Here is a 54562-nt window from a genome sequence, read left to right as displayed (position 1 = left end):
CCACCAACGCCGGCGGCCTGTGCTGCGTGAAGTACGGCGTGACCACCGACTCCGTGCTCGGACTCGAGGTGGTCCTGGCCGACGGCGAGGTGCTGCGCACGGGCCGCCGCACGGTCAAGGGCGTCGCGGGCTACGACCTGACGAAGCTGTTCATCGGCTCCGAGGGCACGCTGGGCGTGATCACCAAGGCCACCCTGGCGCTGAAGCCGCTCCCGCAGGCCCCGGCCACGCTGGTCGCCGCGTTCGGCAGTACCGCCACGGCCGGCGCCGCGGTCAGCCGGATCGTCCGCGAGGGCCTGGTGCCGTCGCTGATGGAGATCATGGACCGCACCTCGATCGAGGCCGTCGAGCAGTACCTGAAGACCGAGCTCGGCGCCGGTCCGGGCTGTGCCGCGTTGCTGATCTGCCAGTCCGACGCCGGCGGCGAACAGGCCCGGCACGAGCTGCAGAAGATCGAGGAGATCTGCCTGGAGGCCGACCTCGTCTACTCGACGCACGACGTCAACGAGGGCCGTGACCTCCTCACCGCGCGCAGGGCCGTGCTGACCGCGTTGGAGGTCTACGGCTCGTGGCTGACCGACGACGTGTGCGTGCCCCGCACCCGCATCGCCGAGCTCATCCAGGGCTGCGAGAACATCGCGAAGGAGGTCGGCCTCAAGATCGCCGTCGTGGGCCATGCCGGTGACGGCAACATGCACCCGACGATCGTTTACGACCCCACGGACGCCGATCAGTTCGCACGGGCCCAGAAGGCGTTCGACGACATCCTCGCGGTGGGGTTGTCGCTGGGCGGCACGGTCACCGGCGAGCACGGCATCGGCAAGATCAAACGCGAGTGGCTGGCCAAGGAGATCGGTCCGGTCGGCCTGCGGGTCCACCGCGACATCAAACGCGCGCTGGACCCGGAGAACCTCTTCAACCCCGGCTCGATGTTCAGCATCTAGCAACAGGCCCGTGCGGTCGCCGGGAGTGGTTCCTGGGCGGCCTTCTCCACGTCCGCGAGCATCTGCTGCCGTTCGGCCGGTCCGAGGGTTCTGCCTCGCGTCAGCACGGTGTGGATCCGTTGGGTGTTGCGGATGTCCCTGTGCGGGTTGCCTTCGAGCACCACGAGGTTCGCCTCGGCACCTGGCGCGAGCGTGCCGTTCCTCGTAGCCGCCCGCAAAACCGCTGCGGGCGACAGGCCGGCCTCGACCAGCAGCTCCAGCTCGTCGTGCACCGAGAAACCGGAGAACACGTACGGGTTGCCCGCGTCCGTACCGACCAGCACCTCCACGCCGAGGTCGTGCATCTCGGCCACCTGGTCCATGCGGCGCTTGAGGAACTCGGCCTGTTGCCTGATCTCCTCCGGTGTCACCGGAACCCACTGCTTGAGCCCGTCACGCCAGAAGTCCCGGTAGAACGCCGGCATGTACTTCAGCCGGGGGTCGTTCGCGAACCGGTCAGCCGGGCTCCCGTACACCCGCATCGCCACGATCGTCGGACACAGCGCGGAGTTGTTGCGCCGCAAACGTTTCGCCAGAGCGACAGCCTTCGCGCGCCGGTGCGTCAGCGCCGCCTGGCGTTCGAACTCCAGCACCTGCCTGAACCACGCGAACGAGTTCGCGGGATCCAGCGGCAGGTCCGCGATCGCTTGGCGCAGCTCGGTTTCCTTCGCGCTGGTCGCCAGCGGCAAGCCGTACATGTGCTCGAACGTGCGCTGCCCCAGGTCGCTCGCGTCACCCATCGCCACGTGGTTCGAGCAGTGCCCGGCGAACGTGAGGTCCTGCTTCGCGCACTCGTCCGCGATCGCCGTCAGCGTTGCCCTGTCGAGGTACGAGTAGACCTTCACGAAGTCGGCGCCCTGGGTCCTGGCGTCACGGACGGCCTGTCGTCCTTCTGCCGGCGTGCCGGCGATCAGGGCGAACGGCAGTGTGGAATGCGGTCCGTCGATGATCGCGCTGGCGACCGTCAGCCGCGGCCCGAGGACCTCGCCGCGCGCGATCCGGTCGCGCAGGTCGTAGATCTGCGGGACGCCCCACATCTCGCGTATCCCGGTCACGCCGTTGACCAAGCACAACGGCAACGTGATCCGCTCCAGGTAGGCGCCGTGCACGTGCATGTCCCACAGGCCGGGGATGACGAACCTGCCCGCCAGGTCCAGCACCGTGGACCCGTGCGGCAACGGCAGGTCGCACGACCCGATCGCGAGAATCCTGTTGTCCGCCACCACGATCGTGGCGTTGGGCCGAGTACCGGCGGAGTCGACGATCGTGACGCCTCGCAGGGCGGTGACGCTCACGGAGGCGCCGGCCCGGCCCGGTGCGATCAGGCCCGGTGCGATCAGGCCCATGCCCGCGGCCGCACCGAGCCCGGCCAGCCAGCCCAGCACTTCACGTCGAGTGGTGTCAGTCATGCCGTTCAACCAACACCTTGACGTTACGTGAGACTCAAACCCTTTCAGCACACCGGCAAGTGGTTGGGCCAGAACAACCTAGGGGCGGTATCCCGCCTGCCGCAGGACCGCGAACAGAAATTCCTCCAACGACGACCGGGTGGCCAGCTCCGGACGGGTGAGCGCGCGGTAGAAGAACGCACCCCCGAGCATGTCCATGACCAGCTCCAGATCCGTACCGGGCGGAAATCCGGGACGCATCGCCTCCTGCATCGCCACGCGCCGGGGTGCGATGAACAGCTCCCAGTACCGCTGCATCAGGCCGAAGTGGTCGGCGGAGGCACCGATGATCCGGCGCAGCAACCGGATCGCGTGCGACGACGACATCATCTCGGCGTACCCGGAGATGATCTCCTCGGCCGACGCCGCGGCCATGCGCCCGGGTTCCAGCTCGGGCACGTCCCTCGCCAGCTCCATCACGCTGAGCAGCAGGTCTTCCTTCGTGGCGAACCGCCGGTAGACCGTCGCGCGGGTCACGCCGGCGCGCCGGGCCACCTGCTCGATCGAGGTGCCGTCGAGACCGCGCTCCAGGAACAGCTCGAACGCGGCCGTCAGGATCGCGTTGTCGGCCTCGGGGTCGCGGGGGCGCCCAGCACTTTGTTCAGCCACGCAGAAAGCCTTTCCGGGGAGGTGCCGCGCCATGCCAGGTGGCCGTCGGGGCGCACCAGCAGCGTGTCACCGGCGCGTTCATGGTGCACGACGTCCCCGAGTCGTTCCCTGGCCACCTCCAGGCACCGCGACGGCCCGGCCAGCACCCACTTCCCGGTCCTGGCGAACAACGGCACGCGCCGTCCGCCCAGCGGTCCGGAGTAGCGCACGTCGAGCTGTGAGGCGGCGCGGATCAGTTTCCGTTGCACCACACCGATGTTCATCACCGGCCACAGGACGTGGTCGCGCAGGATCCGCGACGCGCGCCCGGAACCCAGGACCATCCGCGTCGCGGGCGTGGTCGACCTCAGCACCTGCGCTCCGATCGGCCTGCGTTCGGCCTCGTAGGTGTCCAGCAGCCGCTCGCTCGCCCGGCCCTGCACGACCAGGGCGAGCTTCCACGCCAGGTTGTCCGCGTCGCCGAGCCCCGTGTTCATGCCCTGGCCGCCCAGCGGGCTGTGGATGTGCGCCGCGTCGCCGGCCAGCAGCACGTTGCCCCGCCGGTACGCCGACGCGAGCCTGCGGTGGATCCGGAACGTCGACTCCCACACCGTCGAGGTGACCGGGCCGGGCGTCCAGCGCGCACCGTCCGGGGACATCACCCGCCACAGGTCGTTGCCCGGCAACGGGAACAGCGCGGTCATCGAGTCGCCGCGGGTGAGGACGTGCACCGACGACCGGTCCAGATCCCACGCGCCGTGCACGTCCTGCAGGAAGAAGTTCTCCATCACCGGCGACCCGTCGAACGAGATGCCGGCCGTCTTCCGCACCGCCGAGTGCGCGCCGTCGCACCCCACCAGCCAGTCCCACCCCCGCACCGCCGAGATCGGCGTGTCCCACTCCACCGCGACCCCGAGGGTGGCGAGCCGGTCGCGCAGCCGTGCCTCCACGAGCGCCTGCGACTCGATCAACGCACCGGCCTGGGCCATCCGCTCCAGGTCCATCACCACCCTGCCGTCGACCCGAAACGCCCTGAGCTCGACCGCCTTCTCCGGCAGGTCGCCCAGCGCGCCCAGCCGGGCCAGCACCTCTGCCCCGCGTGGCTGGACCCCCAACGCCCGTGACGTCGTGGCCGGCCCGGAAGCCGCGTCCACGATCCGCACGTCCACCCCGAACTGCCTGAGCCCGCACGCCAGCGCCAAGCCGGTCGGACCCGCCCCCGCAACGATGACCATACAAATACAGTACAGCTCTGTATTCAAATGGCGCCAGCGAAAAGCCCGCCTGCCGGAACAGACGGGCTCGTCGTCAGCGTTCGACGCGCGGGATGATCTGCGTCGCGTCGTCGTGGTGGATCTGGGCGTCCATGACCTGCGTGATGTCGTCCGCCTCGGTCTCCAGCAGCGCCTTCTTCTCCTTGCGCGCCTTGATCACCTCGAAGATGATCGGCACGACCGAGAGCAGCACGATGGCGATGAGCGTGAGCTCCAGGTTCTTGCGGATGAACTCGACCTGGCCGAGGAAGTAGCCCAGCACGGTGAGGCCCGCGGCCCACGCCACCCCGCCGATCGCGGAGTAGGTGAAGTACTTCTTGGGGTCCATCCGCCCGACACCGGCCATGGCCGTGATGAAGGTGCGGACGATCGGCACGAACCGCGCGAGGACGATGGCGCGCGGGCCGTACTTGTCGAAGAACTCCTGCGTCTTGTCGACGTACTCCTTCTTGAAGATCTTCGACTCCGGCTTGCTGAACAACGCCGGACCGGCCTTGCGGCCGATGTAGTAGCCGACGACGTTGCCGATGAACGCGCACACCGTCAGCAGCACGCACACGAGCCACAAGGGCGTCGAGATGTGCCCTGCCGCGACGAAGAGACCCGCCGTGAACAGCAGCGAGTCGCCCGGCAGGAAGAACCCGACAAGCAGCCCGCACTCGGCGAAGACGATCAAGCAAAGCCCGACGAGCATCCACGGGCCGAGCATCGTCAGCAGTTTTTCGGGGTCCAGCCAGTCAGGGCCCAATGCAATCGTCACGGCCACAACGGTACAGGTCAGCTGAGCGTGATCACTGCGGCCACCGTGCCCGCTGCCAGGCCCAACAGCAGCGCGAGGCCCAGCACCCACCACACCGACAGCGGAGCCGGGCGTTCGTCAGGAACCGGGACGGACACGGCAAATCCGGCATTGGTGCTGGTCGCCTGCGCCCGCAGCGCGTCGGTCACCAGCCGTTCCGGATCGTCCGCCATGCACCTAGTCCTTGACCCACTCGCCCCTGACCAACACGTCCTTCGGCTTCAATTCTGCATCCAGCACGACGATGTCGGCCGCGCAACCCGGCTGCAGCTTCCCGGCGTCGAGACCGAGCAGCTCCGCGCCACGGGTCGAGGTGGCGTGCACGGCCTCCACGAGCGACAGGCCACAGGAGTTGACGGCGTTGCGGAACGCCATGTCCATCGTCAGCGTGCTGCCGGCCAGCGCCGCACCGCCGGCCAGCGTCGGCACGCCGTCGACGACCCGGACCTCGAGCCCGCCCACGTCGTACACGCCGTCACCGACACCGGCGGCCGCGATGGCGTCGGTGATCAGGACCGTGCGCTTCAGACCGGCGTGGCGCGCGGCCAGGCGGACGGCGGTCGGGTGCAGGTGCACGAGGTCGCAGATGAGCTCGACGGTCACGCGTTCGTCGTCCAGCAGCGCGCCGATCGGGCCGGGCTCGCGGTGGTGCAACGGGCGCATGCCGTTGAACAGGTGCGTCGCCACCGAGGCGCCCGCGTCGACGGCCGGGCGGACCTGCGCCTCGGTCGCGTCGGTGTGGCCGATGGCGGCGATGACGCCCGAGTCCACGAGCTGACGCACGGCCTGAACCGCGCCCTCCAGCTCGGGGGCGATGGTGATCATCCGGACGGTGCCCTTGCCCGCGTCGAGCAGCTTCGTCACCGCGGTCTGCTCCGGCGGGCACAGGATCGCCGGGTCGTGCGCGCCGCAACGCGCCGCCGAGAGGAACGGCCCTTCGAGGTGGATGCCGGCGACGACACCCTCCTGGACCAGCTCGGCCAGCGCGGACACCTGGTCGGCCAGCTCCGGCACCGGGCGGGAGACCAGCGACGCGAGCAACGTCGTGGTGCCGTGCCTGCGGTGCGCGGACGCGGCCTTGCGGACCTTCACCGGGTCGCTGCTGGTGAACGCGTCACCGCCACCGCCGTGGCAGTGGATGTCGACGAACCCCGGCACGATCGTGCCGCCCCCGACGTCGGTCGTCGGGCCGCCGGGCGCCGCGCCCTCACCGACCGCGACGATCCGGCCGTCGGCGATGCTGACCCACCCGTTCTCGAGCACCCCGTCCGGCGTGACGACCCGACCATTGGTCAGGGTCACGTCGACAGGTCCACCCCACGTGCTCATGACGCCTCCAGCATGTCGATGGCCAGCAGCGCCGCGCCGAGGAAGCCCGCCTCGTCGCCGAGCGCCGCGAGCCGCAGCTCCGGTCGGCGCTGGAAGGCGATCAGCCCGTCCAGCCTTTCCCGCAACGGGTCCACCAGCAGGTCCCCTGCGAGTGCGAGCCCGCCGCCGAGCACCACGGCCTCCGGACCGAGCAGCGTTGCCAGCACCAGGATCCCCCTGGCGAGCGCGTCCACGGCCTCGTGCCACACGGCGACGGCGTCCTGCTCTCCGTCTTTCACCCTTCGGGCGACATCTGCGGCGCCGTTGACGGGGGTGCCGGTACGTGCGGTGTACCGGCGGGCGATCGCCGCGGAGGACGCCACTGTCTCCACGCAGCCGATCTGGCCACACGCGCAAGGCACGCCGTGGCCGACGTTCACATGTCCGATCTCACCGGCGTACCCGTCACCGCTGAAGATCTTTCCGTCGAGCAGCAGCGCACCGGCGATCCCGGTGCCGATCGGCATGATCACCGCGTTGCGCAGGTCCCTGGCGGCACCCATCCGGCATTCGGCGAGACCGGCGGCGCGCACGTCGTGGCCGAACGCCACGGGGACGCCCAGCCGTCCGGTGAGGACGGTGCTGAACGGGAACCGGCTCCACGGCAGGTTGGTCGTGTACACGCCGACGCCGTTGGCCTCGTCCACGATGCCCGGCGCCACGATCCCCACGGCGTCGATCTCGTGCTCGGAGGCCTGGCTGAGCTCCTCGACGAGCTCGGCGATCACCGCGAGCAGAGGTTCCAGCTCGGCCGGAGTCGCCCGGCGGGCGTGCTTGCGCGCCGCCACCGCCTCCGAGGTGCCGGCGACCAGTGCCGCCTTGGTTTCGGTGCCACCGATGTCAACGGCGACCACGTGTCTGCGTGCCACGAGGACTGATCCTGCGGCATCGAGGCCCTATTGGTCTATACCAAGTGCCGATTTCGGCGTGTGGTCTTACGAGCTGAAACCGTCCGCAACGGGCAAAACGGCTCAACTGAAAGACTGTGAAGTTTGCTAACTGCCGGAGTCAGCCGGCCATGATCTTCTGCAGGGCGTCGAGCGCACGCGAGGCCGTCGACTTCACGGTGCCCTTCGAGATGCCGGTGGCCTCGGCGATCTCCGCCTCGGACAGATCGCCGTAGTACCGCAGCACGAGCACCTCGCGCTGGCGCGGCGGCAGCTGCTGCAGGGCCTTGACGACGGCCTGGTGCTCGGCGGTCAGCATCGCGAGCGACTCGGCCGACCGCGCGTTCGCGACGTGCGGCGGCGTGTAGTCGCGGGCGGTCTTGCGCCGGCGCAGCACGCTGCGCGAGCCGTTGACCACGGCCGTGCGGAGGTAGCCCACGGCGGCCTGTGCGTCGCGCAGGCCCTTCCAGTTGCGGTGCAGTCCGGCGAACGCCTCCTGCACCACGTCCTCGGCCGTCGACGGCTCGTCGACGAGCAGCAGCGCGAGCCTCACGAGGCGCATGCGGTGCTGCTTGTACAGGTCTTCGAGCGTGAGGGGCCCTGTGGGAGGTCCTGCGACGCCGTCCTTGATTCGCAGGTTGGTCAGGGTGTCCTGCACGGTGCGCGGTGTTTCTTCGCCAACCACAAGGTAGGACGGTACCGGTCAGCGTGGCTACGGTGGACGCATGGCCCGCTTTGCAGTCGAATTGGTGTTCGGTCCAGATACCGAGAAGCGCCTCGCGGTGCGCCCGGCACACCGCGAGTACATCGCCTCTCTCGTGGAGAAGGGCGTGGTCCTGGGCGCAGGCCCCTACGCGGACGACACCGGCGCGTTGATCATCTACGAGGCCGCGGACGAGGCGACGTTGAAGGAGATCATCGCGGCCGACCCGTACACGCCCGCGAACGTCGTCAACGACTGGAAGATCCGGGAGTGGACTCCCGTGCTGGGGGTCTGGCTCAACGACTAGCGGCCTGACCGCCCGGCCCGACCAGTCCTGACGTGTCACTGGCCGCCATCTGCCGGTCGGCTTCAGCGATGTCCTCGACCGCCTGGCGGTCCACGACCATCGGCGTGAACGCGCGGAAGTACTTCAGCGCGCCCACCCAGCCGGGGACGTGGACCGCCTTCGCACGTTTCCCGATGCCTTTGACCACGGCCCTGCCGACGTCGCGGACGGGGTACTTCTTGCCGGCGACGCCCGGCATGCCCTTGCGGAGCTTGCCGAACACCGGGTGCTCGTCGGCGCTGTCGACCATGTCCGTGGAGATCCACGAGAAGTACGCCGTGCCGACGTCCACGCCCAGGTGCCGGACCTCGGCCCGCAGGCTGTCCGCAAACGCTTCACAACCGGCCTTCGCCGCCGAGTAGGCCGCGTTGCCGGGGATGTGCACGATCGCGGCCAGCGACGACACGACCAGGCAGTAGCCGCGGCTGCGGATCAGGTGCGGCAGCGCCGTGCGAACCGTGCGCCACACACCGAGCAGATTGACCTCGATGACCCGTTCGAACGCCTTGGGGTCCATCGAGCGCACGAAGCCGGTGGCCGCGATGCCCGCGTTCGCGACCACGACGTCGATGCCGCCGAAGTGCTCGGCGACCTCGTTCGTGACGCGTTCGAGCACTTCCCAGTCCGTGACATCGGCTTCCCACGCCTTGCCGCCGGTCTCCCGGGCGACCTCTTCGAGCTGGGCCTTCTCGAGCCCGACGAGCGCGAGACGTGCCCCGCGCACGGCCAGTTGCCTCGCCACCTCGGCGCCGATGCCCCTGGCCGCGCCGGTGATCAGTACCACCTTGCCCGTGACGTCCATGCCGCCACGGTAACTCAACCTACTCCCGGTAAGCTACTGGCAAGTTAAATTGCGCTGAGGCGGTCCACCTCGGCCTGGGAGAGCTCCAGGTTCAGCAGTGGCACGAGGTCGCTGAGCTGCTCCAACGTGCGGGCGGACGCGATCGGCGCGGCCACCGTCGGCTGCTGGGCGAGCCACGCCAGGGCGACCGAGGCGACCGTGGTCTCGCGCGTCTCGGCCAGCTCGTCGAGCACCTCCAGGACCTGCAGTCCGTGCTCGTCGAGGTGCTTCGACGCCGCACCCGCCCGCGGGCTCTCGACCTCGACCCCTGGCCGGTACTTGCCGGTCAGGAAGCCCCTGGCCAGGCCGAAGTACGGCACTGCGGCGAGCCCGTTGTCCGCGACGACCTGCTGCAGATCGCCTTCGAACTTGTCGCGGCTGACCAGGTTGTACTCGGGCTGCAGCGCCACGAACTTCGCGAAGCCCTCGCGCTCCTGGATCTCCAGCGCCTTCGCCAGCCGTTCGGCGGAGAAGTTGGACGCCGCGACGTAGCGGACCTTGCCCTCGCGGACGAGCTGGTCGTAGGCGGCCAGCGTCTCCTCGAGCGGCGTGTCCGGGTCGTCGAGGTGGTTGTAGTAGAGATCGATGTGGTCGACGCCGAGCCGCTTCAACGACCGTTCGGCGGCGGTCAGGACGGTGTCGCGCTTCTGGTTCTTGAACCCGGCGAGCATGCCGACCTTGGTGGCGACCACGACGTCGTCGCGGTCGCCATGCCTGGCCAGCCATTTGCCGATGATCGTCTCCGACTCGCCACCGGAGTTGCCGTCGGCCCAGGCCGAGTACACGTCCGCGGTGTCGAGGAAGTTCCCGCCCGCTGCGACGTAGGCGTCGAGCACGGCGAACGACTGGTCCTCGTCGGCGGTCCAGCCGAAGACGTTGCCGCCCAGACACAGCCGGGACACGTTCAGGTCAGTGGTGCTCAAGATCCCCATGTTCGAACGGTAGTCCGCTCAGGCGGTGATCTCGACGCCCTTCCAGAACGCGACGCGGCCCTTGATCTCGGCCGCGGCCTCCTTCGGCTCGGCGTAGTACCAGGCCGCGTTGGCGTTCTCGGAGCCGTCGACCTGCACCGAGTAGTAGTTCGCCGTGCCCTTCCACGGGCAGAACGAGGTGTGCTCGGTCGCCTTCAGCACGGCTGGATCCACGGACTCCAGCGGGAAGTAGTGATTGCCTTCGACGACCACCGTGTCGTCGCTCGACGCGATGATCCTGCCGTTCCAGCTAGCGGTTGCCATGTCTTCCAGTGTGCCCTCGGAGTCGCCTCAGAACCGGCGGGAATACCGTCCAGTAGCCCGCGCAGGCGCCCCGGCGCACATCGGGTACGCCGCCGCTGTACTGGTTACTCGTTCAAAACACGGATCATCACGTCAGGTCGGCCGCCGCGTTGAGCTTGGGACCCAGCCTCGTAGGATGCGGTTGATACGGCGTTCAGGGCACCTGAGGAGGACGACCGATGCCCATCGCAACTCCCGAGGTCTACGCGGAGATGCTTGACCGGGCCAAGGCGAACGAGTTCGCCTACCCCGCGATCAACGTCACGTCTTCGGAGACTCTCAACGCGGCTCTGCGCGGATTCGCCGAGGCCGAGAGCGACGGCATCATCCAGGTCTCGACCGGCGGTGCCGAGTTCGCCTCGGGCACCAAGGTCAAGGACATGGTGACCGGCGCTGTCGCGCTCGCCGAGTTCGCGCACGTGGTCGCCGCGAAGTACCCGGTGAACATCGCGCTGCACACCGACCACTGCCCGAAGGACAAGCTCGACGGGTACGTGCGTCCGCTCATCGCGATCAGCCAGGAGCGGGTCGACAAGGGCGGCAACCCGCTGTTCCAGTCGCACATGTGGGACGGTTCCGCCGTCGCGCTGGACGAGAACCTCCAGATCGCGAGCGAGCTGCTCGACCTCTCCGCCAAGGCGAAGATCGTCCTCGAGATCGAGGTCGGCGTCGTCGGTGGCGAGGAGGACGGCGTCGACAACGAGATCAACGACAAGCTCTACACGACGCCAGAGGACTACCTGAAGACGGTCGACGCGCTCGGCGCCGGTGAGAAGGGTCGCTACCTGCTCGCCGCGACCTTCGGCAACGTGCACGGCGTCTACAAGCCGGGCAACGTGAAGCTCCGCCCGGAGATCCTCAAGCAGGGCCAGGACGTCGCGGCCGAGAAGCTGGGCCTCCCGGCCGGCTCGAAGCCGTTCGACCTGGTCTTCCACGGCGGCTCCGGCTCGCTGCTCGAGGAGATCCACGAGGCCGTGTCGTACGGCGTCATCAAGATGAACATCGACACGGACACGCAGTACGCCTTCACCCGCCCGATCGCGGCGCACATGTTCGCGAACTACGACGGCGTGCTGAAGATCGACGGCGAGGTCGGCAACAAGAAGGCCTACGACCCGCGCAGTTACCTCAAGGCCGCTGAGCAGGCCATGGCCGCCCGCATCGCCTCGGCGTGCGAGCACCTCAAGTCGTCGGGCCGCATGATCGCGGGCTGACGCCTAAACCATGAACGGCGCTTTCGTGGACCTCAGGTCCACGAAAGCGCCGTTCATGGTTTCAGCTGAGTTTTAGGCGCGAGGCGAGCAGTTGGGCTTCTGGGCGGTGGATGAGCATGTCGCCGACAGTCCAGAGAACCGCCAGCAGGACGGCGGTGACGGCCGCCGAGGAGAACGAGATCGGCGGTCCCCACAGGTACTCCTGCTGGAACCAGATGCCGACGTACCCGACCGTGGTGACGGCCGCCGACCCCAGCACGGCCGCGGCCGGCGTGGGCATCTTGATCACGTGTGCCGCGTCGATCGCGAGTCCGACGAGGATCAGGAACAGCGGCACGGCGGACTTCGGGAAGTCGATGCCCGCGAGCAACGGCCAGATCAGGCACCGGTACGCGACGTAACCACCGGCGACGGCCGTGGCCGCCCAGGGCCGGTCGATCGTGCGCCGGGCGATCACCAGCACGATGGCGGCCGCGACCAGGCCCCACACCGGGTAGACCCAGTCGGCGATGGGCAGCGCGAAGTGCACCACCGCCTCGCGTCCGATCGGCACGCCGAGCTGGTCCGCGGCGAACTGCAGCAGGATCGGCTCGGCCTCGGCCTTACCGTTGTCGTAGGCCTGCAGCGCGCGCACGCCGTACTCCTGGTGCTGGTTGGGGAACCAGACGTTCTCCAGGAAGAAGAACCACAGCGCGACGAGCCCGAACGTCCGTGCGTTGCCCTCGGGGAAGTACTTCATCCACCCGCGGATCGCGCCGGCCAGCATCACGGCCGTGCCGAGGTAGAGCAGCGCGTGCGAGCCGCTCCACGAGGTGATGTCGAGCCCGTTGATGCGGTGGTTGATGACGTCGATCGGCAGCGCGACCAGGAAGATCCCGCACCCGATCTGCATCAGCCGCAGCGTGAGCTTGTCGACGCCGTACCCGGTGAACGTGTGGAACAACGTCAGCCCGACCACGATCACCGTGCCGACCGTGTTGATCAGGTGCGGCGGCGCGAGGTCGTCGCGCAACCACTTGAAGTGCCACGAGACGTCCCACGACGACCCGATCAGCTTCAACAACAGACCTACGAGCCAGAGCTGGTAGAGCTGCTTCGTGAGCTTCGCCGGTGTCTCCCTGCCCGGCACGCCTCGCTCCCAGTACTGGTCGCGGAACTGCCTTACCCCCTGGATCATCCGAACATCATGAGCGGCGCTCCGACTTCCAGGAAGACCGGCCCACCCTGGTTTTACCCTGATGTTTCCCGTTCGGGTGAACGACGTTGATCTCTTCGGCCCAGCGCGGCAAGGTGCTCGGCCATGGCCAAGAAGATCATCGCCGGCGTGCTCGTCACCGCTCTGATACTGGCCGTCGTGGCCACTGTGATGAGGGTCTTCATCTCCTGAGACGCGTTCGTGCGGCACGATGGGCCGCATGGTTGAGAACCTCCTCGGACCCGAGCCGACCCGTCTCCCCGACCGTCCTGAGGCGCAGTCCGCCGCGGACGGTGGCACCGACCCGGCCAAGATCGTGCGGGCGTACCCCGACTTCTCCGAGGCCTGGGCGCTGCTGGCGGAGCGCTCGCTGCACGCCGGGGACCCCGTCGCCGCCTACGCCTACGCCCGCACCGGCTACCACCGCGGCCTCGACCAGCTGCGTCGTTCCGGCTGGAAGGGCTTCGGCCCCGTGCCGTGGGACCACCGGCCGAACCAGGGCTTCCTGCGTGCGCTCGGCGCACTGGCCAGGGCCGCCAGGGAGATCGGCGAGGACGAGGAGTGGGAGCGCTGCAGCAAGTTCCTGGCCGACTCCGACCCCAAGGCCCCGGCCGCGCTGGGTCTGGTCTGACCTGACGTGGGTGCTGTCCGGGAGGCGGTCGGGCGCGGGCTGACGCGGTGGCGCGGGGCCGCGCTGCCGATCGTCCAAAGTGCTCTGTCCGCCGGTCTCGCCTGGGTCGCGGCGACCCTCGTGATCGGGCACCAGCACCCGTTCTTCGCGCCGATCGCCGCGGTCGTCTGCCTCGGGGTGTCGCTGGGGCAACGACTGCGGCGCGTCGGTGAGCTCGTCGTCGGCGTCTCGGTCGGCGTCGGCGTGGGCGACGCGCTGATCGGCTGGATCGGCAGCGGTCCGTGGCAGATCGCGCTGGTCGTCGGGCTCGCCATGTCGGCGGCGGTGCTGCTGGACGGCGGCTCGGTGATCGCGTTGCAGGCCGGCTCGTCCGCGGTGCTGGTGGCGACGCTGTTGCCGCCGAGCGCGGGTGGCGGGTTCGACCGCATGATCGACGCGCTGACCGGCGGCCTGGTCGGGCTCGCCGTGGCGGCCCTGCTGCCGGCCAACCCGGTCACCGTGGCCCAGCGGCAGCTCAAAGCGTTGACGAACACCCTCAGCAGCGCGTTGCGCAATCTCGCCGAGGCGCTGACCGAGAAGGACGCGGTCAAGGCCGCGGGGGTACTCGCCGAACTGCGCACCAGCCAGGCCACGATCGACGACTACAAGTCGGCGCTGCAGACCGGCAGTGAGATCGCGAAGATCGCGCCCATCCGCTGGCGCGCCAAGGACGAGCTCAGCAGGTACCAGACCGCGGCCGGCCCGGTGGACTACGCGATCCGCAACACCCGCGTGCTCGCGCGCCGGACCATGGCGGCGCTCAAGGCGGACGAGCTGATCCCGGACGGCGTGCCGGACGTGCTGAAGGACTACGCGGACGCCGTCGACTGCCTCCGTGGCGAGCTGGAGAAGGGAAGGACGCCCAAGGACACCAGGGAGGCCGTGCGAGACGCCGCACGGCATCTCACCGCGCGGCGTCTCGGCGGGGACGGGTTCTCATCCAAGGTCGTGCTGGCGCAGATCCGCAGCGTGGCCGTGGATCTGCTCCAGGCCACGGGACTGAGCCGCAGCGAGGCGATGGAGGCGTTGCCGCCCCTCAGCCCTCCGGCCGGTTCAACAGGCCCAGCAGCAGCGAGTGAACCGGCTCGTGATCCCGAGGATCAGCCAGGGCGCACGAACCACCCGTGATCGCGTACCACTCGTCCGCGCCCTCGTAGCGGACCTGCGCACGCAGCTGCCCGTCGTCGGACAGTTCGGTGCGCAGCTCCAGGTCCCCGGTGACGACGCCGACCTCGTCGGTCATCACGCCACCAGGGCCGGCCACGAAAGGCGAGGAGAGTGTGGTCATCAGCAGGTGTTGAGCATCCCGGTCAGTGCGGTCTTCTCGGAGCTTTGCAGGGTGAGTCCCCAGTTTTTCTTCGTGTGAACCCACATCTTGGCGTACGTGCAGTAGTAGGACGTCAGCGGAGGCTTCCACGCGGCCGGGTCCTTGTCGCCCTTGGCCTGGTTCACGTTGTCGGTCACCGCGATGAGCTGCGGGCCCGACAGGTCGTTCGCGAACGCCTGGCGCCGCGAAGTCGTCCACGACGCCGCTCCGGACTTCCAGGCTTCCGACAGCGGCACGACGTGGTCGATGTCGATGTCGGAGGCCAAGGTCCAGGTAGCGCCGTCGTACGGCGACTTCCAGGAGCCGGAGGTGGCCGCGCAAGACGAGTCGGTCACCACGTTGGTGCCGTCGCGCTTCAGCACGACCTCACGGGTGTTGCAGGTGCCCGACTGGGTGATCCAGTGGGGGAACAGGTCGCGTGAATAGCCCGTGCTGGAGCCCTCCGAGGCAACCGTGAGGCTGGCCAGTTCGGACCTGGCGGTGTCGACGGAGGGGATGTTCGGCGGTGTCGCGAGTGCAGGGGAAACAAAACCAAAGGTGAGGGCTGCCGCGGCAACGACAACACCAATGGTTCGGTTAACTTTTGACATCGTCCCGACCTTCCTTGTTGGAAAGTGATCGGGACCACCCTTAGTCACATTATGAAATTAGGCAATGCCTTTGGGTGACACTCAAGTGAATGACAAGCGCACGACTAGACGCCTCGTACGAGCCTCAAGTCCTCCGTGTGCCGGTACCAGGTCCACTTGTCGACCGGGCGCGGGTGCTTGTGACCATCGAGAACGGCGGTCGTGGGCAGGCAGCCGAGCTGGAACGCGCGCGGCCGGCTCTCCTTCACCTTGGATCCGATGAGGCGTTTGTTAACAATTCGCACCACGAGGCCCAGACCGCCCTCCGGGTCCGGCGTGCACTCGATCCGCGAGGCCTGGCCGCGCAGCACGTTGTCCGCGTCGCTGTAACCAACGCCACGAACCGGCGACAGGACGCCGAGTCCCATGAGGACACCGCCGACGTCGTCGCGCACGAACGGAACGGGATCTACGTCACCGTTCAGGGCGATGTCCAACGCCCGCGCGGGGTCGGTCGAAAGCCCCCAGAGGGCGGCAACGGGCGAATCGCCCACGGGGACGTAGCCGAGTGTGATCGAACCGAGCTTCTCCTTGCGCAGCAACCGAACCCCGACGGCCGCGAGGTCGGCGTCGGTACCCACCACGACGAGCCGTTCGGCGTCCAGATGTTGATCGACATGGTCCTTGCCGGGGCGCGCGGGCACCGCGCGGGTGTCGTCACGTTGAGTGATCATTGGCAACTGCGGGTTTCCGCAGGCCAACACGATTCCGTGCACGGTCATCTCCTGGTCTACCCTCGCTTACCGGCGTTCGCTCGAACCAGTCCAAGCGCTTGGAGTTTCACATGCCGGCCGTCGTGCTTATCGGTGCCCAGTGGGGCGATGAGGGCAAGGGCAAGGCCACCGACATCCTCGGTGAGCGTGTCCAGTGGATCGTCCGCTACCAGGGTGGCAACAACGCGGGTCACACCGTGGTCCTCCCGGGCGGTCAGAAGTTCGCCCTGCACCTCATCCCGTCCGGCATCCTGACGCCCGGCGTGAAGAACGTCATCGGCAACGGCGTCGTGGTCGACCCCGGCGTGCTGCTCGAGGAACTCGCGGGGCTGGAAGAGAAGGGCGTCGACACCAGCGGCCTGCTGATCTCGTCGGACGCGCACTTGATCATGCCGTACCACGTGGCCATCGACAAGGTGACCGAGCGCTACCTCGGCAAGGCGAAGATCGGCACCACCGGTCGCGGCATCGGCCCCGCCTACCAGGACAAGCTCGCCCGCGTCGGCGTGCGCGTGCAGGACCTGCTGGACGAGAAGATCCTGCGGCAGAAGGTCGAGGCCGCCCTGGACTTCAAGAACCAGGTGCTGGTCAAGGTCTACAACCGCAAGGCGCTCGACCCCGACCAGGTCGTCGAGCAGGTGCTGGAGCGCGGTCAGCACTTCGTGCACCGCATCGCGGACACCCGCCTGCTGCTCAACCAGGCGCTGGACCGCGACGAGATCGTCGTGCTGGAGGGCTCGCAGGGCACCCTGCTCGACGTCGACCACGGCACCTACCCGTTCGTCACGTCGTCGAACCCGACCTCGGGTGGCGCGACGGTCGGCTCCGGTGTCGGCCCGACCCGCATCAGCACGGTGATCGGCATCCTGAAGGCCTACACGACCCGCGTCGGCTCCGGTCCGTTCCCGACCGAGCTCAACGACGACCAGGGCGAGTACCTGCGCAAGCAGGGCGGTGAGTTCGGCGTCACCACCGGACGTTCGCGGCGCACCGGCTGGTTCGACGCCGTGATCGCCCGCTACGCCTCGCGCGTCAACGGCATCACCGACTACTTCCTCACCAAGCTGGACGTGTTGTCGGGCCTGGAGAAGGTCCCGGTCTGCGTCGCGTACGAAGTGGACGGTCTCCGCGTCGACGAGATGCCGATGACGCAGACCGACGTGCACCACGCCGTGCCGGTGTACGAGGAGCTGCCTGGCTGGTTCGAGGACATCTCGCACTGCCGCACGTTCGACGAGCTGCCGGCCAACGCCAAGGCGTACGTCGAGTACCTGGAGGGCATCATCGGTGCCCGCGTCTCGGCGATCGGCGTCGGCCCCGGCCGCGACCAGACGATCGTCCGGCACGACGTTCTCGGCTGACACCGATTATCTCGACATACGACGCTTTTTCACGATTTGGGCGTCGTTGACGTAGGGCCACGGCTCGCCTGTAATTCGGGCCGTGGCCCTTTCTCTTGCTCGAAAACCCGCGCTGCAGCTGCGCTGGATCAGCCCTTTGGCGCTGGTTCTGCTGTGGCAACTGGCCAGCTCAACGGGTGTGCTGTCGCCCGAGAAACTGGCCTCTCCGCTCACCGTCGCGCAGTCCGCCGGTGAGCTGATCGCCAATGGCCAATTGGTCGACGCATTCCTTGTTTCGCTGGGCCGCGTTTTCTTCGGATTTCTCATCGGTGGCACGATCGGTGTCGCATTGGGGCTGGTGTCCGGTCTTTCCCGGTGGGGCGAGACGTTGCTGGATCCGCCCGTCCAGATGTTGCGGACGCTCCCGCACCTCGGCCTGATCCCGTTGTTCATCCTGTGGTTCGGCATCGGCGAGGAACCCAAACTCGCGCTGGTCGCCGCCGGTGTGGCGTTCCCGCTGTACCTCAACCTGCACGCCGGCATCCGGCAGACCGATCCGGGCCTGGTCGAGGCCGCTCGCGCGCTGGGCTACAGCGGGTTCGAACGCGTCGCGCACGTCGTGCTGCCGTCCGCCGTGCCGCAGACCCTGGTGGGACTGCGGATCGCGCTCGGCACCGCCTGGCTGTCCCTGATCGTCGGCGAGCAGATCAACGCCGACTCCGGCCTCGGCTACCTGATCAACAACGCCCGTGAGTTCCTCCGCACCGACGTCGTGGTCGTCGGCCTCGTGGTCTACGCGCTGCTGGGTCTCACCACCGACGCGTTGGTGCGCCTGCTGGAAAGGAGAGTGCTGCGATGGCGAGCCCGGTGATCGTTCGCGGCCTGCGCAAGGCCTTCGGTGCCAGGACCGTGCTGGACGACGTCGATCTGGAGATCGCGCCCGGCGAGTTCGTGGCCCTGCTCGGCCGCAGCGGCTGCGGGAAGTCGACGCTGCTGCGCATCCTCGCGGGCCTGGACCGGGAGATCACCGGTGAGGCGCAGGTCTCCGGCGCGGTGTCGATCGCGTTCCAGCAGCCGCGTCTGCTGCCGTGGCGCAAGGTCTGGCGGAACATCTCGCTCGGCCTGCACAAGCCGGACGGGCGAGCCGTTGCCCTGAAGGCGTTGGAGGAAGTGCGCCTGAAGGGGCACGCCGACGCGTGGCCGCTGACGTTGTCCGGCGGTGAGGCGCAACGGGTCTCGCTCGCACGGGCGTTGGTGCGCGAACCCGACGTGCTGCTGCTGGACGAACCGTTCGGCGCGCTCGACGCGTTGACCCGGCTGGCCATGCACCACCTGGTGGAAGACCTGTGGACCAGGCACAAGCCCGCCGTGCTGCTCGTGACGCACGACGTCGACGAGGCGTTGCTGCTGGCCGACCGGATCCTCGTGCTCGACGAGGGCCGGATCGTCGCCACGCACCACGTAGACCTGCCCCGCCCGCGTCGCCGGGCTTCCGTTGTGGAGCAACGCACCCGCGTGCTCGCCGATCTGGGAGTGGATGTTGAAACAGCTGCCTAGCCGGAAGTGGCTCAGCCTGCTCGCTGCGATCCTGTTCACGACCGGGTGTTCGGCAGCCGCCCAGGACACCCCGTCCGGCGAGGTCGTGCTCAAGGTCGGTGACCAGAAGGGCGGGGCGAAGGCGCTGCTCACGGCCGCCGGTCTGCTGAACGACTTCCCGTACAAGCTGGAGTGGTCGACCTTCACCTCCGGCCCGCCGCTGCTCGAAGCCGCGTCGGCCGGCGCGATCGACATCGGTGGCGTCGGCAACACACCGCCGATCTTCGCCGCCGCGGCGAACGCCAAGATCGCCGCGATCGGTGCATCGAAGGGGCAGGTCGACTCCGACGCGATCCTGGTGCCGGAGAACTCGCCACTGCGCGGCGTCACGGATCTGAAGGGCAAGAACATCGCGGTGGCCAAGGGCAGTTCGGCACACGGCCAGGTGCTGCTGACGCTGCGCGCGAATGGTCTCAGCACCAAGGACGTCACGTTGAACTTCCTGCAACCCTCGGACGCGTACAGCGCGTTCACCCAGGGCCGGGTCGACGCCTGGGCGGTCTGGGATCCGTACACCGCGCAGGCGCAGCAGGAGGCCAAGGCGCGCGTGCTGACCGACGGCAAGGGCCAGGCGAACGGGTACGGGTTCCAGGTCGCGGGCCGGAAGGCGTTGGACGACAAGGGGAAGAACCCGGCGCTCAAGGAGTACCTGGTCCGTTACTACAAGGCGCAGAAGTGGGCCGACACGCACCGCGAGGAGTGGGCGAAGGCGTGGGCCGCTGAGACAGGTCTCACGTACGACGTCGCGCTCGCCTCGGTGAACCGCAGCGGCGACCTGCCGGTGCGCATCGACGACACGTTGATCGCCTCCGAACAGCACCTCGCGGACGCGTTCACCGAGGAAAAGACGTTGCCGGGCAAGGTCGACTTCGCGAAGTTCGTCGACACGAGGTTCCAGGGAGATCTGGCATGAGCATCACGCTGCACTGGTTCCTGCCGACGTCCGGTGACGGGCGAACGGTCGTGGGGCACTTCCACACCAGCCGTGCGAACACCGCGGGATCGCGCCGCGAGGCGGACATCGACTACCTCGCGCAGATCGCGCGTACGGCCGAGCAGGTCGGATTCACCGGCGTGCTCACACCGACCGGCACGTGGTGCGAGGACGCCTGGCTGACCACGGCCGCGTTGATCAGCCAGACCACGACGCTCAAGTTCCTGGTGGCGTTCCGGCCGGGTGTGCTGTCGCCGACGCTCGCGGCGCAGATGGCCTCGACGTACCAGCGGATCTCGCGTGGACGGTTGCTCCTGAACGTCGTCACCGGTGGCGATGCCGTTGAGCAGCAACGCTTCGGCGACTGGCTGGACAAGGACCAGCGGTACGCGCGCACCGATGAGTTCCTTCAGATCGTGCGTGGTGTCTGGAGTGGTCAGCCGTATTCGTTCCAGGGCAGGCACTACCAGGTCGAGGGCGCTACCGTCCTGGCCGCGCCGGACCCGGTGCCGCCGATCTACTTCGGTGGTTCGTCCGACGCCGCTCTGCCGGTCGCGGCGGCGCGGGCGGACGTGTACCTGACCTGGGGTGAACCACCTGCCGACGTGGCCGCGAAGATCGCGCGAGTGCGGGCGCTGACCGACCGGCCGATCCGGTTCGGCATCCGGTTGCACACGATCAGCCGCGACACGTCCGCGGAGGCGTGGGCGGTGGCCGAGAAGCTCCTCGACGCGCTGGACCCGGCCACGGTGGCGAAGGCACAGGAGGAGCTGCGGACATCGGAATCCGTTGGGCAGCAACGGATGTTGGCGCTGCACGGCGGTGACCTCAGCCGTGGTGTGCGCGGTCTGGAGATCTACCCGAACCTGTGGGCGGGCGTCGGGCTCGTTCGCGGTGGCGCGGGAACGGCGTTGGTGGGCTCGCACTCCGAGGTCGCCGACCTGATCGAGGAGTACCACTCCATCGGCATCAGCGAGTTCGTCCTGTCCGGCTATCCGCACCTGGAAGAGGCCTACTGGTTCGGTGAGGGCGTGCGGCCCCTGTTGGAACAACGCGGGTTGCTCGACAGTGACCGCACGCTCGCACTCGCTAGCGCTTGACCTTGGCCTCGATGGCGGTGTCGGGGTTGTCCGCGAACACGCCGTCGAGTCCCTGCTTGAAGAACAGGTCGTACTCCTCGAAGGCCCGGCCGTACGCGGCCGGGTCGGCCGAGGAGCGGAAGTCCGCCGGCAGGAACGAGTTCTCGTTGCGGAACGTCCAGGAGTGCACGATCAGGCCGACCTTGTGCGCGTCCTCGACGACGGTGGTCGGCTGCTTGAGGAAGCCGCCGGCGTCGCGCGGGATGATCAGGTCCTTCGTGATGCCGACGCCGTCCGCGTAGCCGCGAACCTCGCGCAGACCGGCCGGGGTGACCAGGTCGGCGTAGGTGCGCTTGTCACCGGAGACGACGAAGTCGTACGGCGCACCGGAACCGTTGATCAGCTGGACCAGCGGCACGCGCAGGGACTTGTTCAGCTGCTTGAGGTTCGCGACCTCGAACGACTGCACGTAGACCTTGGCGTTGCGGCGGTTGAGGCCGTTCTTGTTCAGCGCGTCGACGAGCTTCGGCTCCAGCGCGAGACCGATCGACTGGAAGTACGTCGGGTGCTTGGTCTCCGGGTAGATGCCGATCTCGCGGTGCAGCTCGCGGGACAGGCGCTTGGTCAGGTCGATGACCTCCTGGAACGTCGGCACCTCGAAGCGGCCGTCGTAGAGGGTGTTGCGCGGGCGGATCGCGGGGATGCGTTCCTTGGCGCGCAACGTCTTCAGCTCGGCGAGGGTGAAGTCCTCGGTGAACCAGCCGGTGATCGGGGTGCCATCGATGACCTTGGTCTTCTGCCGGTCGGAGAACTCCGGCTTGGTCGAGACGTCGGTGGTGCCGCCGATCTCGTTCTCGTGCCGGGCGACCAGCTTGCCGTCCTTCGTGGACACCAGGTCCGGCTCGACGAAGTCGGCGCCCATGCGCGCCGCGAGCTCGTACGACGCGAGCGTGTGCTCGGGCCGGTACGCCGAAGCGCCGCGGTGCCCGATGACGATCGGGCCCTTGTCGTCGTGTGCGGAGGCAGAGGGCAGGGACGCCACCACCGCACCCGCGAAGACGACCACGACGGCGGCAAGACCGCGGGCCCAGATCCTTCTGGGGTACATCGTTCGACCTCCCGTTTTGTGTTGAGAGCGCACCCAAGCATCGCAACACGAAAAGCAGGTGAACGGTTACTCACGAGACAGTGCGGCTTCCTCCAGGTCCAGCTCGCGCAGCACCCGGAACAGGACCTCGTCGTCGATCTCGCCGGAGTCCCGCGCCTTGATGAACTCGTCCCGCTCCGCCTTGAGCATGACCCTGCGCAGCCGCCGGTACGCCGCCGCCGGGCTCTCCTCCTCCTGACGCCCGAGCCGTTCCCACGCGGCGTTGCCCCGGTGCTCGGCGAGCGAGCGCAACTGGTCCCGCACGTGGTCGGGGACGTCCTCGATCTCCTCGTCGAGCCTGGTCACGGCCGCCTGCGCGGCCCGGTGCTGCACCTGTGCCTCGGCCAGCGCGTCCTGGCGCGCGTCGTCACCCTCGAAGCCGATCTTGTTGATCAACCACGGCAGCGTGGTGCCCTGCAGCAGCAAGGTCGCGACCGTGACGACGAAGGCGCAGAACAGGATGATGTCGCGTCCCGGCACGTTTTCCGGGATCGCGGCGGCTGCGGCCAGCGTCACCACACCCCGCATGCCGGCCCATGAGATCACCGTCACCTGACCCAGGTGCGGCGGCCGGTCCTCGCGTTGCTTGATCTTCGGGAACAGGATCCTGGGCAGGTAGGTGACCGGGTACATCCACACGAACCGCGCCAGGATCGTGGCCAGCAGCACCGCGGCGGCGCCCAGCAGCAGACCGGCGCCGAGCTCGACGTTCCTGATGATCGTGGACACCTGCAGCCCGATGAGCGCGAAGACGAACGACTCCAGCAACACGTCCGCCGAGCGCCACACGGCCGCGTCCTGCAACCGGGTCGTGTAGGTGCCGCGCGGCGAGTGGTGGCCGACGTAGAGGCCCGCGACGACGACCGCGAGGACACCGGAGAACTGGATGTCGAAAGCGTGCAGGCCCTCTTCGGCGAGCAGGTAGGCACCGAACGGCACGAGCAGCCCGAGCGCGCTCTCCAGCACGCCCTCGCAGAGCCGTTTGCGCAGGAACCTGACCACCACACCGACGACCAGGCCGACCGCGATACCACCGGCCGTGATGTACAGGAACATCCAGACACTCGCGACCGGGTGCATGGCCGTGCCACCCGCAGCCGCCACCGCGACCTTGAACGCGGTGAGCGCCGTGGCGTCGTTGATCAGACTCTCGCCCACCAGCAAGGTCATCGCCCGCCGCTGCAGCCCCAGCTTGCGCCCGATCGCCACCGCGGCGACGGCGTCCGGCGGCGCCACCACCGCGCCCAGGACCAGGGCGGCGGCGAGCGGCAGGTCGGGAAAGACCAGATGCGCCGTGACACCGACCACCAGCGTCGTGAACAGCACCAGCCCGACCGCGAGCAACCCGATCGGCCGCATGTTCGCGCGGATGTTGAGGTACGAGCTGTCCAGTGCGGCGCTGTAGAGCAGCGGCGGCAGCACCAGCACCAGGATCAGGTGCGGATCGAGCGCGAACTCCGGCACGCCGGGGATGAACGAGACCACGAGCCCGACCGCGACCAGCACCAGCGGCGCCGACCAGTTCAGGCGGCGCGCGATGGAGGTGACCACCAGCGCCCCGAGCAACAGCAGCAGAAGTTCAGGCCCGATCATGCGCTCATTCTGCGTAAAGATGGAACCCATGACCTGTTCGCACGTGGGAGCGCTACCCGCAGTGGTGGCGCCGGAGTCGGCCGAGGGCTGTGTCGACTGTCTCGCTCTGGGTGAGCGCAACTGGGCTCACCTGCGGATGTGCCTGTCCTGCGGGCACGTCGCGTGCTGCGACTCGAGCCCCCACAAGCACGCGACCGCGCACTTCGGCTCGTCCCAGCATCCGGTCATGCGCTCGTTCGAGCCGGGCGAGGACTGGCGCTGGTGCTATGTGGACAGTGCCATCGTCTGAGTCTTTGCACTTCCTTTGGATTGATCCTCTGCTGCTGTGATCGCGCCCACAGTACGGTGCGATCGTGGCCAACCCGGACCTCGCCCGCATCGTCGCGGAGCACGACGAGGAGATGCCGTCGCGCTCGCTCTCACCCCGGTGGGAGCGAGCTCTGTGGATCGCCGGTCTGCTGATCGCGCTTCTTGTGCTGAAGCAGGTGTTCTTCCCGTTCGCCAAGGGAAGCCAGTACTACCTGATCATCTTCCTGGCGGTGACCCTGCCGCTGGTGTTCCTGTCGTACGGCCGCGGCCACACGCCTCCCTGGTGGGACTGGGTGCTGGCCGGTGTCGCGTTCGTCGTCGGGGCGTATCCGCTGTTCGGAGGCTACGACGAGTTCCTGAACCGGCAGGGGCAGCTCACCACCCTGGACGTGGTCGCGGGCTCGCTGCTGCTCCTGCTGATCCTGGAGGCGTGCCGGCGCACGACCGGCTGGGTGCTTCCGGTGGTGTGCCTGGCGTTCATCGCCTACGCGTACTACGGCGGGTTCCTGCCGCCGGCGTGGTCGATCGCGCACTCCGGCGTCGACTTCCCGCAGATCATCAACGGGTTCTTCAACGACTCCAGCGGGTTCTACGGCACGCCGCTGGACGTGGCGGCGACCTACATCGTGCTGTTCACGATCTACGGCGCGGTGCTGAACGCGTCCGGCGCCGGGAAGTTCTTCGTCGACGTCAGCTTCGCCGCGTTCCGGAAGTCGCGGACGGCTCCCGGGCGCACGGCGGCGACCGCGGGGTTCCTGCTGGGCACGGTGTCCGGGTCCGGCACGGCGACGACCGTGTCGCTGGGCGCGGTGACGTGGCCGATGCTGAAGAAGGCCGGTTATCCCAAGGAGAACGCCGGTGGGCTGCTCGCGGCGTCCGGCATCGGGGCGATCCTGTCGCCGCCCACGCTGGGTGCGGCGGCGTTCATCATCGCGGAGTACCTGAAGGTCCCGTACCTGTCGGTGCTGATCTGGGCGATCATCCCGACGCTGCTCTACTACCTGGGCATCGCGCTCGCGGTCGAGGCCGACGCGCGGCGGTTCGGTGCCCAGCCGGTCGACGTGGACGCGCCGCGGTTCTGGGACGTGCTCAAGCTCGGCTGGTACCACTTCCTGTCGCTCGGGATCATCATCGTGTTCCTGGCGCTGGACATCCCCGTCTACCGCGCGGTCGTCTACGCGACGGGGGTGGCGGCTCTCTTCGCGTTGATCAACCACCGGCGTGAGTGGTTCCGGTTGATCGCCGACGCGCTGTCGACCGGTGTGCGCTCGGCGTTCCCGGTGATCGCGGTGTGCGCGGCGGCGGGTGTGGTCACGTCGACGATCACCAAGACGGGGCTGGGGCAAGCGCTTGCGGGGTCGCTGGTGGACCTGGCTTCGGCACTGACCTCGAATCCGACGGTCGTGCTGATGCTGACGGCGGTGCTGGCGGCCGTGGCGGTGTCGGTGCTCGGGCTGGCCGTGCCGGTGACGGCGTCGTTCATCATCTCGTGGGTCGTCATCGGGCCCGCGTTGATCACTCTGGGCGTCGAGCCGGCCGAGACCGCGATGTTCATCTTCTACTACGCGGTGTTGTCCGAGGTGACGCCGCCGACGGCGCTGGCAGCGGTGGCCGCGGCCGCGCTGACCGGCGGTGATGTCATGAAGACGATGTGGCAGACGTGGAAGTACACGCTGCCGGCGTTCCTGGTGCCGCTCGCGTTCGTGCTGACCGACAACGGCGCCGGGTTGTTGTTGCGCGGGCCGTTGCTCGACTCGTTGTGGACGTTCGGCGCGTCCGCTCTGGGGGTAGCCGCTCTTGCCGTCCTGACCGGCGGCTGGCTGTTCGGCCCCGCGCGCTGGCCGGAACGTCTGTTGTGCGTGCCGGCGGCGTTGTTCCTGCTCTACCTGCAGCCGTTGACGATCGCCATCGGGGCAGGGTTCCTCGTGGTGGCCGTCGCGGTCCACCTGGTGACCCGTGGGAGGGTTCGTGATGCTGCGTAAGTACGCGATCGGCGCGATCGCTTTGGCGCTCGTGGTTTCCGGGTGTGGCGGCAAACGCACGCCCACCACCCCTGATGCGTCGGGCGGTGGCGCGTCGTGCGAGGCGTCCGACGGCCGGATCACGATCGCGACCGGCAACTCCGGTGGCGTGTACTTCGTGGTCGGCGGCGGGCTCGCGAAGCTGATCTCCGACAACTCGAAGCTGAAGGCGTCGTCGGCCGAGACCGGCGCGTCCGTGCAGAACATCCAGCAGCTCGTGTCCGGTACCTACGACATCGCGTTCTCGCTGGCCGACACGGCCGCGGACGCGGTGAACGGCACCGGCGCGTTCAACGGGCAGAAGCAGAAGATCGCGGCGCTGTCGCGGATCTACTCGAACTACACGCAGGTGCTCGTCCGGGCGGACTCCGGGATCAACTCGATCGCGGACATGAAGGGCAAGCGGATCTCGACCGGGTCGCCGAAGTCCGGCACCGAGGTGATCGCGGGCCGCCTGCTGAAGTCGGCCGGTCTCAACATCGACTCCGACGTCTCCGCCCAGCGGCTGGACCTGACCAAGACCGCGGACGGCATGAAGGACGGCAGCATCGACGGCCTGATCTGGTCGGGCGGCCTGCCGACGCCGCAGATCACCGACCTCACGACGTCGCTGAAGGACAAGGTCAAGTTCGTCGACATCACCCCGCTGCTGCCGGAGATGAAGAAGATCAGCCCGGTCTACGACACCGCCCCGATCCCCGCGGCGACCTACGGGGTCGCCGAGGTGTCCACGATCGTGGTGCCGAACCTGCTGCTCGTGCGCGAGGACTTCGCGGCCAACAACGCGTGCGCGGTGACCAAGCTGATCTTCGACAAGAAGGCCGACCTGGAGAAGGTGCACCCGGCCGTGAAGGACATCGTTCGGGACAAGGCGACGGCCACCGACCCGGTCCCGCTGCACCCTGGAGCGAAGCAGGCGCTCGGCTGAACTACGCTGGGGCATCGTGCGCGTCCTGGTCATCGGGTCTGGAGCCCGTGAGCATGCCCTTGTCCTCGCGTTGTCGCGCGACCCGCAGCTGACGGCTTTGGCGTGCGCGCCGGGCAACGCAGGCATCGCGGGCCACTCCGAGATCTACGGCGTGGACGTCGCAGATGCTTCGGCGGTCGCCGCTCTCGCGAAGGAGTGGAAGGCCGACCTCGTCATCATCGGCCCCGAACAACCGCTGGTGGTCGGGGCCGCTGACGCGGTCAGAGCACTCGGCATCCCGTGTTTCGGGCCGTCGAAGGCCGCGGCCAGGATCGAGGGGTCCAAGGCGTTCGCCAAGGACGTCATGAACGCGGCGGGGGTGCCGACCGCCCACAGCGAGATCGTGGACAACCCGGCCCGCCTGGACGCCGCGCTCGGCCGCTTCGGGCCCACCTGGGTCGTGAAGGACGACGGCCTGGCCGCGGGCAAGGGCGTCGTGGTGACCTCGGACCTGGCGTTGGCCCGTGCGCACGCGATGACGTTGCTCGACGGCGGCCACCCGGTGCTGCTGGAGTCCTTCCTGGACGGTCCCGAGGTGTCGCTGTTCTGCGTCACCGACGGTGTTTCCGTCGTGCCGCTGATCCCGGCGCAGGACTTCAAGCGCGTGGGTGACGGAGACCACGGCCCGAACACCGGCGGCATGGGTGCCTACGCGCCGCTGCCGTGGGCGCCGGAGGGCCTGGTGTCCGAGATCGTGACGCGGTGCGTGCAGCCCGTGGTCGACGAGCTGCGGGCGCGCGAGACGCCGTTCGTCGGCCTGCTGTACGCCGGTCTGGCGCTGACGTCGTCCGGCGTGCAGGTGATCGAGTTCAACTGCCGCTTCGGCGACCCGGAGACCCAGTCGGTGCTGGCGCTGCTGAAGTCGCCGATCTCGTCGCTGTTCCTGGCCGCCTCGACCGGTTCGCTGGCGTCGCTGCCCGCGCTGGAGTGGGAGAACGGCTACGCCGTGACCGTGGTCGTGGCCGCGGAGGGCTACCCCGGCCGCCCGCGCACCGGCGACGTGATCACCGGCTCCGAGACCGAGGGCGTGCTGCACGCCGGCACCCGCCGCCGCGAGGACGGCGCCGTGGTGTCCGCCGGCGGCCGCGTGCTGTCGGTCGTGGGCACCGGCAAGTCGCTGTCCAAGGCCCGTGAGCGCGCCTACAAGCGGATCGCGGACATCCACCTCACCGGCTCGCACCACCGTTCGGACATCGCGTTGAAGGCGGTCGACGGCAACATCACGGTGCCGTGAGCCTGCTCGGGTCGTTGCTGGGCGGAGCCGTCGGAGACGCCCTGGGCGCGCCGATCGAGTTCTCGTCGATCGACGTGATCCGGCGGCTCTACGGTGAGGATGGCGTTGTCGATCTCCCTCTGCTGGAGATCACCGACGACACCCAGATGACGCTGTTCACGCTGGAGGGCCTGCTGCTTGCTCGGCGGGATTCCGTCGATCCTGTTCCCGCCGTGCACGCCGCCTACCTCCGTTGGCTGCACACGCAAGGCGGCCCAGTCGTCGCCGATGACGGCTGGCTGATGGCGGACCAGCGCCTGCACTCACGGCGGGCGCCGGGCCACACGTGCATCACCGCCTTGAAGCACAACGAAAAGAACAACTCCAAGGGCTGCGGCGGCGTCATGCGCGCCGCCCCCGTCGCCGTGTGGTCCCGCGACCCGCGCGAGGTCTTCGGTTTGGCGGCGGAGACGGCACGCCTGACCCACCACCACCCCAGCGGCTACCTGTCCGCGGGCGTGCTGGCAGTGATCGTGCAGGCATTGCTGGGCGGAACCGATCTGCCGGCGGCCGTGGCCATCGCACGCGCCGAACTGGTCCGCTGGGACGGTCACGAGGAACAAACCTCGTTGCTGGACAAGGCCGTCGGCCTCGGTCCGCTCACCCCGGAAGAGATCGAGTCATCCCTGGGCGGCGGCTGGGTGGGCGAAGAAGCCCTGGCCATCGGCCTGCACGCGGCCCTGGTCGGTTCCGACTTCGCGTCCGCGCTGCGCCTGGCCGTCAATCACTCAGGCGACTCGGACTCGACCGGCTCGATCTGCGGCAACATCCTGGGCGCCCGAGACGGTGTTGCCGTGATTCCTGCTTCGTGGCTTTCCGTGCTGGAACTGCGAGACGTGATCGAACGCCTGGCACTCAGCTGGTGACCGGAATCCACAACTCGGCCTTGGCCGTGTCGCCCTCGATCTGCGTGCGCAACATCGACGGCCCCTCAACGCTCTGGTAGCTGTTCGACGGGAACCACTGCGTGTAAACGTCCCGCCACATGTACTGAATCGTCTCGGGATAAGGCCCTTCGGTCTTGAACACGGCCCACGTGTTCTTGGGCACCGTCATCGTCTCCATGTCGTCCGGCGCCTCCCTGCTGGTCACCACCCCCTGGAAGTAGTCGAGACGATCACCTTCCTCGACCCCTTCCTGGTTCGACGTGATCGCGAGCAGCCCACCCGGCTCCCCGTCGCTCAACTCCTTCATCCGGTCCAACGCGGGCATGCCGATGCCCTTGACGAACTCGACGATCGCGGGGTTCATCCCCAGGTGCACCAACGGCACCCGCGTCCCCCGCCCGACAACCCGGAACTCTTCCTTCTCGACGATCCGGTACTCCATGCTCGTACTCCCTTCGACAACCAGCCTGAACGTGAGAATCTGCTGTGACTGCAACGCCTTCTTCTCGGCCCGAGCCTCCTGCGGCCCGACCTTGTGCATGGCCCTGAACGCCCGCGCAAAGGCCTCGTTGGACCCGTAACCCCACCGCGTGGCGATGTCGAGCAACGAATCCTGTCCACTGAGGACTTCGCTGGCGGCCTTCGTCAGCCTGCGCCTGCGGATGTACTCGCTCAGCGGAAGCCCGGCGAGCGCGCTGAACATCCGTCTGAAGTGGTACTCGCTGGTGCCCGCGATCCGGGCGAGCAGCTTGACGTCGACCTCGCCGTCGAGGTCGTCCTCGATGCGGGCCATGGCCTCGTTGAGTCGTTCCAGCACGTCCACAACGTTATGGGGGCTGGAGGGCTCGCACCCGACTTCCTGTGCCCTATCCGATCGCCTTGCGAACCTCGTCAGCCGTCTTCTGCGCTATGGGCGTGAACTTGGCTATGAACTCGTCGACGTTCTCAGGTGCCCACGATCCGTACGGTGTGAGCCTGACCTGCGTGCGTCCGACCAGATAGGAGAACACCAGCGAGTTGCCGATGGGGAACGCGCAGGCGTCACCGTCGCCGACCTTCTCCGTCGCGTTCTTCGCGTCGCCCAGCATCTTGCGCGACGACGAGTTCGGATCGCAGTCAGGCTCGTAGTTCCTGGCCATGTCGGCGTCCCGATGGACACTCAGCTCCATCTTCAGGCCGAGACCGCGCTTGCCCTTGAGCCGCTCGGGTGAGTTGCGTTGGCACGTCTGAGTCGTGAAGTAGAAGGACTGCGTCACGTTCGTACCGTTGGGTGTCGACTCCTGCCGGCTCTCGCTCTCGCCGATCTCGGTCTCCACCACCCCGGAGTCCTTGGACTGCGCCAGCTGTTCGAAGAGTTCGCCGGTGAGGATGTCGCAGGCCGACGGCACGTTCTGATAGCGCCCCGTGTACGCGTATCTGGTCTGCGCGCCGGTCGCCCGCGCGAGGTTGAGCGCGACTCGTTCCAGCAACTGCGCGTGCGCCGCCTTGTAGTCGAGCTCCTTGTTGTCCGCCAGGCGCGAGGCGTTGAGGTACACCGCGGTCTTGCCGTCCGCGCTGTAGATCCGAGTGAAGAAGTCGTCGGGTTTCCTGCTCGCCGACTTCTTGGTGAAGGCCCTGAGCCCGCCGAGCGATATCTCGACGTCGTCACTGATCACGCCTGCCGGCAGCAGGCTGTTGAAAGGTGCCTGGTGCACCGTCAGAGCAAGGAAGTCGATCCGGTCTGGCTTCTGGATGTCATACCTGCAGGACGAGATCCCGTCATTGGCGTCCTTGACCGTCGCCTCAGCCGCCGGCACTGACTTCTGCACGTAGGTCTGGATGTGTCCGCCGCGCGCCACATCGCCGAAGCCGGTCTCCTCCAGCACCGCAGCCGGCATCAGCGTGCAGGCATCGATCACGGTCAGGTCGCCGTACTTGACCGCCTCGGTCGAGGTCCTCTCCTCGAGAACGTCGCCGTCCGGTGGCCCAGCCTCCCGGTCAGTCGCAGGCTTGTCGTTCTTCGTGACCAGCACAGCGGCCGTGACGCCCCCACCCACGAGCGCCAGCACGGCGACGACGACCGCGATGATCATTCCAGCGCGCCTCTTGCCCGGCGCCTGTTGAAATGGTTGCTGTGGGTACTGCTGAAACGGATAGGGCGGCTGAAACGGCTGTTGCGTTGGGTAAGGCTGCTGTGGCCCGTGCACGTGTTCCCCCAGGCGGTCGTCTGTGTCTCTCCCCCAAGTCGGGAAGCTACCGGAATCGCGACACGTCGCCATCGGGAACAAAACGCAGAGTGACGTGGAACCAACGAGGGGTGGTTTTCGTCCAACCTCAGGTACGTCTTACGCAGGCGTTGGTAGCCTGCGAAGCGGGACCGAACCGTTACCAACCGTACGGGGGTAGGACGTCGTGACACAGGAGAACGCGGGGGCGGATGCCGTTCTCGGTGCCGCTGCGGGGCTGGCTGGTGGCGCGATCGGGGCCGCGGTCGGTCTGCTGGGCACCGCGACGGCCTTCCTGGACAGCATGTCGGGGCCGGCGACCCAGAAGTTCGAGGTCAACAAGGACAACATCCTCAAGGCTGGTGCGATCATCCAGGACTGTGCCGGAACGTTGAAGGACAAGCTCGACCTGGTCAGCGATGACCTCAAGATTCCGGCCGGTGAAGGCTCCGACGGCAAGGTGGGAGCAGACATTGCCGGCGCCTGGAACAGCCGGTTGGTGGGTGGCCCGGACACCTATGCCGGGCGTGTCAACGGCTACATCAAGGCGCTGCAGCGTTTGTCCGAACAGTTGAGGGAATCGGCCAAGCAGTACGGATTCACCGATGAAGAAATCACCACGACGTTCGGACCCAAGAAGTGAACAAGAAATTCATCGTTTCGATTTCGGCATTGATTCTGGTGGCGCTCTCTGCATGCACCGGCAGTGGGGAAAAGGGAAACGCCAATCCTGATTCGTCGGCATCTTCGACGCCGCAGTCCGCAGGTCAGTTGCCCAAGAGGCCTGCTGAGCTGAAGGTGGACAACGTCGATGCCTGCAAGCTGCTGACGACGAAGCAGATGGATGAGATCAAGCTTGCGCAGACTTCGCCGAACCAGTCCAAGGTGATCGACGGGAAGCCTCTTCCCGCTTGTATTTACAAGAACAACCTCAGCTATTCCTACATCGTCGTTCCGGCGACCAGTAAAGGTGTCGGATACTGGCTGAACGGCGGTGGAAACGTGTCCGCCGAAGTGGTCGACGTGGCTGGTTATGGCGCTGCGGAGATCAAGCTCATCGGGGTCGATGCCGTTGACTGCGCTGTTTCCGTCGATGTCGCAGACGGGCAGCAACTCTTCGTGAGCTATCACCCGGACAGTGACGCCAAAGAGACTCAGCAGCAGATGTGCGACAAGGCGAAGAAGGCTGCTGGTTTGGCGCTCGAGACTCTCAAGACGTTGAAGTGAGGGGGAGGTCATGTCTGGTTATCGAGAGCTGAACGACTGGAACTTTCCCGGCTGGTCGAACGAGCAGCTGGCAACCGAAGTGCAGCGGCTCAGCAACGGCGAGCTGGCGCGAAAGTTCGCAGTGGCTTCCGAGGCGCTGCGCACACTGGCCGACAGCCTCCACATCGTCGACGACGAGATGCGGGTGCAGCTCAGGGCGCTCGGCATCGACTGGCAAGGTGCGGCGGGCGAGAAGGCCCAGGAAATGACCAAGGTCTCAGCTGAAGGCATCAACGATGCCGGGCAGTCGTCCCAGCAAAGTTCGGACGCGATGACCCGCCAGCAGGAGAGCTCGACCACGGTTCGCTACAACACGCCTCCTGAGCAGGATCTCCGTGGCGACGCGGAGAAGAACCTGCTCGACAAGGGCGCGGGTTTCATCGGCATCGAGACCGATCACGCTGCCGAGGTCGAGGCGACCAATCGTGCTCGTCAGCAGGCGATCGACGCCCTCAACGGCTACAAGTCGAACAGCCAGGGCGCGTTGGACGGATTCCGGGCCCCCAATCAGGCGCCGGACATCGTCGTTGCCAGCGCCGCTGTATCCACGCCCGTCGGCCCCACCGTCGGAACCCCCACGGTCGGCACGCCCGGCATCCACGGCGGCCCCGCCTTCACCGGCTCCCCTGGCAGCCCCGGCTCCCCAGGCGTCCCGGTCGGCCCACCCCGAACATCCCCGGCAACGCGACGGGCGTCATCCCCGGCACCGGCACGCCGACCCCCATCGCGACCGGCCCCGGACTGCCCAAGCCCTTCGGCGTCCCGTCGATCGGCCTCACCGCGGCGACCGCCGCGGCCAGCGGTCTCGCGGGCGCGACCGGTGCGGCGAAGGGGGCGCAGGTCGTCGGTGGCGGGCGCGGGCCCAGTCAGGCGCCGAAGACTCCCATCGCACCGGCCGGGCCGAAGGGTGCTCCCAGCACGATCGGTGCGGGTGGCGGCAAGGGTGGCGCGGGTGCGCCCGGTGGGCCTGGGATGACCGGGGCTGCCGGCAAGGGCACGGTCACGCCTGGTGCTGCCAGCGGTGTCGGGCCCGAGGCCAGCAGGGCCGGAACGGCGGCCGGCAAGGGTGGCGTTGGCGGTAAGGGGTCCGGGTCGCTCATGTCGCCTGCGGCCAGTGCGGCCAAGGGTGAGGGCGAGGAGGACGGCGAGCACGTGCGCAAGTACGGGGTCGACTCCGACGAGATGTTCGGTGATGACCGCATGGTGGTGCAGTCCGTCATCGGCGAAGACCCGAAGGACCAGTAATCCCTTGAGCTCACCAGGTTCTGTGGTTTTGTCCACAGTGGAGTTCGCCGTGGTCTGGGAGGCGCAACGCCTCCCGGCCGCGCACGTTGCTCTCGACACGCGGATTCCCTCCATCACCCACACCGAGAAGGCCGAGGTGGTGAAGCGGGCCTGGGAGTCGTTGGAGGCGCGCGGGCTGGCGAACAACGGGCGGGTCGTGTCCGAGTTGGCCGACGGGTTCGCGTTGCTGGCCAACGCGAACACGTCGATCGACCTGTGGATCTGGGCCGACCGGCAGATCAGCGGGCTGGCCGCGGCGATCGGGGACGAGGCGATCCTGGCGGTGCAGGATCGCGACGAGATGTGGTTGATCGAGGCCCGTGGGACCGCTCTCGCGGAGGCCGCGGTGTCGGTTGCCGGGGAGATGCCGGCCGGGTACGGGCGGTCGATCAGCCTGCCGTACGACGATCTTGTGGCTGCGGCCAAGGACGTCGGGCGGGACGCGCAGCGGATGATCACCACGTTGGAGCGGCAGGGAATGCGGCTCGGTGACGCTCAGGAACTCGCGGGAATGCTCGACGGCACTTCGACGCGCGGGCAGTTCGGTGTGCAGCGCAACGGGCGGCGGGCCGGCCGGGTCGTTTCCTTTCACGACACGCACAACGGGCGTTATCTGCGCCAGCTCAAGCCGAGCAGTGACGGGCGCAAATGGTGCACCATCACGCCGGTCGACAACCATCGCCTCGCGGCTTCCATCTGGGAGCTGCTGCAAGAGGTGTGATCGCGGAACCCCTGGCCGTGCCCGCCCGTCGAACCTGAAGGGCGGGCACGAAAGAGCGAATCGGCGCCCTGCTCGGCGCAGTTCGTTCTAAGGTCTTCGAGGAGACATGAGGGGGTAGGCGCGCATGGCTGTGGCGAAGTTCAACAGCGAAGCCATGGAACAGTGCCGCACGACCGTGAGCAGCCAGGCCGGACAATTCGGCGCGATCGGTGACGGCTTTTCCAATCAGTACGGCAATCCGGACATTTTCGGAAAACTCGGCGCTTCCGGCGCTGTCTCGGGCGCGGTGACCGCAATGGATCAGGCGGGCGCGCAGGAATTCGAGGCGGCCGAGAAAGTGTTGCGCAAGGTCGAAAGCGCGCTCGACGCGGTGCAGACCAGCGTTCAGGACGTCGAGGAAGTCAACAAGAACTCCATGAAGGCGGTCTGACGTGAGCGCGATGGACGAGGTCGCGGCACTGCCGGGAGGGGCCGAGCTGGCCGCGCTCGCCGACAAGATCGAGACCGCGCAACCGCAGGCCGTGCGCGACATCGCGAACCGCTGGAAGCAGGCGGCCGGCAAGTGCGGTGACCAGACGAACGCCCTGCAGCGGTCGGTCAGCCAGCTCGACGGCGCCTGGGAGGGCAAGTCGGCGGACGGGTTCGTCGCCTACATGGGCAATGTCACGAAGGCCGGCACTTCGATGACGGACGCGCTCAACGGTGCCGCGGCCGACCTGGAGGCGGCCGCGAACGCGTTGGAGTCCGCGAAGACCTCGATGACGAGCATCTGCGAGAACCTGTTGAGCCGCGCTCGCCAGACGCGCCAGCAGCTGCACAACCAGCCGCAGGAGGATGTCGACAGCGTCATTCGCGGCTACTGCGCCGAGGCGACGAGCGACGCGAAACCCGTTGTCTCCCAGGTGGAAAACGCCGTGAACGCCGCCGCGGGCGCCCTCAAGGGCCGACCTGGCGCGCTCGCGCCGAAGTTCTCGTCCATTGAGGACCCGAACACGCAGGCGTTCGTCCCCGCAGCCGGCAAGCCGGTCGAGTGGGCACCGTCCGCGCCGCCCGACGACTCGACCAAGGCGTCCTCTTCGGACACTCCGCCCCCGCAGCAACAGCAGCAGTCCGCTCCCGCCCAGCACCAAGGTGGTGGCAGTGGCGGCGGAGGTGGCGGCTCCGAAGGCGGTGGTGGCGGCGGAGGCGGCGGTGGCATGGGCCCCAGCGGCGGCCCGCCCTCCGGCAGCCCGCCTCCCGGCAACGTCGAGGAATGGATCCGCGAGGCCATCAAGATCCTGCAGGCCAACGGCATCCCGGTCACCGACGCGAACATCGACGAGATCTGGAAGATCATCGAGAAGGAGTCGAGCGGCAACCCGCACGCCATCAACCTCTGGGACTCGAACTACCAGGCGGGCCACCCGTCCAAGGGCCTGATGCAGTGCATCGACTCGACGTTCAACGCCCACAAGCTGCCCGGCCACGACGACATCTGGAACCCGGTCGACAACATCATCGCCGGCGTCCGGTACACGTTCTCGCGCTACGGCGGCTTCGAAGGCCACCCCGGCCTGAAGGCGATGTCCCAGGGCGGCGGCTACCAGGGCTACTGACCAGGGAGTTAGCCTCAGGGCATGCTCACCGTGGCTGCCCGCGCCGACGTCCCGCCCTTCCACGTCATGGACGTGCTTTCCGCTGCCGCGCTGAGGCAGCGGACGCACGGTGACGTGATCTCACTGGCCGCCGGGCAGCCTTCGAGCCCGGCGCCGAAACCTGTGCGGGACGCCGCCGCGAAAGCGCTGAACGACCACGCGCTCGGCTACACCGAGCAGCTCGGCATCCCCGAGCTGCGCCAGGCCATCGCCGGCCACTACAAGCGCGAGTACGACCTCGACGTGACCGCTGACGACGTGGTGGTCACGACGGGGTCGTCCGGCGCGTTCACGCTGGCGTTCCTGGCCGCGTTCGACGCCGGCGACAAGGTCGCCCTGGCGCGGCCCGGCTATCCCGCCTACCGCAACATCCTGAAAGCGCTGGGATGCGAGGTCGTCGAGCTGCCGTGCGGCCCGGAAACGCGCTTCCAGCCCACGGTCGAGATGCTCGGCGCCGACCTCAAAGGCGTGATCGTCGCCAGTCCGGCCAACCCGACCGGGACCACAGTGGACATCGGCCCGATCGCGAACTGGTGCCAGCACAACGGTGTCCAGCTGGTCAGCGACGAGATCTACCACGGCATCAGCTACGGCGAACCGCTGCACTGCGCCTGGGAAACCTCGCGAGAGGCCATCGTCGTCAACTCGTTCTCCAAGGCATTCGCGATGACGGGCTGGCGGCTCGGCTGGATGCTTCTCCCGGAACGACTCCGCAGGGCCGTCGACTGCCTGACCGGCAACTTCACCCTGTGCCCGCCCGCATTGGCGCAATACGCCGCCGTCGAGGCATTTCACGAGGACGCCTACGCGGAAACCGCACAACACCTGAAAAGGTACAAAACCAACCGGGACATCCTCCTCGAAGGCCTGACGAACCTGGGCATCGACAAGCTCGCACCGGCCGACGGCGCGTTCTACGTCTACGCCGACATCCGGCACCTGACCGACGACTCGATGGCGTTCTGCCGCCGGTTCCTCGACGACACCGGCGTCGCGATCGTTCCCGGCATCGACTTCGACCCCGTCGACGGGCACCACTTCGTGCGGATGTCCTTCGCCGGTGCAACACAGGACATCGAAGCAGCGTTGGTACGTCTGAAGGCATGGCTGTGAAGGGGAGGAACCCATGTGGGCGATCATCGGGTGGCTGGTGGCGATCTGGATCGTGCTGGCCGTCGTCGGAGCCGTCGTGAAAGGCCTTTTCTGGCTCGCTGTGATTGGAGGACTACTCCTCGCAGGCACGGCCGCTTACGGTGCGATCAAATCCAAGCGGTGACCCTGGCCTAAATGGGACGTACCGCTCACCATGAAGCGGTGTTGCAGTCCAACGAGGCCCGCCTCGAACGGTGGGAGCGAAAGGTCGAGTGGCCGCTGACGGCTCTCGCCGTGCTGTTCCTCGTCGCGTACGCGTGGCAGGTCTTCGACGATCACGGCAGCATGCATTTCACCCTGGAAATCGTGTTGTGGCTGGTCTGGGCCGTGTTCGCGGCGGAGTACGTGACCAGGCTGACGCTCGCGAACAACAAGATCCACTTCCTGAAATCGCACCTCTTCGATCTCGCCGCGGTCGTGCTGCCGATGGTGCGGCAGCTCCGGGTGCTCCGGCTGATCACCGTCATCACACTGCTGAACAAGAAGTTCCAGCACAAAATCCGGCAACGGGTCAGCATTTACGTCGGCGGCGTGACGATAATCGTCGTTTTCTGCGCGAGCCTGGCCGTGCTGGACGCGGAAAGGCACGCGGAAAACGCGAGCATCACGACGTTCGGCGACGCGCTGTGGTGGACGCTCACCACCATGTCGACGGTCGGCTACGGCGACCGCTTCCCCGTCACGGCCGAGGGACGGCTGGTGGCCGGGCTGCTCATGGTCGGCGGCATCGCCCTGCTCGGTGTCATCACCGGAACGATCGCCAGCTGGCTCGTGGAAAAGCTGCGCGGCGTCGAGGAAGCCGAACTCGAGACCGCGCAGGAGCTCCGGAACCTACGCGCCGAGATCGCCGAACTCCGCGCGGAGCTCAACACGCGCAGCGGCGGCTGACGTCCACAACCGCGCGTCGATCCCGAACGCCGCGGCGCCGTCGATGTTCGTCTGACGGTCGTCCAGGAAGATCAGGTCGGCCGGCGCCGCACCCAGCACGCCGCACAGGTGCTCCCAGATCGCCACGTCCGGCTTCGCGTACCCGAGGTCGCCGGAGAAGATCAGGTGCCGGAAGTGCTTGGCCCACGTCACCTTCTCGGCGAGCCGCGCGAACGTCACCGGCGCGTTCGACAGCAACGCGAGCGGCACCTCCAGCGCCGACAGATCCTCGATCAGCGCGACGGTCTCCGCCACCGGGTCGTCCAGCCACCCGGCGTTGTCGAGCGCGGTCAGTTCGCGCACGGACGTGTCGTCGAAAGTCAGCCCCAGCGACGACCCGATCAACGACCAGTAGTCGCCGTCCGACCCGCCGCGGTCGTAGGCGTCCCGATCCCAGTAGGCGCCCTCGAAGCGTTCCACGGGCACCCCGAGCCGCGCGGCCATCGCGGGCAGCGCCGGGTTCCGCTGACTGATGACCTCGCCGAAGTCGAACACGATCCAGCGCATCTCAGGCGTCCTCTCGTAGCCGGCGCAGCACCTCGGCGATGTCGGACGAGTCCACGTCGCCGTGCGTCACGAACCGGACCTTGCCAGACATCGGACTGGCGAAAACCCCGAGATCGCGCAACGACGACAGCGTCTTGGCCGGCTCCGGCACGGACGCCAGCACGATGTTCGTGGCGGGCTCCGGCACGTCCCAGCCCAACGAACGCAGCCCGGCGGCCAACGCCGAGGCATGAGCGTGATCGTCGGCGAGCCGCGAGATCCGGTCCAGGGCGACGAGCCCGGCGGCCGCCAGCACACCACCCTGCCGAACCCCGCCACCGAGCATCTTCCGCACCCGCCGGGCCTCGACCACGAAGGACGCGGACCCGGCCACGACCGACCCGACCGGCGCCCCGAGCCCCTTTGAGAGACACACCTGCACCGTGTCGGCACCAACGGCCAACTCAGCAGGCGTCACCCCGAGTGCCACCGACGCGTTCCACAGCCGTGCGCCGTCCAAGTGCACAGCCAGCCCAACGGACCGAGCAGCAGCAACCAGCAGTGCGTGCTCATCAGCCGTGGTCACGGTGCCACCGGCAGCGTTGTGCGTGTTCTCCACGCACAACAACGTCGTGCGAAGCCCGTAATAAGGAGACTCACCACCACCGGCGGCCACCACGGCTTCGGGCGTCACGACCGGCAGCGCGTGCGGCATCCCTCCCGCCAGCCAGGCGGCCGTTCCGAGCTCGGCGTCAAGCACGTGCGCGCCGAGCGGAGCCAGGAACCGGTCACCGCGCTCGAGGTGCAGGAACAACGCGATGAGGTTGCCCATTGACCCGGACGGAACCCACAGGGCGGCTTCGACGCCGACCAACTCGGCGACCCGCTCCTCCAGCAGAGCCATGGTCGGGTCGTGGTCCAGGACGTCGTCGCCGACCTCGGCCGAGGCCATCGCGCGACGCATCTCCTCGTCCGGCTGGGTGACGGTGTCCGAGCGCAGGTCGATGGGGGTCACGCGCCCGATCACATCACATCCGGTGAACGACCGAGGGGGTGATGTAGCTCTCCCCGGTGGTTCGTGCAACCGTTGGTGACCCGGATTCCGTCCGGTAAGTGCAACTCGAGGAACGAGCGGAGAGCAGTCCGCGTGGATCAGCGCGACGAGCAGGAGTTCGCGGAGTACTTCGTGGCTCGCCGTGAGGCCGTGCGCCGAACGGCATACCTGCTGTGCGGCGACTGGCACCGCGCTGACGACTTCGCGCAGACAGCGTTCGTGGCGGTGCACAGGAGGTGGCGGAAGATCCGGGACAAGCAGGCTCTCGACGCCTACGTCCGGCGCACCGTCGTGCGTGCGGTGATCGACGAGTCGCGCCGTCCGTGGCGGCGCGAGAAGTTCACCGACGAGATGCCGGAACCACCGACGACGGACCACGAGATCGGTGAGACGGTCGCGACGCGCGAGGCGTTGATGAAGGGCCTGCGCAGAGTCCCGCCCCGGCAACGGGCCGTGCTCGTGCTGAGGTTCCTCGAGGGCCTCGACGTGACGGCCACGGCCGAGGTGCTGAAGTGCTCGGAAGGAACTGTGAAGAGTCAGACCGCCCGCGGGCTGACCGCGTTGCGGGAAGCTCTCGGTGACGCCATCGACGATCTGCGACCGGCGTCGTGAACAACGTCGTGCACACGAGCGAGAGGAGGACGTAGATGGACGAGCAGAAGCTCGCGGACCTGTTCCGCGACGCCGCGCACGACGCGCCACCGGCGTCCTTCGACGCGAGTGACGTCCGGACGGCTTCGCGACGCGCCACGGTCCGCAGGCGCAACTCGATCGCCGCCGGCACTACCCTGGTCGTGGTGCTCGGTTTCGGCGGTGTCGTCGCGGGTACCAACTGGATCACGCAGGAGAAGAACAGTTCGACCGTGGCTGGTTCTGGGCAGCAGCAGGACAACGCGGCACAATCGCCGATGACCGCGCTGGAACAGGGTCAGCCGACCCAGAAGGACTCCCCGTACGGCGAATCGTCCACGCAGGGGGACGGGACGCCATCGGGGAGCGTTGACCCAACGGTCAGCGCGCGCGCAGTGCAGGGCTGCGCAGGTGTGGACCGAGAGCTCGCCGTCGCCCTCGCCGGAGAGCTTTCGGTCTCACCGGAATTCGCCATCCCGCCGACGGTGACGTGCTCACCGGACTCCCGCTCGGCCGCGTTCAAGATCGATGGCCTGACCGTCACCGCGATCGTCACGCCAGGGCAGTTCGACGCCCCCGCCGACGCGCGGACGGAGAAGGTGAAGACGGCGAAAGGCCAGGACCTCTACGTCCTCACCCAGGGTGACGGCGAGGCGAAGGGCAAGGCCAGGCAGTTCGCGGACGCACTGGCCCCGAGGTTCTGATCGTTCGCCAAGTACTCTGGCGCGACTATGACGGCAGCAACCCCCAAGGGTGAGCGCAGGCGGCAGGCGCTCGTCGAGGCCGCGTCCGAACTGCTCGTGCAGGGCGGGTTCGACGCGGTCAGGCACCGCGCGGTCGCCGAACGCGCAGGTCTGCCGCTCGCGTCGACCACGTACTACTTCGACTCGCTGGACGAGCTGATCACCGCGGCCGTCGAGTTCCACGCCCATGCGGAACTGGCGAGCTGCCGCGAACGCCTGACGACGATCTCGAACCGGCTGACCGACGACGACGTGCTCGTCGACCTGGTCCTCGACCTGCTGGTCGGCCAGGACGGCACCGACACCGAGACGATGCTGCTGCGTTACGAACGCCTCGTCGCGACCGGCCGCCGCCCGTATCTGCGGCCGTTGATGCGCGTGCTGTCCACGGAGCTGCACGAGCTGGTCGCCGACATCTTCGCCCGCTCGGGCCGGGACATCGCGCCGGGCCGGATCGAGGAGTTGATCGCACTGGTCGACGGCTCGATGGTGAACGCGTTCATCGAGCTGAAGCCGGACCCGCGCGGCGTGGCGGCCAGGATGCTCCGTTCGGCTCTTTCGCGTCAGGAGTGATGCAACCTCGCGTTCCCCTGATGCGTTCCCCTGTTTGAGGACGCGAGAGGGGATCGCATGCGCAAGGCCGATGAGCAGGGCTTTCGCGAGTTCGCGGCAGCCAATGCCGCGTCTTTGCGACGCACTGCATATCTGTTCTGTGGCGACTGGCACACGGCAGAAGACCTGATGCAGTCGAGCCTGATGAAGATGTACATCGCCTGGAAGCGCATCAAGGATCTCGACAACCTGATCGCCTACGCCCGCAAGGTGCTGCTGCGCACCTGGCTGGACGAGAAGCGCAGGCCGTGGCGCAGAGCCGAGCAGCGCGACGGGGAGCTGCCGGACGCCGCGGACGCCACTGTTGATCCCGACACGACCAGCGCGAAGCTGTGGGCACGTGAGTTGGTGCACACCGCGTTGCTGCAGGTGCCGCCGAGGCAACGGGCGGTGCTCGTGCTGCGTTATTTCGAAGACCTGTCGGTCGCCGAGGTGGCGGTGGCCATGGGTTGTACCGAGGGAACGGTCAAGAGCCAGACGGCGCGCGGCCTCGCGACGTTGCGCGCCATCGTGGAGAAGCTCGACAGCAGTTCGGGGAGGGTCGCGTCGTGAGTGAGCAGGAAATCCGCGAGGGAATGCTGCTGGCCGTCTGGGACGAGCCGCCGCTCGACTTCGACCCCGACACCCTGATCAGGCGGGTCGAGCAGAAAAAAAGTCGTCGCCGAGCGCTGGTGGGTGTGGGAGTGGCTACGGCGGTGATCGCCGTGGCGTCCTTCGCCCTGCCCGGCCTGCTGCCCCGCGGCAACGACAGCCAGCTCGGCTCCGAGACCCGGACGAGCACGTCCGCGCCTCCGAGCGAGGCTGCGGAGAAGAGGGTCAGTCGTATCGGTGACGCGCTGGCGGAGACGCTCGCGCTGAAGGTGACCTCCTTCAAGGAGGTCTACGCGGAGATCCGCCCCGGCCCTCCCGGCTACGGGCCGTCCTCGACGTCGATCCCGACGAGGAAGGCCTCTGACCAGTCGTTCTGGGGCTACGTCTTCCTGACCGATCAGATCGGACCGACTTCGCTGCGCGTGGAAGTCATGAGGGGCGACTTCAACTCGAGGAACCTGTGCGGCGGCGCGGTGCTGTGCCGTGATCTCCCGCAGAAGGACGGGTCGACCGTCACCGAGGTCGAGTACGACCAGGGAGGCCCGCAGATCGCGCACTCGGAGGTGGTGCGCCGGTTCCCCAGCGGACTCAACGTGACGATCTCCAGCCACAACTACAACCCGGCGTCGGGCAGCGGTCTGCGCGAGACGGTGCCGGTGCGCGTGGGGGTGCTCACAGAGCTCGTCACGGACCCGAGCATCGACTGGGAGTGAGTCCTGTGTGCACTAATCTGGCGGGGTGACCAAGCCGCGCATCGCCAACGTCCTCGCAGGTCGCTACGCCTCCACGTCGCTCGCGACGCTCTGGTCGGCCGAGCACAAGATCGTGTTGGAGCGCCAGCTGTGGCTCGCCGTGCTGCGCGCCCAGGCGGCGGCCGGCATCGAGGTCCCGGCGACCGCGATCGCCGACTACGAGCGGGTGCTGGAGCAGGTCGACCTGGAGTCGATCGCGGCGCGTGAGCGGGTCACGCGGCACGACGTGAAGGCGCGCATCGAGGAGTTCAACGCGCTCGCCGGACACGAGCAGGTGCACAAGGGCATGACCTCGCGCGACCTGACCGAGAACGTCGAGCAGCTGCAGGTGCTGCGGTCGCTGGAGCTGATCAGGTCCAAGGTCGCGGCGGTGCTCGGGCGCCTCGCGCGGCTCGCGGCCGAGCACTCCGACCTCGTCATGGCCGGCCGCTCGCACAACGTGGCCGCGCAGGCCACGACGCTGGGCAAACGGTTCGCGACCGGTGCGGACGAGCTGCTGGTGGCGTTCGGCAGGCTGGACGAGCTGATCGCGCGGTACCCGTTGCGCGGCATCAAGGGCCCGGTCGGCACCGCCCAGGACATGCTCGACCTGCTCGGCACGCCGGAGAAGCTGACCGAGCTGGAGCGCACGGTCGCCGGCCACCTCGGCTTCGAGCGCGTGCTCACGAGCGTCGGCCAGGTCTACCCGCGCTCGCTCGACTTCGACGTCGTGTCGACGCTCGTGCAGCTCGCGGCGGCGCCGTCGTCGGTCGCGAAGACCATCCGCCTGATGGCCGGCCACGAACTGGTGACCGAGGGCTTCAAGCCAGGTCAGGTCGGGTCCAGCGCGATGCCGCACAAGATGAACACCCGCTCGTGTGAGCGCGTGAACGGCTTCGCCGTGATCCTGCGCGGCTACCTGTCGATGGTCGGCGAGCTCGCGGGCGACCAGTGGAACGAGGGTGACGTGTCGTGCTCGGTGGTCCGCCGGGTCGCGTTGCCGGACGCGTTCTTCGCGTTCGACGGGCTGCTGGAGACGTTCCTGACGGTGCTGGACGAGTTCGGCGCCTACCCGGCCGTGGTCGCGCGTGAGCTCGACCGCTACCTGCCGTTCCTCGGCACGACGAAGGTGCTGATGGCGGCGGTGCGCGCGGGCGTCGGCCGGGAGACCGCGCACGAGGCCATCAAGGAGAACGCGGTGGCCGTCGCGCTGGCGATGCGCGAGCAGGGTCTCGCGGAGAACGACCTGCTGGACCGCCTGGCCGCCGACGAGCGCCTGCCGCTCGACCGGGCCGCGCTGGACGCGCTGCTGGCCGACCGCCTGTCGTTCACGGGCGTGGCGTCGGCGCAGGTCGCGTCGGTCGTCGAGCAGGTCGCCGCGGTCGTCGAGAAGTACCCGGCCTACGAGCCTGAGCCGATTCTGTGATCGTTTCCGATCTGGTCGTCTACCCGATCAAGGGGTGTGGCGGGTACTCCGTGAGGTCCTCGGTCGTGGACCTCACGGGGTTGCGCGGCGACCGGATGATGATGTTGGTGGACGACGAGGGCGTGTTCCTGTCGCAGCGCAAGGTGCCCGCGATGGCCGCGCTGCGTCCGTACCTCACGGACTCTTCGCTGCTGATCGGCGGGCAGTCGTTCCCGATCGTCGCCGACGGGCCTCGGGTGCCGGTGGTCGTGCACACCTGGCAGGGGTCCGGGGTGGACCAGGGCGATGCCGCCGCTGCTCACTTCTCCGACCTGCTGGGAAAGCCGGTGCGGCTCGTGCGGACGCCACCCGGCCTGCGCAGGGAGACGACCGGCGAGACCACCGGCCTCGTCGGATACGCGGACGGCAACGCGTTGCTGATGCTCTCGCTGTCCTCGTTGGACGGGTTGAACGAGCGCATCCTGGAGCGCGGCGGCGAGCCCGTGCCGATGAACCGGTTCCGTCCGAACGTGGTCATGTCCGGGTGGCCGGAACCGCACACGGAGGACCGGGTGCGGCGGGCGGTGGTCGGCGACGTGGAGCTGGGCTACGCCAAGGACTGTGTGCGGTGCGCGGTGCCGATGGTCGACCAGGAGACCGGGGTGAAGGCCGGCCCGGAGCCGATCCGCTCGCTCGCGACCTACCGGCGCGACGCCGACGGCGGCGTGACCTTCGGGATGAAGGCGCAGGTCGTGCGCACCGGCACCATCGCCGTCGGCGACAGGATCGACGTCCTGGAGTGGGCCGCCGCTTAGGCCCGGTGCCAGCGCAGCCGGTCGCCGCGCTTGGGGTCCTTGCGGCAGACCAACGGCTCGCCGCGCAGGTCGATGCCGCTCGCGCCCTCGGGACTGCACGACGCGTTCTCGATCACGAGCAGGCCCTGTTGCGGGGGCGTCGTGGTCGTCGTCGGCTGCTGAGCGGGCGGAGGAGCCTGCACTGGTGGCGGCTTGGGCTTCGTGGTCGTCGTGGTGGCCGTCGTCGTGTCGGACGAGGTCTTCACCGTGATGTCGGCCACGTCCGGGGTCGGCACGATGCTGACCGACTGGATCGTGCTCGTGTCCGGTGAGCCCGACTGAGAGGACGAGATGGGGGTGGAGTCGATGCCCCACCCGGCCACGCCCAGCACGATGAGCAGTCCCGCGCTGGCCAACGCCGGGATCCACAACGCCTTTCGGGTGAGCACGGGGTGCACCTTAAGGCTCTTCGAGCTTGATCTGTAGTGGTGAGGGGTGTACGTCGGTTTCCGGAACCTGCTGCACGTAGGCTGACCGGCGTGCCAACGCTCGCTGACTACCAGCACGTCGCCCGCGGCAAGGTTCGCGATCTGTACGACGTGGACGACGAGCTGCTGCTGTTCGTCGCGTCCGACCGCATCTCCGCGTACGACCACATCCTGAGCACGGAGATCCCGGACAAGGGCCGCGTGCTCACCGCGATGAGCGTGTTCTGGTTCGAGCGCCTCACCCCGAACCACCTGGTCGCGTACGACGACCCGCGCATCCCCGCCGAGGTCCGCGGCCGGGCGCTGCTGGTGCGCAAGCTGCAGATGTTGGACGTCGAGTGCGTGGCGCGCGGGTACCTGACCGGCTCCGGCATGGCCGACTACACGGCGACCGGTGCGGTGTGCGGAATCGAGCTGCCGGCCGGGCTGGTCGAGGCCTCCGAGCTGAACCCGCCGATTTTCACGCCCGCGTCGAAGGCCGAGATCGGGGCGCACGACGAGAACGTGTCGTTCGACGTCATCGCCGCGAAGCACGGTGAGGAGCTGGCGTCCAAGCTGCGTGACCGCACGATCGAGCTGTACAGCGAGGCGCGCGCGTACGCGTTGACGCGCGGTCTGATCCTCGCGGACACGAAGTTCGAGTTCGGGCTGGACGCCGACGGCGAGCTGATCCTGGCCGACGAGGTGTTCACGCCGGACTCGTCGCGGTACTGGCCGGCCGAGGGCTACGAGCCCGGTCGCGTGCAGCCGTCGTTCGACAAGCAGTACGTGCGTGACTGGCTGACGTCTGCCGAGTCGGGCTGGGACCGCAAGAGCGACACTCCTCCGCCCGCGTTGCCCGTGGAGGTCGTGGAGGCCACTCGGGCGAGGTACGTCGAGGCGTACGAGCGGCTTACTGGCCGGTCTTTCGCTGACTGGCTCGCGTGAGTTAGCTCCGCTTTCACGCGGATGTCACCACGGCGTGGCGCACTCATACGGTGCACTCACAGCTCGTGGTCTCTCTGTCCGGCATCGGTCCGCAGACACTCGACCGATGCGCTGAACTCGCCGCGGCTCTCGACCCGCGGAAGGTGCCGTTGTCGCTGCTCGTGATCCCTCGCGAGCTCGACAGGGCGCAGGAATGGGTGCGGCAGCGCGCCGCACTCGGCGATGCCGTCGTGTTGCACGGCCTGGGCCAACGGCGGTTGCCCGCCTACGAGGCGGGGTTGTTGTTGATGGGCGCCCGTGTGCAGATGGACGCCATCGGGCTCAACGCCGACACGTTCGCGCCACGCCGTTGTGTCGCGTCGCCTGGGACGTTGATCGCGCTCGCCAAGCACAAGTTCACCCGCTGCGCCGACGCGCACGCCGTCCGCGACGTGGGCACCGGGCTCGTGACGCTGGGGCGCCTGCACGCGCTGACCGAGCGCAGCAGCTTCGGTGAGCTGCGGTCGCTCGCGCTGGTCTACGCGGCGGCCAGGTCCGCGCGCCGAGGTGGTCTGACCCGGATCACCGTCGACGCACGTGACCTGCACCGGTCCGGTGCGCGGCAGGCCGTGCTCGACGCCGTGGACATCGCACTCGCCCACGACGCCGCGCCGACCACCTACGTCAGACTGCCGTCTCCTCGCCAAGCGTCAGCGGCCTGACTTCGGTGCCCTCAGGCTTGAGCATGTCGAACATCCGGTAGGCGTTCTCGGGCATGGACAGCAGCTTCTCGTGGATCGGCACGGCGACCCGCGGCTTGATCGCCCGCATGAAGTCGACGGCCTCGCCGAGCCGCAGCCACGGCGCGCCCGAGGGCAGCCCGAGCACGTCGATGTCCTCGTCCGGCACGAACAGCGAGTCGCCGGGGTGGTAGAACGCGCCGTCGCCGACCACGTAGGCGGTGTTCGGCACGATCGGGATGTCCTCGTGGATCATCGCGTGCTGACCGCCGACGACCTTGACCGACGTGTCGCCGACCTTGAACACATCACCCGGCCGGGCGACGGTCGGATTCTCGGTCTGGTCGGCGGAACCCTCGTCGACGATCAGCTGCGCCTGCGGGTTGGCCTTGAGCAGCGCGGGCAGCTTCGCGACGTCCAGGTGGTCGTAGTGCTGGTGCGTGATCAGCACCGCGTCCAGGTCTTCCAGGTCCTCGAACCCGCTCGAGAACGTGCCGGGGTCGATCAGGATGCGGGTCGTTCCCGTGTCGAGAAGTACGCAGGCATGACCGAAATGGACAACTTGCACAGATTCCTCCATTACCGACGTTCGGCGGGCTGACACAGTCAGGTGGCGTCGGAAGTATCAAAAGGCATGAGGAAAACCCTGCAACTCCTCACGGCACTGGCGCTCGCCCTGCCGATGACGTCCTTCGTCCCTGCTACCACCACCTCTACACCTGCTCAGGCTGCGTCGCCGCAGTCGCAGGAAATCGGCACCGAGGAATCGATCTCGGTCCGCGTGGGTGGACAGTCCCGGTCGACCGTGATCGACCGGCCAGGCTCCGGTTACGTGAAGATCCATTTCACCGACCTGCGGATCCTGCCCGGCGACGTGCTCACGGTGTCGAACCCTGACGGCACCGAGAAGTACACCTACACGCGGGATCTTCGTTCGTCCCTGACGGCCACGCCCGACGCCACCGGCTTCTGGGCCATGTCGGTCACCGGCTCGTCGGCCGTCGTGTCGCTGAAGAACCCGCTGTCACGCGTGCGGATCGACAAGATCACGCGCGGCTACACCGAGGCCGAGATGTCCTCGCAGCCGTCCGTGCAGAGCATCTGCGGCACGAACGACTACAAGGACGCGGTCTGCTACCAGTCCAGCAACCCGACCGAGTGGGGCAAGACCGCGTCCGTCGCGAAGCTGCTGCGCAACGGCAGTTCGCTGTGCACGGCGTGGCGGGTCGGCCCGAACAACCGCATGCTGACCAACAACCACTGCTTCACCAGCGTGAGCGGCATCGAGGTCTGGTTCAACTACCAGTGCCCGACCTGCGGCGGCACCGCTTCGGCCACCGTCACCAAGGTGCTGGCGTCCCAGGTGCTCAAGACCGACGCCGGCCTGGACTACACCCTCTTCTCCGTGAACAACTTCGCGGCCATCAGTTCGTTCGGTTACCTCGAACTGGACGCGCGCGTTCCGGCCGTGGGTGAAGAGATGTACATCGTCGGCCACCCGGCCGGGAAGCTGAAGAAGTTGTCGTTGCGCGACAACAACAACGGCGGCGGTTACTGCGTCGTGCGCGCGGTGCGCGTCAACGGCAACGTGTCGCAGTCCGACATCAGCTACATGTGCGACACCGAGGGCGGCTCGTCCGGTTCGCCGGTGCTGTCGAGGAGCACGCACAAGGTGATCGGGCTCCACCACTTCGGTGGCTGCCCGAACCAGGGCGTGCGCATCGACCTCGTCGCCGCGCAGATCAACTCACTGCTGTGAGGATTTCCTGCTCTTCTTGAGCCGTGAGCCCGGCCTTGCGAGGCCGGTCCAGCCCGAGGCCGCGTTCGTACTCCAGCGAGTCGAGCGCGGTCTCGGCCAGCGGCCTGACCCGCAACCCGTTCGCCAGCGCGTTGCTGACGTCGCGGCCGACCATCTTGGCCCACTCGTGCGGCAGCCAGAGCGGCAACGACCGCGGCCCGGCCCACGGGTTGATCTCCAGCTCCTTGAGCACGTGTTCGGGCACCGGCACGAGCTGCGTTCCGGCCGGCGCCGTCGCCCCCGCGATCTCCCCGATGGCCATCTGGAACGGCATCACCGGCCCGGTCGAGTCGTACGTACCGGTGACCCGCTCCTCGGCCGCGAACACGATCCACTGCGCCAGATCCCGCGCGTCGATGTGCTGGAACCCCAGGTCAGGGCTGTCCGGCACGACCACGCGCCCACCCTGGGCCATCCGCGCCGGCCAGTACCCGAACCGGTCGCTCGGGTCGTCCGGCCCGGTGATCAGCCCGGCCCTGACGATGAACTCACGCCCCCGCACCGCCTCCCGCACGGCGTTCTCGCTGGCCACCTTGACGCTGCCGTACCGCTCGGAGGTGAACTCCTGCGTCGGGTCGTCCTCGAGCGGCGGCAACAACTCGTCGCTGCCGGTCGCGTGGTCCGCGTAGACCGAGATGCTGGACACGAACGTCCAGTGCGGCGTCGTCGCCCCGAAGGCCTCCAACGCGTCCCGCACCCAGTTCACCGAGTACTTCGACACGTCGATCACCGCGTCGAACTGCTCGCCGGCCAACTGGTCGAACGCGCCGGGTTTGTTTCTGTCGATCGGGATCAGGCGTGCGCCGTCGGGAACCTCGCCCGAGGCGCCACGGGCCCCGCACACCACGTCGTGGCCCCGGCGCACCGCCTCCGCCGTGATGGCCTTGCTGAGGAACACGGTTCCGCCGAGCACCAGGATCTTCATGATCTCCAGCATCCGTCCGATCTGACGGAAGTGCCAGCGCTCTCCGCTTTCGGCGTAACGCCTCGATCGGCTGGACTTCTTTCAGTACCGTTCGGCCCCGGTCGATGGACGTTTCGTGAGTCTGCACGCCTTCGTCGACGAGTCGCGGCGAAACAACACCTATCTGCTCGCCGTGGCCCTGGTGTCACCCGGCGAGCTGGCCAAGTTCCGCAAGTTCCTGCGCGGCCTGCTGATGCCCGGACAGCACGAGCTGCACTGCAAGAAGGAAACACCGAGCCGGCGGAAGCTGATCGCCTCCCGATTGGTCGCTGAGGGGGTCTCCGTGCGCCTGTACACGCGCAGTTGTGACTGGGGTGACGAGGCGGCCCGTCAGACGTGTCTCGAGAAACTCGTCGCCGACCTGCTGAAGGTCGACGCCCACAGGCTCGTACTGGACTCCCGCGACCAGCGCGATCGACTCGACGCCCAGACGATCCGCACGTCGTTGGGCCCTGCCGCGTGGTCGTCGAACCTTGTTTACGAGCACCGCCGCAGCACCAGCGAGGAGCTTCTGTGGATCGCGGACGTTGTGGCGTGGTGCTACGGGTCCGGTGGTGAATGGCGGGAGCGAGTGCTGCCGGTCGTCGAGTCGATCGTCGATCTGATCTGACCCCAGACAGCGCGATACCCAGCCGCCGACCGTCCGGACGTGGGCTGGGTACACTTCCTCGGCTTACGGGCCTCGGCACGTTCAACTTTACCGAACAGTGCCGCCAAGGCAAGCCGGTTCACCCGATGGTGAAGCCGGGTGAAGATGTGCCTCCGCACACCTGTCGAGTTGATGAACACCCAGGTCAGGTAGGCTCCCGGAGTACCGCCAGCCCCCTCAAACCCGGGAGCAGTCTGTCGTGGCCCGAGTCGTCGTCGACGTCATGCCGAAGCCCGAAATTCTCGACCCGCAAGGCCAGGCGGTGGCGAACGCGCTGCCGCGCCTTGGGTTTGACGGCATCACCGCCGTCCGCCAGGGCAAGCACTTCGAGCTGGAGGTCGCCGACGACGTCGACGACGCCACGCTCGCCAAGATCGCTGAGACCTTCCTCGCCAACCCCGTGATCGAGGACTGGACCGTGCGCAGGGTCGAGGCATGAGGGTCGGTGTCATCACCTTCCCCGGCACGCTCGACGACGTCGACGCGCAAAGGGCCGTGAAGTACGCCGACGGGGAGGCCGTGCCGCTCTGGCACGGCGACCACGACCTGAAGGGCGTTGACGCCGTCATCGTGCCCGGCGGGTTCTCGTACGGCGACTACCTGCGGTGCGGCGCCATCGCGCGGTTCGCACCGGTCATGCAGGAAGTCATCGAGGCCGCGAACAAGGGGATGCCCGTCCTCGGCATCTGCAACGGCTTCCAGATCCTCGCCGAGGCGCACCTGCTGCCCGGCGCGCTCGTCCGCAACCACAAGCTGCACTTCGTGTGCCGCGACCAGTGGCTCAAGGTCGAGAACAACACGACCGCGTGGACGACCCGCTATGACGAAGGCGCCGAGATCCTCGTGCCGCTGAAGTCCGGCGAGGGCGGCTACCAGGCCAACGAGGACACCCTCAAGGAACTGGAAGACAACAACAGGATCGTCTTCCGGTACGTCGGCGAGAACCCGAACGGCAGCCGCAACAACATCGCGGGCATCACCAACGCCAAGGGCAACGTCGTCGGCCTCATGCCGCACCCCGAGCACGCCATCGACGCGCTCACCGGCCCGACCGATGACGGACTGGGCATGTTCCTGTCCCTGCTCGACTCGGTGGTGAAGGCATGAGCATCGACACCGTGAAGAACGCGGAAAGCACGCCCGACCAGGAGCAGCCCTACAAGGAGCTGGGCCTGAAGGACGACGAGTACGCGCGCATCAAGGAGATCCTCGGGCGCCGTCCGACCGACGCCGAACTGGCGATGTACTCGGTCATGTGGAGCGAGCACTGCTCCTACAAGTCGTCCAAGGTGCACCTGAAGTACTTCAGCGAGACCACGACCGACGAGATGCGCAGCAAGATGCTCGCGGGCATCGGCGAGAACGCCGGCGTCGTCGACATCGGCGACGGCTGGGCGATCACGTTCAAGGCCGAGAGCCACAACCACCCGTCCTACGTCGAGCCCTACCAGGGTGCGGCGACGGGTGTCGGCGGTATCGTGCGCGACATCCTCGCGATGGGTGCGCGACCGCTCGCGGTCATGGACCCGCTGCGGTTCGGCAAGCCCGACGCCGCGGACACGCGCAGGGTGCTGCCCGGCATCGTCGCGGGCGTCGGTGGCTACGGGAACTGCCTCGGTCTGCCGAACATCGGCGGCGAGGTCGTGTTCGACGAGTCGTACCAGGGCAACCCGCTGGTCAACGCCCTGTGCGTCGGCGCGATGCGGGTCGAGGACCTGCACCTGGCGCACGCGAGTGGCACCGGCAACAAGGTCATCCTCTACGGCGCGCGCACCGGCCTCGACGGCATCGGTGGCGTCAGCGTGCTCGCGAGCGAGACGTTCGACGACAGCGCCGGCAAGCGCAAGAAGCTGCCGAGCGTGCAGGTCGGCGACCCGTTCACGGAGAAGGTGCTGATCGAGTGCTCCCTGGAGCTCTTCGAGAAGGGCATCGTCGTCGGCATCCAGGACCTCGGCGGCGCGGGCCTGTCCTGCGCGACGAGTGAGCTGGCGTCCGCCGGTGACGGCGGCATGCACGTCTACCTGGAGCGCGTGCCGCTGCGGGCCACCGGCATGACCCCGGCGGAGATCCTCTCCAGCGAGTCCCAGGAACGCATGTGCGCGGTCGTCGAGCCCGCGAACGTCGACGCGTTCATGGAGGTCTGCCGGAAGTGGGACGTCATCGCCACCGAGATCGGTGAGGTGACCGACGGCGACCGCCTGGTGATCACGTACCACGACGAGGTCGTCGTGGACGTGCCGCCGCGCACCGTCGCCCACGAGGGCCCGGTCTACAACAGGCCGATCCAGCGCCCCGCCGACCAGGACGAGCTGCAGGCGAACACGCCGGACAGCCTGCCGAAGCCGGCCCGCGACGAGGTGCTGGAGCTCATCAAGAGCCAGGCGGCCAGCCCCAACCTGGCCTCCAAGCGGTGGGTCACCCAGCAGTACGACCGGTACGTGCGTGGTGGCACGGTCCTCGCGCAGCCCAGCGACTCCGGCATGATCCGGATCGACGAGGAGACGCACCGCGGTGTCGCTCTCTCGACGGACTGCAACGGCCGCTACACCAAGCTCGACCCGTACGAGGGGGCACGGCTCGCGCTCGCGGAGGCGTACCGCAACGTCGCGGCCACCGGTGCCACGCCGGTCGCCGTCACGAACTGCCTCAACTTCGGCTCGCCGGAGGACCCCGGTGTCATGTGGCAGTTCGAGCAGGCCGTGAAGGGCCTCGCGGACGGCTGCGTGGAGCTGGGCATCCCGGTGACCGGCGGCAACGTCAGCTTCTACAACCAGACCGGCTCCACGGCGATCCTGCCGACGCCGGTCGTGGGCGTGCTGGGCGTGATCGACGACGTGCGGCGCCGCATCCCCACCGGGATCGGGGCCGAGGCCGGCGAGACGCTGCTGCTGCTCGGCGAGACGAAGGCCGAGTTCGGCGGGTCGGAGTGGGCGCACGTCGTCCACGGCCACCTCGGCGGTCTGCCGCCGAAGGCCGACCTGCAGCGCGAGAAGCTGCTCGGCGAGGTCCTCGTCGCGGGTTCCCGCGACGGCATGGTCTCCGCCGCGCACGACCTCGCCGAGGGCGGTCTGGCCCAGGCGCTGGTCGAGACGTGCCTGATCGGTGAGACGGGTGCGCGGGTCTTCCTCGAGGGCGACCTGTTCACCGAGCTGTTCAGCGAGTCCGCCGGTCGCGTGCTGGTCGCCGTGCCGCGGACCGAGGAGCAGCGCTTCACCGACATGTGCACCGCCCGCGCTCTGCCGTGGCGCAAGGTCGGCGTCGTCGACCCGGAGTCGAACGCCCTGGAGATCCAGGACCTCGGCTCGCTCCCGCTGACCGAGCTCCGCGAGGCCTGGGAGGGCACCCTCCCGGCACTGTTCGACTGATATGTAGTGGTCT

63 protein-coding genes (1 of these 63 cut by a window edge) are annotated in these 54562 nt (G+C 68.0%); 39 read left to right on the top strand and 24 right to left on the bottom strand.

Annotated features, from left to right (window positions below):
* A protein-coding gene (locus B0F77_RS03730; protein WP_086661334.1) for an FAD-binding oxidoreductase crosses the window boundary here: on the top strand, nucleotides 1-944 show its 3' portion. The gene continues 433 nt to the left of window position 1, outside the view; the window shows 944 of its 1377 coding nt (coding positions 434-1377); the start codon falls outside the window, past its left edge; its stop codon occupies nucleotides 942-944.
* On the opposite strand, the gene B0F77_RS03725 is transcribed toward B0F77_RS03730, so the two are convergent.
* The 8 genes from B0F77_RS03725 to B0F77_RS03685 all read right to left on the bottom strand — a co-directional run bounded on the left by B0F77_RS03725 (nucleotide 941) and on the right by B0F77_RS03685 (nucleotide 8032).
* The gene (locus B0F77_RS03725; protein ID WP_086661333.1) at nucleotides 941-2392 is read right to left on the bottom strand and encodes an amidohydrolase family protein; all 1452 of its coding nucleotides are present in this window, start codon (nucleotides 2390-2392) and stop codon (nucleotides 941-943) included. The two genes, B0F77_RS03730 and B0F77_RS03725, sit on opposite strands and share 4 nt — an antisense overlap.
* Before the next feature lie 78 nt (nucleotides 2393-2470).
* Nucleotides 2471-3040 (bottom strand): TetR/AcrR family transcriptional regulator, encoded by a 570-nt coding sequence (locus B0F77_RS50485; protein WP_158102583.1) that lies wholly within the window; start codon nucleotides 3038-3040, stop codon nucleotides 2471-2473.
* Nucleotides 2983-4254 (bottom strand): FAD-dependent monooxygenase, encoded by a 1272-nt coding sequence (locus B0F77_RS03710; protein ID WP_169730882.1) that lies wholly within the window; start codon nucleotides 4252-4254, stop codon nucleotides 2983-2985. Before B0F77_RS03710 ends, B0F77_RS50485 begins: the two co-directional genes overlap by 58 nt.
* A gap of 73 nt (nucleotides 4255-4327) precedes the next feature.
* Nucleotides 4328-5002 carry a DedA family protein gene (locus B0F77_RS03705; protein WP_086661453.1) on the bottom strand — a complete coding sequence of 225 codons (675 nt, stop codon included), beginning with the start codon at nucleotides 5000-5002 and terminating at the stop codon, nucleotides 4328-4330.
* A gap of 68 nt (nucleotides 5003-5070) precedes the next feature.
* Nucleotides 5071-5265 (bottom strand): hypothetical protein, encoded by a 195-nt coding sequence (locus B0F77_RS03700; RefSeq protein ID WP_086661332.1) that lies wholly within the window; start codon nucleotides 5263-5265, stop codon nucleotides 5071-5073.
* A gap of 4 nt (nucleotides 5266-5269) precedes the next feature.
* A complete protein-coding gene (nagA, locus tag B0F77_RS03695; protein ID WP_086661331.1) occupies nucleotides 5270-6421 on the bottom strand; it encodes an N-acetylglucosamine-6-phosphate deacetylase in 1152 nt (383 codons plus the stop codon).
* A complete protein-coding gene (locus B0F77_RS03690; RefSeq protein WP_245847809.1) occupies nucleotides 6418-7329 on the bottom strand; it encodes an ROK family protein in 912 nt (303 codons plus the stop codon). Before B0F77_RS03690 ends, nagA begins: the two co-directional genes overlap by 4 nt.
* A gap of 139 nt (nucleotides 7330-7468) precedes the next feature.
* Nucleotides 7469-8032, bottom strand: coding sequence for a SigE family RNA polymerase sigma factor (locus B0F77_RS03685; protein ID WP_086661329.1), 564 nt, complete (start codon nucleotides 8030-8032; stop codon nucleotides 7469-7471).
* A 40-nt stretch (nucleotides 8033-8072) separates the two neighbouring features.
* Between B0F77_RS03685 and B0F77_RS03680 the strand changes: the two genes are divergently transcribed.
* Nucleotides 8073-8357, top strand: a complete 285-nt coding sequence (locus B0F77_RS03680; RefSeq protein WP_086661328.1) for a YciI family protein — start codon at nucleotides 8073-8075, stop codon at nucleotides 8355-8357.
* Here the strand turns inward: B0F77_RS03680 and B0F77_RS03675 are convergent.
* Genes B0F77_RS03675 through B0F77_RS03665 form a run of 3 tightly spaced genes read right to left on the bottom strand, consistent with a single transcriptional unit; the run spans nucleotide 8347 to nucleotide 10472 of the window.
* The gene (locus tag B0F77_RS03675) at nucleotides 8347-9198 is read right to left on the bottom strand and encodes an SDR family oxidoreductase (protein WP_086661327.1); all 852 of its coding nucleotides are present in this window, start codon (nucleotides 9196-9198) and stop codon (nucleotides 8347-8349) included. The genes B0F77_RS03680 and B0F77_RS03675 overlap by 11 nt on opposite strands.
* Nucleotides 9199-9242: 44 nt before the next feature.
* Nucleotides 9243-10169 (bottom strand): aldo/keto reductase, encoded by a 927-nt coding sequence (locus B0F77_RS03670; RefSeq protein WP_086661326.1) that lies wholly within the window; start codon nucleotides 10167-10169, stop codon nucleotides 9243-9245.
* Between the two features lie 18 nt (nucleotides 10170-10187).
* Nucleotides 10188-10472 (bottom strand): DUF427 domain-containing protein, encoded by a 285-nt coding sequence (locus B0F77_RS03665; RefSeq protein ID WP_086661325.1) that lies wholly within the window; start codon nucleotides 10470-10472, stop codon nucleotides 10188-10190.
* A 218-nt stretch (nucleotides 10473-10690) separates the two neighbouring features.
* On the opposite strand from B0F77_RS03665, the gene fbaA reads away from it, so the two are divergent.
* A complete protein-coding gene (fbaA, locus tag B0F77_RS03660) occupies nucleotides 10691-11725 on the top strand; it encodes a class II fructose-bisphosphate aldolase (RefSeq protein ID WP_086661324.1) in 1035 nt (344 codons plus the stop codon).
* 61 nt (nucleotides 11726-11786) lie between these two features.
* On the opposite strand, the gene B0F77_RS03655 is transcribed toward fbaA, so the two are convergent.
* A complete protein-coding gene (locus tag B0F77_RS03655) occupies nucleotides 11787-12902 on the bottom strand; it encodes a hypothetical protein (RefSeq protein ID WP_086661323.1) in 1116 nt (371 codons plus the stop codon).
* 238 nt (nucleotides 12903-13140) lie between these two features.
* Between B0F77_RS03655 and B0F77_RS03650 the strand changes: the two genes are divergently transcribed.
* Both B0F77_RS03650 and B0F77_RS03645 read left to right on the top strand, forming a co-directional pair.
* Nucleotides 13141-13551, top strand: coding sequence for a DUF3151 domain-containing protein (locus B0F77_RS03650; RefSeq protein WP_086661322.1), 411 nt, complete (start codon nucleotides 13141-13143; stop codon nucleotides 13549-13551).
* A gap of 6 nt (nucleotides 13552-13557) precedes the next feature.
* On the top strand, nucleotides 13558-14718 hold the full coding sequence (locus tag B0F77_RS03645) for an FUSC family protein (RefSeq protein WP_086661321.1): 1161 nt from the start codon (nucleotides 13558-13560) through the stop codon (nucleotides 14716-14718).
* Here B0F77_RS03645 and B0F77_RS03640 read toward each other — a convergent pair.
* The 3 genes from B0F77_RS03640 to B0F77_RS03630 form a co-directional block, all read right to left on the bottom strand.
* Entirely contained in the window at nucleotides 14627-14878 is a 252-nt protein-coding gene (locus B0F77_RS03640; RefSeq protein WP_086661320.1) for a hypothetical protein, read from the bottom strand. The two genes, B0F77_RS03645 and B0F77_RS03640, sit on opposite strands and share 92 nt — an antisense overlap.
* Nucleotides 14878-15507 carry an HNH endonuclease family protein gene (locus B0F77_RS03635; protein WP_086661319.1) on the bottom strand — a complete coding sequence of 210 codons (630 nt, stop codon included), beginning with the start codon at nucleotides 15505-15507 and terminating at the stop codon, nucleotides 14878-14880. Before B0F77_RS03635 ends, B0F77_RS03640 begins: the two co-directional genes overlap by 1 nt.
* 104 nt (nucleotides 15508-15611) lie before the next feature.
* Nucleotides 15612-16220 (bottom strand): hypothetical protein, encoded by a 609-nt coding sequence (locus B0F77_RS03630; RefSeq protein ID WP_086661452.1) that lies wholly within the window; start codon nucleotides 16218-16220, stop codon nucleotides 15612-15614.
* Between the two features lie 110 nt (nucleotides 16221-16330).
* On the opposite strand from B0F77_RS03630, the gene B0F77_RS03625 reads away from it, so the two are divergent.
* The 5 genes from B0F77_RS03625 to B0F77_RS03605 all read left to right on the top strand — a co-directional run bounded on the left by B0F77_RS03625 (nucleotide 16331) and on the right by B0F77_RS03605 (nucleotide 21229).
* Nucleotides 16331-17620, top strand: a complete 1290-nt coding sequence (locus tag B0F77_RS03625; RefSeq protein WP_086661318.1) for an adenylosuccinate synthase — start codon at nucleotides 16331-16333, stop codon at nucleotides 17618-17620.
* A gap of 82 nt (nucleotides 17621-17702) precedes the next feature.
* On the top strand, nucleotides 17703-18470 hold the full coding sequence (locus tag B0F77_RS03620; RefSeq protein WP_245847808.1) for an ABC transporter permease subunit: 768 nt from the start codon (nucleotides 17703-17705) through the stop codon (nucleotides 18468-18470).
* Nucleotides 18455-19156, top strand: coding sequence for an ABC transporter ATP-binding protein (locus B0F77_RS03615; protein ID WP_086661316.1), 702 nt, complete (start codon nucleotides 18455-18457; stop codon nucleotides 19154-19156). Before B0F77_RS03620 ends, B0F77_RS03615 begins: the two co-directional genes overlap by 16 nt.
* Nucleotides 19140-20108 carry an ABC transporter substrate-binding protein gene (locus B0F77_RS03610; protein WP_425435614.1) on the top strand — a complete coding sequence of 323 codons (969 nt, stop codon included), beginning with the start codon at nucleotides 19140-19142 and terminating at the stop codon, nucleotides 20106-20108. The genes B0F77_RS03615 and B0F77_RS03610 overlap by 17 nt, the downstream gene beginning before the upstream one ends.
* Nucleotides 20105-21229 (top strand): LLM class flavin-dependent oxidoreductase, encoded by a 1125-nt coding sequence (locus B0F77_RS03605; protein WP_086661314.1) that lies wholly within the window; start codon nucleotides 20105-20107, stop codon nucleotides 21227-21229. The genes B0F77_RS03610 and B0F77_RS03605 overlap by 4 nt, the downstream gene beginning before the upstream one ends.
* On the opposite strand, the gene B0F77_RS03600 is transcribed toward B0F77_RS03605, so the two are convergent.
* Together B0F77_RS03600 and B0F77_RS03595 are read right to left on the bottom strand one after the other, a co-directional pair.
* Nucleotides 21219-22316, bottom strand: coding sequence for a glycerophosphodiester phosphodiesterase (locus B0F77_RS03600; RefSeq protein ID WP_086661313.1), 1098 nt, complete (start codon nucleotides 22314-22316; stop codon nucleotides 21219-21221). The two genes, B0F77_RS03605 and B0F77_RS03600, sit on opposite strands and share 11 nt — an antisense overlap.
* 66 nt (nucleotides 22317-22382) lie before the next feature.
* Nucleotides 22383-23948: a Na+/H+ antiporter gene (locus tag B0F77_RS03595; protein ID WP_086661312.1), complete on the bottom strand. Its 1566-nt coding sequence runs from the start codon at nucleotides 23946-23948 to the stop codon at nucleotides 22383-22385.
* 28 nt (nucleotides 23949-23976) lie between these two features.
* Here B0F77_RS03595 and B0F77_RS03590 point away from each other — a divergent pair, with 28 nt between their 5' ends.
* From B0F77_RS03590 to B0F77_RS03570, 5 genes are all read left to right on the top strand, one after another.
* Nucleotides 23977-24237, top strand: coding sequence for a UBP-type zinc finger domain-containing protein (locus B0F77_RS03590; protein ID WP_086661311.1), 261 nt, complete (start codon nucleotides 23977-23979; stop codon nucleotides 24235-24237).
* A gap of 112 nt (nucleotides 24238-24349) precedes the next feature.
* A complete protein-coding gene (locus tag B0F77_RS03585; protein ID WP_086661451.1) occupies nucleotides 24350-26239 on the top strand; it encodes a TRAP transporter permease in 1890 nt (629 codons plus the stop codon).
* The gene (locus B0F77_RS03580) at nucleotides 26229-27206 is read left to right on the top strand and encodes a TAXI family TRAP transporter solute-binding subunit (RefSeq protein WP_086661450.1); all 978 of its coding nucleotides are present in this window, start codon (nucleotides 26229-26231) and stop codon (nucleotides 27204-27206) included. Before B0F77_RS03585 ends, B0F77_RS03580 begins: the two co-directional genes overlap by 11 nt.
* Before the next feature lie 16 nt (nucleotides 27207-27222).
* The gene (gene purD / locus B0F77_RS03575) at nucleotides 27223-28479 is read left to right on the top strand and encodes a phosphoribosylamine--glycine ligase (protein WP_086661310.1); all 1257 of its coding nucleotides are present in this window, start codon (nucleotides 27223-27225) and stop codon (nucleotides 28477-28479) included.
* A complete protein-coding gene (locus tag B0F77_RS03570) occupies nucleotides 28476-29384 on the top strand; it encodes an ADP-ribosylglycohydrolase family protein (RefSeq protein WP_086661309.1) in 909 nt (302 codons plus the stop codon). The genes purD and B0F77_RS03570 overlap by 4 nt, the downstream gene beginning before the upstream one ends.
* On the opposite strand, the gene B0F77_RS03565 is transcribed toward B0F77_RS03570, so the two are convergent.
* Nucleotides 29374-30222 carry an AraC family transcriptional regulator gene (locus tag B0F77_RS03565; RefSeq protein ID WP_086661449.1) on the bottom strand — a complete coding sequence of 283 codons (849 nt, stop codon included), beginning with the start codon at nucleotides 30220-30222 and terminating at the stop codon, nucleotides 29374-29376. The genes B0F77_RS03570 and B0F77_RS03565 overlap by 11 nt on opposite strands.
* 49 nt (nucleotides 30223-30271) lie before the next feature.
* Nucleotides 30272-31477, bottom strand: a complete 1206-nt coding sequence (locus B0F77_RS03560) for a hypothetical protein (RefSeq protein WP_086661308.1) — start codon at nucleotides 31475-31477, stop codon at nucleotides 30272-30274.
* A 319-nt stretch (nucleotides 31478-31796) separates the two neighbouring features.
* Here B0F77_RS03560 and B0F77_RS03555 point away from each other — a divergent pair, with 319 nt between their 5' ends.
* The 10 genes from B0F77_RS03555 (at nucleotide 31797) to B0F77_RS03515 (ending at nucleotide 38554) form a co-directional block, all read left to right on the top strand.
* Nucleotides 31797-32252 carry a hypothetical protein gene (locus tag B0F77_RS03555; RefSeq protein ID WP_086661307.1) on the top strand — a complete coding sequence of 152 codons (456 nt, stop codon included), beginning with the start codon at nucleotides 31797-31799 and terminating at the stop codon, nucleotides 32250-32252.
* Nucleotides 32249-32836, top strand: coding sequence for a DUF3558 domain-containing protein (locus B0F77_RS03550; RefSeq protein ID WP_086661306.1), 588 nt, complete (start codon nucleotides 32249-32251; stop codon nucleotides 32834-32836). The genes B0F77_RS03555 and B0F77_RS03550 overlap by 4 nt, the downstream gene beginning before the upstream one ends.
* Nucleotides 32837-32846: 10 nt before the next feature.
* Nucleotides 32847-33851, top strand: coding sequence for a PPE domain-containing protein (locus B0F77_RS46920; RefSeq protein WP_143466545.1), 1005 nt, complete (start codon nucleotides 32847-32849; stop codon nucleotides 33849-33851).
* Nucleotides 33848-34120 (top strand): hypothetical protein, encoded by a 273-nt coding sequence (locus B0F77_RS03540; RefSeq protein WP_086661304.1) that lies wholly within the window; start codon nucleotides 33848-33850, stop codon nucleotides 34118-34120. Before B0F77_RS46920 ends, B0F77_RS03540 begins: the two co-directional genes overlap by 4 nt.
* Before the next feature lie 22 nt (nucleotides 34121-34142).
* The gene (locus B0F77_RS03535) at nucleotides 34143-34880 is read left to right on the top strand and encodes an ESX secretion-associated protein EspG (RefSeq protein ID WP_342746769.1); all 738 of its coding nucleotides are present in this window, start codon (nucleotides 34143-34145) and stop codon (nucleotides 34878-34880) included.
* A gap of 124 nt (nucleotides 34881-35004) precedes the next feature.
* Nucleotides 35005-35310, top strand: coding sequence for a hypothetical protein (locus B0F77_RS03530; protein ID WP_086661302.1), 306 nt, complete (start codon nucleotides 35005-35007; stop codon nucleotides 35308-35310).
* Between the two features lies 1 nt (nucleotide 35311).
* Complete coding sequence (locus tag B0F77_RS03525) at nucleotides 35312-36475, top strand: WXG100 family type VII secretion target (protein ID WP_245847806.1); 1164 nt, start codon at nucleotides 35312-35314, stop codon at nucleotides 36473-36475.
* 21 nt (nucleotides 36476-36496) lie between these two features.
* The gene (locus B0F77_RS03520; protein WP_086661301.1) at nucleotides 36497-37627 is read left to right on the top strand and encodes a pyridoxal phosphate-dependent aminotransferase; all 1131 of its coding nucleotides are present in this window, start codon (nucleotides 36497-36499) and stop codon (nucleotides 37625-37627) included.
* A 13-nt stretch (nucleotides 37628-37640) separates the two neighbouring features.
* Complete coding sequence (locus B0F77_RS48625) at nucleotides 37641-37790, top strand: hypothetical protein (RefSeq protein ID WP_166049133.1); 150 nt, start codon at nucleotides 37641-37643, stop codon at nucleotides 37788-37790.
* 38 nt (nucleotides 37791-37828) lie between these two features.
* Nucleotides 37829-38554, top strand: coding sequence for a potassium channel family protein (locus B0F77_RS03515; RefSeq protein ID WP_211293646.1), 726 nt, complete (start codon nucleotides 37829-37831; stop codon nucleotides 38552-38554).
* On the opposite strand, the gene B0F77_RS03510 is transcribed toward B0F77_RS03515, so the two are convergent.
* The gene (locus tag B0F77_RS03510; RefSeq protein WP_086661299.1) at nucleotides 38498-39100 is read right to left on the bottom strand and encodes an HAD-IA family hydrolase; all 603 of its coding nucleotides are present in this window, start codon (nucleotides 39098-39100) and stop codon (nucleotides 38498-38500) included. The two genes, B0F77_RS03515 and B0F77_RS03510, sit on opposite strands and share 57 nt — an antisense overlap.
* 1 nt (nucleotide 39101) lies before the next feature.
* Nucleotides 39102-40043, bottom strand: coding sequence for a threonine aldolase family protein (locus B0F77_RS03505; protein WP_425435618.1), 942 nt, complete (start codon nucleotides 40041-40043; stop codon nucleotides 39102-39104).
* Between the two features lie 183 nt (nucleotides 40044-40226).
* Between B0F77_RS03505 and B0F77_RS03500 the strand changes: the two genes are divergently transcribed.
* The 7 genes from B0F77_RS03500 to B0F77_RS03470 are packed head-to-tail and all read left to right on the top strand — an operon-like array spanning nucleotide 40227 to nucleotide 45660.
* The gene (locus B0F77_RS03500) at nucleotides 40227-40745 is read left to right on the top strand and encodes a SigE family RNA polymerase sigma factor (RefSeq protein WP_086661298.1); all 519 of its coding nucleotides are present in this window, start codon (nucleotides 40227-40229) and stop codon (nucleotides 40743-40745) included.
* 35 nt (nucleotides 40746-40780) lie between these two features.
* Nucleotides 40781-41467, top strand: a complete 687-nt coding sequence (locus tag B0F77_RS03495; protein ID WP_086661297.1) for a hypothetical protein — start codon at nucleotides 40781-40783, stop codon at nucleotides 41465-41467.
* A 27-nt stretch (nucleotides 41468-41494) separates the two neighbouring features.
* Nucleotides 41495-42079 carry a TetR/AcrR family transcriptional regulator gene (locus B0F77_RS03490; RefSeq protein ID WP_086661296.1) on the top strand — a complete coding sequence of 195 codons (585 nt, stop codon included), beginning with the start codon at nucleotides 41495-41497 and terminating at the stop codon, nucleotides 42077-42079.
* A gap of 57 nt (nucleotides 42080-42136) precedes the next feature.
* Entirely contained in the window at nucleotides 42137-42670 is a 534-nt protein-coding gene (locus tag B0F77_RS03485) for a SigE family RNA polymerase sigma factor (RefSeq protein ID WP_086661295.1), read from the top strand.
* Nucleotides 42667-43422 (top strand): hypothetical protein, encoded by a 756-nt coding sequence (locus B0F77_RS03480; protein WP_143466544.1) that lies wholly within the window; start codon nucleotides 42667-42669, stop codon nucleotides 43420-43422. The genes B0F77_RS03485 and B0F77_RS03480 overlap by 4 nt, the downstream gene beginning before the upstream one ends.
* Before the next feature lie 25 nt (nucleotides 43423-43447).
* Complete coding sequence (gene purB / locus B0F77_RS03475) at nucleotides 43448-44866, top strand: adenylosuccinate lyase (protein WP_086661293.1); 1419 nt, start codon at nucleotides 43448-43450, stop codon at nucleotides 44864-44866.
* Nucleotides 44863-45660: an MOSC domain-containing protein gene (locus tag B0F77_RS03470; protein ID WP_086661292.1), complete on the top strand. Its 798-nt coding sequence runs from the start codon at nucleotides 44863-44865 to the stop codon at nucleotides 45658-45660. Before purB ends, B0F77_RS03470 begins: the two co-directional genes overlap by 4 nt.
* Here the strand turns inward: B0F77_RS03470 and B0F77_RS46915 are convergent.
* Nucleotides 45657-46088: a hypothetical protein gene (locus B0F77_RS46915; protein ID WP_143466543.1), complete on the bottom strand. Its 432-nt coding sequence runs from the start codon at nucleotides 46086-46088 to the stop codon at nucleotides 45657-45659. The genes B0F77_RS03470 and B0F77_RS46915 overlap by 4 nt on opposite strands.
* A gap of 90 nt (nucleotides 46089-46178) precedes the next feature.
* Here B0F77_RS46915 and B0F77_RS03460 point away from each other — a divergent pair, with 90 nt between their 5' ends.
* On the top strand, nucleotides 46179-47054 hold the full coding sequence (locus tag B0F77_RS03460) for a phosphoribosylaminoimidazolesuccinocarboxamide synthase (protein ID WP_086661290.1): 876 nt from the start codon (nucleotides 46179-46181) through the stop codon (nucleotides 47052-47054).
* Nucleotides 47055-47104: 50 nt separating this feature from the next.
* Nucleotides 47105-47755, top strand: a complete 651-nt coding sequence (locus tag B0F77_RS03455; protein ID WP_086661289.1) for a polysaccharide deacetylase family protein — start codon at nucleotides 47105-47107, stop codon at nucleotides 47753-47755.
* Here the strand turns inward: B0F77_RS03455 and B0F77_RS03450 are convergent.
* Entirely contained in the window at nucleotides 47718-48341 is a 624-nt protein-coding gene (locus B0F77_RS03450; protein WP_086661288.1) for an MBL fold metallo-hydrolase, read from the bottom strand. The two genes, B0F77_RS03455 and B0F77_RS03450, sit on opposite strands and share 38 nt — an antisense overlap.
* A 66-nt stretch (nucleotides 48342-48407) precedes the next feature.
* Between B0F77_RS03450 and B0F77_RS03445 the strand changes: the two genes are divergently transcribed.
* Nucleotides 48408-49532, top strand: a complete 1125-nt coding sequence (locus B0F77_RS03445) for a trypsin-like serine peptidase (RefSeq protein WP_086661287.1) — start codon at nucleotides 48408-48410, stop codon at nucleotides 49530-49532.
* Here the strand turns inward: B0F77_RS03445 and B0F77_RS03440 are convergent.
* Nucleotides 49516-50508 (bottom strand): NAD-dependent epimerase/dehydratase family protein, encoded by a 993-nt coding sequence (locus B0F77_RS03440; protein ID WP_245847805.1) that lies wholly within the window; start codon nucleotides 50506-50508, stop codon nucleotides 49516-49518. The two genes, B0F77_RS03445 and B0F77_RS03440, sit on opposite strands and share 17 nt — an antisense overlap.
* A 103-nt stretch (nucleotides 50509-50611) precedes the next feature.
* Between B0F77_RS03440 and B0F77_RS03435 the strand changes: the two genes are divergently transcribed.
* The 4 genes from B0F77_RS03435 to purL all read left to right on the top strand — a co-directional run bounded on the left by B0F77_RS03435 (nucleotide 50612) and on the right by purL (nucleotide 54549).
* The gene (locus B0F77_RS03435; protein WP_086661286.1) at nucleotides 50612-51145 is read left to right on the top strand and encodes a hypothetical protein; all 534 of its coding nucleotides are present in this window, start codon (nucleotides 50612-50614) and stop codon (nucleotides 51143-51145) included.
* Between the two features lie 238 nt (nucleotides 51146-51383).
* Nucleotides 51384-51623 (top strand): phosphoribosylformylglycinamidine synthase subunit PurS, encoded by a 240-nt coding sequence (purS, locus tag B0F77_RS03430; protein ID WP_030465889.1) that lies wholly within the window; start codon nucleotides 51384-51386, stop codon nucleotides 51621-51623.
* Entirely contained in the window at nucleotides 51620-52291 is a 672-nt protein-coding gene (gene purQ / locus B0F77_RS03425) for a phosphoribosylformylglycinamidine synthase subunit PurQ (RefSeq protein ID WP_086661285.1), read from the top strand. The genes purS and purQ overlap by 4 nt, the downstream gene beginning before the upstream one ends.
* Nucleotides 52288-54549: a phosphoribosylformylglycinamidine synthase subunit PurL gene (purL, locus tag B0F77_RS03420; RefSeq protein WP_086661284.1), complete on the top strand. Its 2262-nt coding sequence runs from the start codon at nucleotides 52288-52290 to the stop codon at nucleotides 54547-54549. Before purQ ends, purL begins: the two co-directional genes overlap by 4 nt.
* The last annotated feature ends 13 nt before the right edge of the window (nucleotides 54550-54562 follow it).

Source organism: Lentzea kentuckyensis, assembly GCF_002150765.1.
Classification (GTDB): domain Bacteria; phylum Actinomycetota; class Actinomycetes; order Mycobacteriales; family Pseudonocardiaceae; genus Lentzea; species Lentzea kentuckyensis.
The sequence above is the reverse complement of the archived record's forward strand: the minus strand, read 5'-3'. Positions and strand labels throughout refer to the sequence as shown.

Bases quoted from the DNA above. Each gene is read 5' to 3' on its own strand.
- B0F77_RS03505 (WP_425435618.1), bottom strand. From the start codon at position 40,043: ATGCGTCGCGCGATGGCCTCGGCCGAGGTCGGCGACGACGTCCTGGAC.
- B0F77_RS03705 (WP_086661453.1), bottom strand. From the start codon at position 5,002: ATGCTCGGCCCGTGGATGCTCGTCGGGCTTTGCTTGATCGTCTTCGCC.
- purL (WP_086661284.1), top strand. From the start codon at position 52,288: ATGAGCATCGACACCGTGAAGAACGCGGAAAGCACGCCCGACCAGGAG.
- B0F77_RS03710 (WP_169730882.1), bottom strand. From the start codon at position 4,254: ATGGTCATCGTTGCGGGGGCGGGTCCGACCGGCTTGGCGCTGGCGTGC.
- B0F77_RS03540 (WP_086661304.1), top strand. From the start codon at position 33,848: ATGACCGGGGCTGCCGGCAAGGGCACGGTCACGCCTGGTGCTGCCAGC.
- B0F77_RS03605 (WP_086661314.1), top strand. From the start codon at position 20,105: ATGAGCATCACGCTGCACTGGTTCCTGCCGACGTCCGGTGACGGGCGA.
- B0F77_RS03445 (WP_086661287.1), top strand. From the start codon at position 48,408: ATGAGGAAAACCCTGCAACTCCTCACGGCACTGGCGCTCGCCCTGCCG.
- B0F77_RS03440 (WP_245847805.1), bottom strand. From the start codon at position 50,508: ATGCTGGAGATCATGAAGATCCTGGTGCTCGGCGGAACCGTGTTCCTC.
- nagA (WP_086661331.1), bottom strand. From the start codon at position 6,421: ATGAGCACGTGGGGTGGACCTGTCGACGTGACCCTGACCAATGGTCGG.
- B0F77_RS03560 (WP_086661308.1), bottom strand. From the start codon at position 31,477: ATGATCATCGCGGTCGTCGTCGCCGTGCTGGCGCTCGTGGGTGGGGGC.
- purQ (WP_086661285.1), top strand. From the start codon at position 51,620: ATGAGGGTCGGTGTCATCACCTTCCCCGGCACGCTCGACGACGTCGAC.
- B0F77_RS03680 (WP_086661328.1), top strand. From the start codon at position 8,073: ATGGCCCGCTTTGCAGTCGAATTGGTGTTCGGTCCAGATACCGAGAAG.
- B0F77_RS03495 (WP_086661297.1), top strand. From the start codon at position 40,781: ATGGACGAGCAGAAGCTCGCGGACCTGTTCCGCGACGCCGCGCACGAC.
- B0F77_RS03670 (WP_086661326.1), bottom strand. From the start codon at position 10,169: ATGGGGATCTTGAGCACCACTGACCTGAACGTGTCCCGGCTGTGTCTG.
- B0F77_RS48625 (WP_166049133.1), top strand. From the start codon at position 37,641: ATGTGGGCGATCATCGGGTGGCTGGTGGCGATCTGGATCGTGCTGGCC.
- B0F77_RS03655 (WP_086661323.1), bottom strand. From the start codon at position 12,902: ATGATCCAGGGGGTAAGGCAGTTCCGCGACCAGTACTGGGAGCGAGGC.
- B0F77_RS03640 (WP_086661320.1), bottom strand. From the start codon at position 14,878: ATGACCACACTCTCCTCGCCTTTCGTGGCCGGCCCTGGTGGCGTGATG.
- B0F77_RS03635 (WP_086661319.1), bottom strand. From the start codon at position 15,507: ATGTCAAAAGTTAACCGAACCATTGGTGTTGTCGTTGCCGCGGCAGCC.
- B0F77_RS03485 (WP_086661295.1), top strand. From the start codon at position 42,137: ATGCGCAAGGCCGATGAGCAGGGCTTTCGCGAGTTCGCGGCAGCCAAT.
- B0F77_RS46920 (WP_143466545.1), top strand. From the start codon at position 32,847: ATGTCTGGTTATCGAGAGCTGAACGACTGGAACTTTCCCGGCTGGTCG.
- B0F77_RS03625 (WP_086661318.1), top strand. From the start codon at position 16,331: ATGCCGGCCGTCGTGCTTATCGGTGCCCAGTGGGGCGATGAGGGCAAG.
- B0F77_RS03675 (WP_086661327.1), bottom strand. From the start codon at position 9,198: ATGGACGTCACGGGCAAGGTGGTACTGATCACCGGCGCGGCCAGGGGC.
- B0F77_RS03700 (WP_086661332.1), bottom strand. From the start codon at position 5,265: ATGGCGGACGATCCGGAACGGCTGGTGACCGACGCGCTGCGGGCGCAG.
- B0F77_RS03510 (WP_086661299.1), bottom strand. From the start codon at position 39,100: ATGCGCTGGATCGTGTTCGACTTCGGCGAGGTCATCAGTCAGCGGAAC.
- B0F77_RS03600 (WP_086661313.1), bottom strand. From the start codon at position 22,316: ATGTACCCCAGAAGGATCTGGGCCCGCGGTCTTGCCGCCGTCGTGGTC.
- B0F77_RS03520 (WP_086661301.1), top strand. From the start codon at position 36,497: ATGCTCACCGTGGCTGCCCGCGCCGACGTCCCGCCCTTCCACGTCATG.
- B0F77_RS03650 (WP_086661322.1), top strand. From the start codon at position 13,141: ATGGTTGAGAACCTCCTCGGACCCGAGCCGACCCGTCTCCCCGACCGT.
- B0F77_RS03630 (WP_086661452.1), bottom strand. From the start codon at position 16,220: ATGATCACTCAACGTGACGACACCCGCGCGGTGCCCGCGCGCCCCGGC.
- B0F77_RS03595 (WP_086661312.1), bottom strand. From the start codon at position 23,948: ATGATCGGGCCTGAACTTCTGCTGCTGTTGCTCGGGGCGCTGGTGGTC.
- B0F77_RS03580 (WP_086661450.1), top strand. From the start codon at position 26,229: ATGCTGCGTAAGTACGCGATCGGCGCGATCGCTTTGGCGCTCGTGGTT.
- B0F77_RS03615 (WP_086661316.1), top strand. From the start codon at position 18,455: ATGGCGAGCCCGGTGATCGTTCGCGGCCTGCGCAAGGCCTTCGGTGCC.
- B0F77_RS03585 (WP_086661451.1), top strand. From the start codon at position 24,350: ATGCCGTCGCGCTCGCTCTCACCCCGGTGGGAGCGAGCTCTGTGGATC.
- B0F77_RS03665 (WP_086661325.1), bottom strand. From the start codon at position 10,472: ATGGCAACCGCTAGCTGGAACGGCAGGATCATCGCGTCGAGCGACGAC.
- B0F77_RS03590 (WP_086661311.1), top strand. From the start codon at position 23,977: ATGACCTGTTCGCACGTGGGAGCGCTACCCGCAGTGGTGGCGCCGGAG.
- B0F77_RS03530 (WP_086661302.1), top strand. From the start codon at position 35,005: ATGGCTGTGGCGAAGTTCAACAGCGAAGCCATGGAACAGTGCCGCACG.
- fbaA (WP_086661324.1), top strand. From the start codon at position 10,691: ATGCCCATCGCAACTCCCGAGGTCTACGCGGAGATGCTTGACCGGGCC.
- B0F77_RS03725 (WP_086661333.1), bottom strand. From the start codon at position 2,392: ATGACTGACACCACTCGACGTGAAGTGCTGGGCTGGCTGGCCGGGCTC.
- B0F77_RS03490 (WP_086661296.1), top strand. From the start codon at position 41,495: ATGACGGCAGCAACCCCCAAGGGTGAGCGCAGGCGGCAGGCGCTCGTC.